Here is a 57,671-nt window from a genome sequence, read left to right on the forward strand (position 1 = left end):
AGATCACAAACAGGAAATGATCGAAATTGCCCTTACTAAAGGGATCAAAGTATTCCAAACAGTCAAGGTGCCCTTTAAATTTCTTATAGACCGTATTCAAATCGCCTGAGAATTCGAATAAGACCTGTTAAGCGCAGGTCTTATTATTCGGTCTATTTATTAGTTAGCCCTTTCATCTTTTCGCTGAGTTCCTTCAGCCCGGCTTTTTTCAGGCACTCATCTGCAAAAACTTTCAACTCTTCCACATCCTCTGGTGGAACTAGTTTCAATAGTTCCTGCGCTGCATCCCCATCTTTACCGAGGCTACCCACCACAACGCTATTCAATAACAATACAGTTTTCCGGTTCATTTTGACATCGATCTTCACAGATTCATTCATCCCTGGACTACATAACAAAGTTTCGTAGACCGTTCCCAACACATTCGTTGCCATATTCATTTGATTTAATGGTTAATATTGGCAGCAAAGTTAATTTGTAGTACTGAAACGATCCTCATCATAATATGATGAGGATAATGCACCTTTTTATGCTGAATTGTATTTCTCTGTAAATTAGTTTAATTAAGCCGGATGGTGACCCGCCGTTTCAATAACCTGCTTCTCTTTGTCCGGTAAGCATGGCGATACTGGCAGTCATCACAGCCGCAATCATCAGCCGGGTGCACGCAGTGACAGCCTTTTGCGCATCCGTCCGGAAAACGTTCATACAGCATCCGGATTTCCCATTCATTAGGTACGGGGTCCCTCCAGTTCATGTGTCTTTGTTTTAATAACCTAATATACGATTTTGCTTAAAAAATGTCAGTCGCCTGTATTTATCTTTTATTGCTGATTGATTTGTTTATCCTCGCTTTGTGGCTGGAAACCCATCCTCATCAAAATATGGGGAGGATAGGTAAATGTGGTTTAGAGGTTCTACTTTTGATCTTGAAACGTGAAAGGGGTTTGTGCAATGGAGTTTACAAATGAAGTATTTTCGCTTTCCCGGATAAGGGAAACTGACCTGGCTTATCTTTTGGATAGGTTAGGTCATGAGCCTGCTGCCCGGAAGAAAAACGATACGGATTGGTGGTATGTGTCGCCGCTTCGCAATGAGCAGACGGCAAGTTTTCATGTTGACCGTTTGACCAATGAATGGTATGACTTCGGGTTGATGGCGGGCGGGAATCCGGTCGACTTTTTACTGCGCTATCACCGGTGTTCCGTAACGGAATTGCTGGAACGGATAAACGCTTCTTTTTCCCCTCACCAGCTGCCGTTTTTTGAAACCGGTTCACATGAGGGACGCGCGGGTACCGGCAGTAAATTATTGGTGAAAGAGGTACGCCCGCTCTATGCTTACCCGCTCAAAAATTATCTGCACGAACGGTCGATACCAGTGGCCATCGCCGACAGCTATTGCAGGGAAGTTGCCTACGAAATTAACGGGCGCTCTTACTATGGGATCGGCTTTCAGAACGACGCGTGCGGCTGGGAGATCCGCAATAAAAATTTCAAGCAAAGCAGCGCGCCGAAAGACATTACCTGCCTGGGCCGGGGCACTGGTTCTGTACACGTTTTTGAGGGCTTTATGGACTTCCTTTCTTATGTGGCTTTACATCCCTATGAGGACCCGCGTTCGGTGGATTTCATAGTGCTGAACGGCGCGGGTTTGTTTGACCGGGCGCTGTCTTTTTTAGAAAGTCATTCGAGTGTTCATCTTTGGCTGGACCGGGATGTGACGGGCAGGGCCTATACGCAGTATGCCTTGTCACTGGGTTCGCGGTACCGGGATGAAAGCGGGTTTTATAGCCGGCATAAGGATTTGAATGACTGGCTGGTACACAAGGGCGAAGTGCCGAAACCGCAACTGAAGCCGGTACCGGGCTTGCGGCCGGCGGGCTGATATATGGATGTTTTGGGTTATGCTTTTTACCCTCACCAGCCTGGGGGTTAGATTGCCTTGTGTGCAATCGGCCAGATGTACAGTTGTTTAACAACAACTGAAATCTGGCCGCCCCCCTCCGAAGTCGGGAGCGGTTGGGACAGTGCCGGCTTATGATAGCTTGTATTTTTTTGAGTTGGGATATTTGAGTGGAAAGGATAAGTGATGGAAGACAAGAAAACGGGCCGGGTCAGACTTATAGGCCTGCGGCTGACAAGCGATGAATATCGCTTATTAGAGGGCCGCTGGAAAAAAAGCACGGTGCTGAAGCTAAGCGAATATGTACGGCGGGTTTTATTTGGAAAAACGATTACCGTTTATAATCGCAACCAATCCCTGGATGAATTTATGACAGAAATGATTTTATTGCGCAAGGAATTGAACGCCATCGGTGTAAATTTTAACCAGGCTGTTCACCGGCTGCATACACTGGATCATTTGCCGCAAATGCAGGGATGGTTGCAGGGGTTTGAGCGGGATAAAGATGTGTTTTTTAACAAGGCTGACGAGATCAGGTTAAAGATCAATTCCATCAGTGCGCAATGGTTGCAGTAATGCATTCGTCAAGCAGTTTGCGCAACTGTTTAAACTACAATGAGCAGAAGGTAAAGACCGGCCATGCGAAGTGTCTGGAGGCGGGTTACTATCCGATGGATGCGGCGGATATGAACTTTTACCAGAAGCTGGCGCGGCTGGAAAAGCTGACGGCATTGAACCAGCGGACCAAAGTGAACAGCGTGCATTTTTCTTTGAATTTTCACCCGTCGGAAAATCTGTCGGAGGAAACATTGAAAGCGATTGCAGCGGTGTTTTTAGAGAAGATCGGTTTTGGCGGGCAGCCTTATTTATTATACCAGCATTTTGATGCGGGGCACCCGCATATTCATTTGGTAACGACGAATATTAAACCTGATGGAAAGGCAATCAACCTGAATAACATGGGCCGGAACCAGGCGCAGGTTGCCCGTAAAGAAATAGAAATCGCCTACGGTTTGATACAGGCGGATACTCAGCAGGAACGGGAAATTAATCACCTCAAACCTGTCAATGTCCAGCGGGCTTTATACGGCAAAATGGAAACCAAAAGAGCAATTTCAGGGGTGCTTAATGCAGTAATTAAAAATTACAAATTCAGCTCCCTGCCGCAATTAAATGCGGTGCTGGGTTTATACCATATTACGGCGGATAAGGGCAACGAGGGTTCACGAATCAGGGCGCATGATGGCCTGGTTTACCGGGTGCTGGATGAGGAAGGCAACAAGGTTGGAGTGCCGATCAAAGCAAGTGATTTTTTTGACAAACCGACACTGAAAAAATTGCAGGAAAAGTTTGTGCATAAAGAAGCGGAGAAGTCGCAAGAACACCGGTCAAGGATAAAGACCGCAGTCGATTTGGCATTGCTGCGTGGAGCAACGGACTTATCAGGTTTAGCAGAAACTTTAAAACCATCAGGCATAGATCTCGTCATCCGGCAAAATGCAGACGGATTGATCTATGGCATTACCTACGTAGACCATGTGAAGAAGACGGTTTTTAATGGCAGCGAATTGGGTAAGGACTACAGTGCTAAAGCGGTGCTGGAGCGGTGCGCAAACGTTGGGGCCAGTGAGGGGAAAAAACAAAACGGGGAAGCGGAAAAACTGGGGCAAGGCAGGACGGCCAAACAGGGGTGGCAAAGCGTAAATCCGAACCAAAATTTCGCTGGTGAGGGAAAAAATAATACGGGATCGGGTATGGGAGGAACACTGCTCGAGCCGGGTGAGCAGCCGGAGGTGATGGACTGGCAGCTGAAGCGGAAAAAACGAAAGAAAAAGCGGCAGCATTTGCCGCCGGTATAAATGCGCGAGGCATAAAATAAGTATGAATTGTGTGATTGACTTAGCGAGGAGGATAAGATGCAGACAGGAGAAAATGATCAGGCGATGCGCAAGATCCTGGATATGACCAGGCTGATCAGTATGGTGGTTTTAGGACTTCATTTTTATGAGGTCTGTTACGGAGTTTTTGCCAGCTGGCATTTGGTGTCGTCGTTGTCGGACAGGCTGCTGGGGAACATTGTGCGAACGGGCTTATTCAGTAATTTTTATAAGGCAAAACTGATCGCTTTAGGCTTTCTCGCCATTGCGCTGATCGGCGTGAAGGGGAAGAAAGATGAGAAGCAAAATTTTAAGACGGCAGGACTTTATTTAATTATTGGCTTGCTGCTTTTTCTCACCAGCTATTTTGCATTACTGGTTAGAGGGAAAATTCAGGTTGTGGCTTCCTTATATATGGGTGTTACCAGCTTAGGCTACCTGTTATTTTTGAGTGGCGGCACGATGGTTTCCCGGATCATCCGGGACAGGTTAAGCGGTGATATTTTTAACCGTGACCAGGAGACGTTCCCGCAGGAAGAGCGGCTAATTGAAAATGAATACTCGGTGAACCTGCCGGCACGCTATGTGCTAAAAGGAAAAGTTCGTAATTCTTACATCAATTATATCAATATGTTCCGGGCGCTCCTTGTATTGGGATCGCCCGGTTCGTAAGGTCGGGCAAAAGCTATTTTATTATCCGGCATGTGATCACGCAGCATATCCGGAAGGGCTTTGCCATGTTCGTGTATGACTTTAAAATGCCGGATCTGGCGGTCATCGCTTACAATACCTGGCTGAAATATAAAGGCAATTACAAGGTCGCCCCCAAATTCTTTTCCATCAATTTTGATGACCTGTCGCGGAGCAGCCGCTGTAACCCTTTAGATCCGTCGGCCATGCTGGATCTGACCGATGCGGTGGAATCAGCACGCACTATTTTATTGGGCTTGAATCGCGAGTGGATCAAGCGGCAAGGTGATTTCTTTGTGGAAAGCCCGATCAACTTTCTTACGGCTATTATATGGTATTTGCGCAAGTATAAGGATGGGGAATATTGCACGCTTCCGCATGTGATCGAGCTGATGCAGGTGGAATATGATAAGCTATTTACCATCCTGCGCACAGAGCAGGAAATTGATGTACTGATTAATCCATTTGTAAGCGCCTTTATGCGGGATGCAGTGGAGCAATTGGAGGGGCAGATCGCCTCGGCCAAGATCACCATGGCACGGATCGCCTCTCCGCAGCTGTATTACGTGCTGTCGGGTAACGAGTTTACGCTGGACATTAATAATCCGAAGGAGCCGAAGATCGTTTGCATGGGCAACAACCCGCAGAAGATCCAGATCTACGGTGCGGTGCTGTCGCTGTTCACCAACCGGCTGCTGAAGATCATCAATCAGAAGAACAAGTTGAAATGCAGCCTGGTGTTTGACGAGTTTCCAACGCTCACCACGGACATCATACCCACCATTTCTACCGGCAGATCCAATTTAATCTCTACCTGTTTAGGGATACAGGATGCCAGCCAGCTGCGCAAGGATTATGGTAAGGAACAAGCGGATGTGATCATGAATATTACCGGTAACATGGCGGTCGGCCAGGTGTCAGGCGATACGGCGAAATACGTTTCGGAAAAGATCGGCCGCATCATGCAGGACCGCGAAAGTTTATCTATTAACCGCACGGATACTTCTATCAGTCGCTCGAAGCAGCTGGAAGCAGCGGTGCCGCCATCACGCATCTCGGCGTTAAGTTCCGGCGAGTTTGTGGGTATGGTTGCCGATAACCCGGATGAAAAGATAGAACTTAAGGCTTTTCATTGCGAGGTTATTAATGACCATGAGGCGCTGAAAAAAGAGATCGATGGGTATCAAGAGCTGCCGGTGGTGCGGCAGATCAATAGCGGGATCGTGCAGCGGAATTATTTGCAGATCAAGCAGGATGTGCAGGAGATCATTCAGCTGGAGATGGAGCGGCTGCTGAGCGACCCGGCGCTTTCGCATCTTATTATTAAAAAAACTGGCTAATATGCTAATATTACATATATTAGATTATTATAAACTGTCGAAATCAGCTAATCTCATGCCTAACCGAAAATTCACGCCCGGAACACAATGATATGTAACATTCATTCTTACCACGATTTGCGGATAACATCAACAACTCCTCTATTAATTAAAATGGGATGTCTGAGTCATTTTAGTCGTTGTCGCTTATTATCTTATTAATACCTTTGCCTTTATATAAACATTGAGTTTACGTTAGATATATTTAATCAAAAACATATTTTCAGGAAGTAATGAAACAAAAAGACAAAATTATTGCAAAAAAATCTCGAAAAAAAGATGTAGCGGTAGTTGACGTTTTTTGCGGAATTGGCGGCCTAACCCGCGGGATGCAAGAGGTTGGATTGAATGTGGTTGCCGGCATTGATTATGACAAAACCTGCGATTTCGCTTTTGAACAAAATAATAAATCAAAATTTTTACACCGGGACGTAACAACTATCAATGCAAAGGAAGTAATTAAGCTTTATCCTAAAAATAGCTTGAAAATCTTAGTTGGCTGCGCCCCGTGTCAGCCGTTCTCCCAGGTGCCTGGCGAACGTGAAGACAAGGAAGGCAAATGGAGATTGTTATACTCGTTTGCTGACCTTATCGAAAAGGTTAATCCGAGCATCGTTTCTATGGAAAATGTACCGCAACTTATGAGTCACAAAAACGGGGTTGTTATTAAGGACTTTATCAAAAAACTTGAAACATTGGGGTATGCTGTCTCTACCTACAAAGTTAACGCGGCAAATTACGGGGTGCCTCAAAGACGTTACAGGCTTATTTTATTTGCTTCAAAATTCGGCAAGATTGACCTAATTCCAAAGATATTCGAAGATGCAAATGTGCCTACAGTGGCGGATGCAATTAGTCATTTGCCGCCGGTAGAAGATGGGGAAATCCATCCGAAAGACCGTTTACATAGAGCCCGTAAATTAAGTCCTGCTAACAAGCAGCGGATAATGGCAACTTCAGAAGGCGGCAATTGGACAGAATGGCCATCCCATTTGCTTGAGGGGTTAACGTGCCGTGAAAGTAATATGGGCAAAACGTTTACTAGCGCGTATGGCAGAATGTCCTGGAATAAACCCGCGCCGACATTGACTACGCATTGTACTGGACTGAGCAATGGAAGTTACGGTCATCCTATACAAAATAGAGCCATTTCACTACGCGAGGCCGCATTATTGCAGTCATTCCCGGAAAACTATAAGTTCAACAATGAGGAACAGGAACTAAGCGTTTCGATCCTGGCAAGACATATCGGCAATGCCGTTCCGCCAAAACTTGGCGAGTCCATTGGAAAAAGCATATTAAATCATTTAACTCAACATAATTTCGATGGGCGGCAAGCTTAAGTGGAGATTTGACGCAAGCACTTTTAAGCTTTTGGGACGGGGTTTAATCACGGACCGGATAACGGCTATATATGAACTCGTTAAGAATTGTTATGATGCCAATTCTACAAAAGTTGAACTGGATTTTATAAACGTAGAGAACCGAGGCTCTAAAAGCGTCATTATTATCCGGGATAATGGGTCAGGCATGAGTTTGAGGGATATAACGGATAAATGGCTGGTTGTAGGAACTTCAAGCAAGCGCGGCAAAACTTTTTCAGATCCGCCGTTTAACCGGCGTTATATAGGCGAGAAAGGCGTAGGACGATTTGCCACGGATAAATTAGGCGGGCATTTGCAGATATACACCAAAAGAAAAACCGATTCGGAAATATTAAAAGTTACAATAAACTGGTCGGAATACGAAAATCAGGTAACGCAAAACGGGGCTGGCAATCAGCAAATGTTATTTACCGAACTCGAAAACGATTACGAATATGTCGGCGACAATGGTTTATTTGACGACGGGCACGGGACGCAGCTCGAGATAACAATGTTGCATGAAGCCTGGGACAATGAAATGCTTTTGCGGCTCGAAAACCAGTTGGGTAGAATACTGCCTACTCTATTTGATTTGAACCCGCCTTTCGATATTTTTCTAGAGGCGGAATCGCTTGAAATGCCGAATAGAAAGGTTGTGCCAGAACCAATCGAAAATCTGGCTACTGTGCACGTCAAGGCAACCTATGATTATAAAAGCGGGCAACAGGGCATTGTATATTTCGACGAAGAAAAGCAAGAGTTTGTTCCGCACTATGTCGAGCCGGAAATATTCGGCCCTATATCGATGGATTTTTATTATTTCAATGCTGACGCCCAAACACAATTTAAAGCCAAGTATAAAAACACCTCAAATTATATTGAAGGCGTTAAAATCTACCGCGACGGCGTAATATCTACACCATTCGCTGAATACGAAAGCGTTCTGGATAAGCGCCGGGACATCCTCGGGATTGACAAACGTCGTTTTCAGGAGGCCTTTGATAAATTAAGCACCCGCCAGTTTATCGGTATCATCCACATAACGCGGGATGGTAACCCGGCGATACTTGATGCGACCAACAGGCAAGATTTTGACGATACGCCAGAATACCGACGGCTAAAGGAATTCGTAATTGAACAAATTGACGAATTAGCAAAGTACCGCGCCGTTAAGCGTAAAGAAAATAAAGTGCGGGTTCAAAACAACCTTAGGCGGGCATCCGCGGATGTTAAGGATGTATCTAAAACATTAAATAGGATTATTAAGGAACGTCCTGAATTAAAAAGCGTATTAGCTCCGGCGATTGCAAAGGCTAAAGATGCTTCGGATAAGGTAACGGAAGGCGTTAAAGAAACTGAAACCTCCGAGCAGGAATTTTTAAGGAAAGAAGAACTTTACCTTAGCTTAATGTCGTTGCAGGATTTTGCAAACGAATTGGCTCATGGTATCCGTTTTGCGCTCGCTCCGGCAAAACAAGGGGCGGAATATATTGTGGAGTTTTTCCCGGACCCGCGGCTGAATGATAAATTTCATGAATACGCCCGGTTGATTTATAGCCAAACTGAAGTAATAAGCACCCTTGTCGACTTTATGCTAAGCTATGCTCAGGTTGATATTGAGGACAGCGATTTTTCCGTTAAAGATGTGATTAACAGCGTCCTTAAAGGAGCTCATTCGATTATCTTTGAGAAAGAAGGCATTGTTGTCAATATAGATGTTAAGGAGAACATTCAGCTCACCGGAAAACGCAAGTTTCTTGAGGATGTCTTATCGAATCTAATTTCTAACTCAAAGAAAGCACTGGCAAAAGAAAAAGAAAAGAAGATATTATGCGAAACTTTCGTCGACAGCGATAAGCTGACCATTGTATTTTCAGACAATGGCTCCGGCGTTGATCCGAAGATCCGGGACAAGATGTTCGAAATGTTCAAAACTACTACCGCTGAAGAAGGCGGCGCAGGGCTTGGATTGTTTATCGCCCGTTCGAGAATGAAGGCCCTTAATGGCACCATCGAGCTTGTGAACAGCGCTTTTGCTCCCAAAGGAGCAAGTTTTAAATTGACCTTACCTTTAAAGAAATAGTTTATGGCAACTAATAAGCCGCTAATTGTCGTAGTCGACGATGACTTTACAAAAGATCAGCCCCTGTACGGATTTTTGGAAACCGCTTATCCTGCAGAAAACATTCATTTATTTCAAAACTCCGGCGACGGCGTAAATTTTATTGAACAAAATCTATCGAAGAAAATCATTGTTTTATTAGACATTATGTTTAATGGCCAGGAAGTAGGCGTAGATGTTTTTAACGAAATTTCCAAGAAAAGCGCGCTTGTGTGTTTTATCGTGATGACCGGTAACATTGAACAAATATCCCGGGAAGGCCTAAAGAACCTAATCAACGGGCATGCATGGTATATCGTTCAACGAGATAAGCCAGCCAAAGATATTCTCGCGATTATCAAAGACGCCGAAAATCATATCAACCTCCGTGTAGACGGGGCTTTGGAGGAATGGGTTTTCCGGCATACGCCGGAAGAACAAGCCAGGCCATTTTTAAAAACAAGAAGCGGTAAGTCATATTCCCTGCTTGATATCCTGCAATCGCTTCGCACCGGCGACAATGACGATATTGGTCAAAAGATAGCAGGCGATATTATGGCGCTGGCAGTCGACTTGTTATTACAGGATAAAACAAAAATAGGCGGAGGCGAATAACATGCTTAACGTAATTTTCGTCTCGGACGATCTGGATGCGCAGATCGGCCCTAACTGCGCCCTTTCGCATAGTCATTTTACCGGAGAAGTCAATTTGCAAGGAAATAACGTAGTCCTTTTAAACGGGGACCTATGCACGGCAACAGAAGTTGAAAAAAATATTACATCTTTTGGCGGCGGCAAATTTATTTTAGTCGCTTATTCGCACGGATGCGAAGACGCATTAGTTTCAAGTGCAGATGCTAATGGCTATATCCATGCGGGGAATTCGTATTTCTTTGGATCAAGTCTTGTTTATACCAACTGCTGCCATTCTGCAATAAAATTAAAAGACAGTTTAATAGGCGCGGGTTGTCTGGGTTATGTAGGATACGATGACGACGTCCGGTTACCCGAAAACGAGGCGGACGATATTCTTTTTATTGCATGCGAAAACAGCGGGCTGATTCACTTTCTTAACACGGGGGACACCCTATCTGATTCCGTAGAGGTAATGAAAAGCAAATATAGGGATCAGTACAAATCTTTCCTTGGTCAAAAAATGAACGTTGCGGCAGCCTTTTTGCTTCGAAACTTGAATAGTCTTACTTTTCACGACGACGGATCGCTTACACGCGAGATTTTGGAAAATTGACCTTGTTAGCAACAAAAAGAGATATCTGCTGTAACTTGTTAATTAGCAAAATATTTTCCAAATGGATATTTGGTCTCCAGAGAAACGCAGTAAAGTCATGGGTTTGGTACGATCCCAAAATACCAAGCCTGAAATTAAACTGCGAAAGGCTCTTTTTTCAATAGGATACCGTTACAGGATACACGAAAAAAAGCTTCCTGGAAAGCCTGACATTGTACTACCTAAATATCGAACGGTAATTTTTGTGCACGGTTGTTTCTGGCACAGTCACGTGGATTGCAGGGCTGCAAACCCTCCAAAATCAAACTTACAGTACTGGACGCCGAAATTAGCCCGCAATGCGGAGCGCGATGCTGCTCATCAGGAAAGCCTGAAAGCTTCAGGATGGCAGGTAATCGTTATCTGGGAGTGCGAGTTAAGGAAAGATGCGCCGGCGGTCTTGTCGCTCATCAATGAAAAACTAAAAGGCGGCAACAGCTAAAAAGGACGGGTTAATTGAATCTTTATTTTTCTTGAAAATAGGCCTTTGGTAAAGCATCAAGGATGTCAGCAGGTTACGCGACTTTCTTCTACCTGCCGGATCATGATTTCAAGCCCCTCGTCTCTGGTCATGATATTACCCAGCTCTTTTAATGACTGTTCATCATGATAGATACCGTTAGGATCATTCCAGACCAGCCATTCAATAATATCATTTCTGTCCATCGCGTTCACCAGTACAAGGAATTTATCCTTCGGCAATTCAGTAAGAGACTGATAATTATAACCGCTGTTTTTCCAGAAATTCATACTTAAAGATAGCAAAAATTCCTTATATTTAAGGAGAAATCATTAAAAAAGGCATTATGATTGCTAAGATATTAACCGTATCGGATGTGGCAAAGTTCATGACACAACTGGTACAGGAAGGCACCAACGCCCATCCTGATGAAGATTTTAATAACTATGTAAACATGGAGACCGGAATTCCGGCGTATGCGCCTGAGCAAGTGGCAGAAAGAAACCGGCTGATGGCCAATGTTTCGATGTTTGTGAAGCTGCCGGCCTGGATGTGTACAGCGTGATGCAGGAAATTTTCCTGACCGAGACCGGTCTGGACAAATATATACCACTGCCTTCGCAGTTATAACCTTCGCACAACATTATCGCCGTAAGTTTGTATATTGTCGTATGGCAGATGTGCATTCCGTAGAAACCCGCAGTTACAATATGTCCCGGATCCGCAGCAGGGATACCAAACCTGAAATGCAGGTTCGGAAATTCCTTTTTTTGCGCGGATTCCGGTACCGTCTGCACGATAAAAGATTGCCCGGCAGGCCTGACATAGTGTTGCCCAAATACAAAACCATTCTGTTTATTAATGGCTGTTTCTGGCATGGTCATGAAGGCTGCCGGTATTTTGTGGTGCCCAAAACCCGCACTGAGTGGTGGATAAATAAAATTGATACCAACAGGGGCAAAGATGCCGCAGCAGTGATAAAACTGCAGGATGCGGGCTGGAATATTATTACCATATGGGAATGTGATCTGAAAAAGAATAACTTCGAACAAACGCTCAATACGCTGATCACAAGGCTGAAAGGCTAAAAACGCTTTCTGGGGCACCGGTTATTATTGCTGTAAGCATTTAATATTTCTATCTTAGATGTTTACTTGAAATATTCTGATGCCATTCCCAATTATTGATTTGTTTGCAGGCCCTGGCGGACTAGCTGAAGGATTCAGTTCACTGACTGATGATGCGGGTGATCGTGTCTTTAAAATAAAATTGTCAATCGAGAAAGATGCTGATGCGCATCAGACACTGACGTTGCGTTCATTTGTCCGGCAATTCCCTGTTGGCCAGTTGCCGGATGAATATTACCGCTTTATCGAAAATAATCTATCCCTTTCAGAGCTTTATAATACCTATCCGGTTCAATACGGGGAAGCCAGTGACGAAGCTTGGCAAGCCACCCTTGGTCTTACGCCGGAAGCAGAAATTGATGAGCGTATTACCCGGGCACTGGCGGGCGATGAACCGCACTGGGTGCTGATCGGTGGACCTCCCTGTCAGGCATACTCGAATGTTGGACGCTCACGTGTTGGCGGCATTGATGAAGATGATCATCGTGTATATCTCTATAAAGAATATCTCCGTATCATCGCCCGCCATCATCCGTCCGTTTTTGTAATGGAAAACGTGGAAGGCTTGCTTTCGGCCACAGTTAACGGCGAGAGGGTGTTCGGCTGGATACTCAGGGACCTCCAGGCACCGGCAACGGTTTTTGATGAACTAAATGCTCCGGGATACCAGATTTACTCCCTGGTAACCGAAAATGTACGCAAGGATTCCGATTATCTGATTAAAGCAGAGGATTATGGTATTCCGCAAAAACGGCACCGGGTAATTTTGATTGGCGTAAGAAATGGCATTGCCGAACGGCCTGGCACGCTGGATAATGCGGCTGACGTTACCCTGCAATCTGTAATAGGAATGTTTCCAAAAATCAGAAGCGGAATGAGCAGAACCTTTGAACGCAGTGAAAATGTCATCAAAGAGGACGGCTCTGTCAAAAAGAGAAGATTTTACAATAAGGTGGAGGATTCTCCGGAAAACTGGGCTGAATTGACAGGAAACTTCAGAAATGACATTGTCGAACGCCTCGGTGTTGAATTACACGAAAATACTGAAGGTGCCCCGCCGGGCACCGGGGGCCAGTTCACACCATATCAGTTACCACTCATCGCTGCGGATCACCCGCTTGCTGACTGGTTCAGTGATGACAACCTCACCGGGATCACCCATCATGAATCCCGCAGTCACCTTACCCAGGATCTTAAAAGATATCTTTTTGCTGCTTTATATACCCGTAAAAACAAACGGTTTCCAAAGCTTAACGATTATAAATTATTTGACGAAGATCTGCTTCCTGATCACGACAACGTGTCTTCAGGGAAATTTACAGACAGATTTCGGGTGCAGCTTCCGGACATCCCCGCCACCACTGTAACCAGCCACATCAGCAAGGATGGTCATTACTTTATTCATTATGACCATGTTCAATGCCGCAGTCTGACGGTGAGAGAAGCAGCGAGAATACAGACTTTTCCGGATAATTATTACTTCTGCGGCAGCCGTACGGAACAATTCCATCAGGTTGGAAATGCAGTGCCACCTTATCTGGCTTATCAGATAGCTGAAATTGTCAATGATATGCTGATGAGGAACCTTGCGCCTGTTATTCAGGAGGATGAACTGGCTGATCAGCAATAAATATTATAATACTTTAATTTAACAATGTAAAAACCGGCTATATTTATTTGCTTATCACAACCTTAACCTTTATAATCAATGATAAACAACGCTTCAGGTGCTACTGCCAGCCAGCTGATCAGAAATTTCCTAACGGAACAGTCTCCGGCCAGTATGCTTTCTCTGACAGCATATGCCGGAGAAAACGACCTTGACGACGAAGCGGTCATAGAACTTGCACGCGGATTGGCTGAATCTGGTACGGTAATTAACGACATCAATGTTCCTTTATGTGATATCCCTTCTACCGGAGGCCCTGGTTCATTGTCGACATTACTTTGTCCGGTTGTTTTAAAACTGCTTGGAAACCACATTCTGAAATTAGGTGTGCCCGGGCGGCCAGCCGGCGGAATTGACGTACTCGGGCAGATCAGCGGTTATAAGACGAATCCTGACGCTGAACAATTAAGATCGTGGCTGAGAGAAAACCGGTATGTTCATTTCCTGGCCGATCAGAACTTTGCACCGCTGGATGCTTTGCTTTTTAATTTCAGAAAGGCAAATAACAGCCTTAATATTCCTGCACTGGTTATTGCGTCGCTGCTGTCAAAAAAAATAGCCGTGAACCTTAAATATATCGGACTGGATGTGCGCGTTTCGCCTTTCGGCAACTTCGGGGCAGATAACGCTGCCGCCGGGAAGAATGCGGCGCGGTTTAACAGAATTGCAGAAAAGCTGGGCATACGATCAGTGTGTTTCCTGACAAATGGCATTGTGGCGCAGCAACCCTACATCGGTCGGGGCGAATCCATACTTGCCCTGAAACACGTTTTTTCGGGAGAAAACGCGAATCTGAACAGACATTTCGGGCTTTTGGTGCAAATGGCCGTATCTGTAAGTACCCGTAAAAATCTCTCCTTTACTTTAAAGGATGTTGAACAGGCCTTTTTCGAAAACGTGACTACGCAGGGCGGTAACATAACATCTTTTTATGAAATTGCAGAACGTACGGAAAAATCACATATACATGTGATTAGGGCACCGGGAAGCGGGTTTATAAAAGTGGATCTTCATCTGTTGCGCGACGTCATAGTAAAAATTCAGAATAAAATCAAAGATACCCGTTTTGCTGATCCCTGCGGAGTTATACTGGCGAAAATGCCCTATGAGTTTATAAGCGCAGGCGAGGTGATATGTACCTACCGCTGCGATCCATCCTACATGAAAGAATTCAGCGAAAAGCTTGAGGCTTGTATTGATATTACCGGCAGTTCGTCTGCTGTTACCGACTTAGAAGTTATTTATTAATGGAAAAATATTGCTGTTTCAACTGCCCCGGAAAAGACTATTCTCTGAAAGAATTGACTGATCTTTGCCCAATCTGCGCTAATCCGTACGGCTTTCCGCTGGACTGTCATCCCGACTCCATTGACGGAATCAAAATAATAAAGTCGCTGGACCGGGGCTTTTACGGTGCGACCTATGTGGGGGAATTTGCGCCTTTTGGCAAACTGAAAGTTAAAAGGGTTATTAAAATAATTCCGGTGGCACTGTATTCCCTGATGAACAAAAGCTTTAATCAGGAATGTGAAAATCATCTTGAACTTTCGCAGAATTCCATTCATGTAGTAAACATTGACAACAACATTTATAAGGAAAGCATACCTGTTACTTTTACAAACGGCGTGACAATAGATTGTCACATGATCGGTCTTGAATATCTGGATGGCATTACCCTGAAAAATTTTCTGAACCAGGATAAAATTCCGGCAAATACAATTGCACAGATATCAATTGACCTGATTACCCTGTTACAGGAACTCCGGATCAACGAAAAATATCACAATGACCTGCATCCCGGAAATATTATGATCGAGAATCTTCCGCCATCAAGAAAACGGCTGGGCGAAATCGATGAAAATATAAAGGTAGTAGCAATAGATCTCGGATCAGTGGACCAGAAAACCAAAAGCCATGATGAATCAGACCGTACCGGCGATCTGCACTGGGTGGCCCAGTGTTTAAATAAGCTGAGCAGGAGGATCACAGATGATCCGGACCAGTATGATGAAAAAGACTGGCGCCTTGCTTTCCTGCTTGAGGAAAAAGCAGATTTTCTGAAGCCCGAAATTATCCATCAGAAACAAATTACCTACAAGGACCTGATTAATCAGATAAAGGATACTTTTTATCAGCATACGAACCCGTGGCAGGCGGAACTGAAGCTTAAAAGCTTTGATGATTCGGTTAATGCCCAGTCACTCAGTCCGTGGTATATCTCGTCACTGTTTGTAGACAAAGATGACACCTGGACAAATAGTATCAGCATTAAGGGACCGCAGGTGATTGCCGGTATGCGTGGTTGCGGAAAAACTATGCTGCTGCGCGCGCTTGAGTTTCATGCGCGCCTCATGCCCCAGAATACCGACGAACAAAACAACAGTGATCAGCTGATAGCCCGCTTAAAATCCGAAGACTATATCGGTCTTTATGTTTCCTGCGTTAAACTGCTCGATTTCAATGCGCTTGACGGTAATGCCTACAAGGAGATATATGAACCATATTCGAAATTACTGATCGGTTACGCCATACAATCCATTGATGTAATCCGCCATCTGAAGGACCTGAAAACCGAGGCAGTCAGAAAAGATTATTTCGTGCACATTGCTGCCGCGCTCGCACTGCTGATCAGTGATTCAGAAGAACTGAATAATGTAACCAGCGATTATGACCTGGGAACAAAACTTAAAAAGTACCTTAATTCGCTGAATGACGGCCAGTCTCAGCATAAGGTAACCATTCATCCAAAAATCGCTTTTCCACAGCTGGCCGAAGCAATAAGAAAGGCGTCCGAAGTCTTTTCGAATTCAAATATATTTTTCCTGCTCGATGACGTGTCTACCCGTTACCTCAACGATACAAACATTATTAAACTGGTGTCTGAATTGTTATTTCAGGATGAAACCTGTGCATTTAAATTCACAACGGAAGCACAAACCCTGGAGATGGTTATCATGGCGCCCGGGAGTCAGTCACAGGCAAAAATAGGCAGAGATTACTCCATTTTTGATCTTGGTGCCGAAGTGAATAAAATTATCCATGAGGATCACCATGAGGGACAGGCCTTCATTGAAAATATACTTTTGAAAAGGGCAAAGTATTTCCCTCTCCACCCTAAAAACATGACACCATCGGAGATTCTGGGAGATGCTTCGCTGATTTCAGTAGCGGAGGATATCGTCAGGGAAGCAAAGGCATCCGATAAAAAAGGTATTTATCATGGCATATCGGCGCTTACCGCTGTCTGCGTAGGTGATTTGGGCGACGTAATCGCTTTATACGAGTTGATACTCCGCAAAGGGATTGAAGCGAAAAAGTTTCCTATTGACGCGAAAATCCAAAACGCCTGTTATCTGGAACTGTGCAATTCCAGACTGTATGATCTGAACAGGCGGGATACGCGTTACCTTGATTTTGTGGAAGGGTTTGCCAATGCATCCCACCACCTGCTTGTGCAGTCTGCCATTCGTAAAGCGAAGGGCGAGGTGGAACGGTTCAGGCAGTATACATCTATATTTATTAATATCACTCACGGCGACACCGATAGTCAGTACCGTCAGGTACGGCAGTTAATCGATGCCGGTATTTTCAATCTCCAGGGAGGGCCTGAAGCCTCAAGAACCAACAGACAGGGACTAAAACCACAGCAGCAATTCAAGCTGATCTTCAGGAAACTTTATGGTGTCAGTAAACATATGGGGCTGTCCAGCGCCGACCGTTTTGAAATTTCGGGACCGGCACTGGAAGAATGGCTTAATAATCCTAAAAAAGGCAAGGAAATATTAATTAAAAACCTTAATCCCATCGCCGAAGATGAGATAGCGGAACAGATCAAAGAAGTAGTGCTTCCGGAAGAATCAGCCAAAGCTGACGCTGCGGAAAATCAGCAGTTATATCTTTTCGGCAATCAGGTTGAGGACGAGACAGAACATAAAGTGCTTCCGGATTATGAATTTACCTTAAACAAGCTGCCGGAAATTTCGGAGGTCGAAAGCGCGGCGTATGATGATTTAAAAATCGACGTGGCTGTAATTGGTCTCGGATTTGAAGAAGCAACATTGTACGCGGCAAAGAAGATCAAATCATTCCAACCGGAACGGGTAATTTTCATCCGGTTTTCTGAAGAGGGTTATACCAGTGAAATTCTGGAAGAATTCTCCTATCTCGGTGAAGACAATAAAGTAATTACAGACAGTACGTCGTTCAATGATCATCTCGGTTGGCTGGAAGGCAAAATGGTCCTCGTTGACATAACAGGCCTTCCCAAAGCAGTAATTTTTGACGCTATAAAAAACTCCTATGTTAAAAATGGCAGGTTTTGTTTCTCTCTGATGAATCCGGCACAGGAATATCCGCTGGATGAGGAAGTACAACCAATTATCGATTTAAACAATGAGAATGATTCTTCAATTCTGCTTAATGAGATGTCAGGTATCGTAAAGGGTGAAACAGGACCCTATGCGCTGATTAATCTGCTGCCGCACTACACAAATATCTCTGATCCGCGGGTGCTGTTTTCATTTGCATCAGCAAAGCATGAGCGGTTATACACGCTGATAGCCGAACGTGAATATGAAAAGATTAACGTAGTGGTATCTAACGGAGGCACGGCGAGGGAAAAACTGTCGAGGATCTCTGCCGAGTTTTCACTGAGACAATTTAACTCGGCTGTCATTCATTATATTGATCAGAACAATCTGGACGGGACGCTCACGCAACTGGCTAAGGATTATTACGCCTATTTCATACTTAATAATCTACATTTTGAAATCGCCTTAACGGGCAGCAAGATACAGTCGGCCGCAGTAGCCATCTTTTCGTCTGTCTTTAAAATATCACAATGCTGGTATGTAAGACCAGCCAGCTGGGATACCAAAAGATTTTCAATAGGCTATTCCGATTTTAAAATATTTCAGGTAAGCATAAAACAGGATTTATCATGATTGATGCTGACAATACAACAGAGTTAAATATGCTGGATGCTTACGCCTCTGAAGAGGCAAAGCCCAAACCCAAAGCAACCATCAACTCCTACAGGTCATTTGGCTATAACCTGCAAACAGCAGTCGCTGATATCATAGACAACAGCATTTCCGCCGGCGCGGTCAATATATGGGTTGATTATGAATGGAATGGCAGGGATTCTTTTCTGCTGATTGCCGACGATGGTGCAGGCATGAATAAAGATGAACTTGTTGACGCACTCACCCCCGGAAGCAAAGATCCCGAGACCGACCGCGGGGAGAATGATCTCGGAAGATTCGGTATGGGATTAAAAACAGCTTCTTTTTCCCAATGCCGCAGGCTCACTGTGGCTTCCGCGACAAAAGGAGATAACATTGTTTACCGGTGCTGGGATCTGGATTATGTAAACAGTGTTCAGAACTGGATACTGCTTAATTATCTGTCCGGCGAAAAATTCTTAAACCGGCTGCAAAAATCACATCAGGGAACGGTTGTGATCTGGGAAAAGATGGATAAACTGGTCGGGAAAGCCAATCCTGAAAATGATGCGGTCCGGCGTATATTTCAACAGGAAATGGAGCATCTTGAAGTTCATCTGGGTATGATCTTTCACCGGTTTATCGAAAATAAAAAGCTGAAAATATGGCTGAACGGCATCAGAGCCGAAGCATGGAATCCCTTTCTGTTAAAGTCAGGATCAACAATGCTCGGCCCGGAATTTTTAGGCCGAGCCAATACAGAGGTCAGGGCATTTATACTTCCCCATATGTCGCGCCTTGATGAACAGCAGCGTAAAACTGGCCAGGGCCCGAAAGGCTGGTATGAGCAGCAGGGATTTTACATTTACCGGAATCAGCGCATGCTCGTTGCAGGCGACTGGCTTGGAATGTTTACAAGAAATGAACATTCAAAACTGGCAAGGCTAAGCATTGACTTCAATAATGACCAGGATCATGAATGGGCGCTTGATATTAAAAAGTCAACGGCGAAACCGCCCGTTGAATTGCGTAAAGACCTGTACCGTCTGGGAAGCCTTGCGGTAAAGGAATCTGCAAAGGTCTATAATTACCGCGGCACAGCCTTAAAACGCAATCCGGATCTCCCTGAATTTGCTTTTCAGCCGATATGGAATGCCATAAAAACCAGGGAAGACGGGATAAATTATACCATCAACCGCACACATCCGCTGCTCCGGCAATTACTTGCAGGTGAAGAAAATGACTATGGCAAAATGAATCAGCTATTAAAACTGATTGAGAGGAACATTCCTATTGAAACTATAATCTACTACCAGAGTGAAGATCCCGGCATCCATGAATTAAGGACAACAAGCCCGGATATCGATGAAGTAACAATTGCCTTTGCAAAGCAACTTTTTGATACGCTCACAAAACAGGGGACGGGCAGCGAAATTGCGGTAAAACAGATCCTGAATATTGAACCTTTTAACCAGTACCCACAATTAATTGAATATCTGAAATGATTGATCCATTACAGGCTGCAAGGCAGATTACCCATATTTTCCTCGATTCCTATGATAAAGTCACCAGGGAAAATATCGAAACCGAAGCCGACAAGGCTCTGGCGTATCCCCACTACGGTCAGGTAGACCGGGCGAAGCTTATTGAACAGCTGATTGCAGATTTCGGCGTATATTCCGGCGAAGCAACCTCCTTGGTGGATGAGAACATCGTTCCGTGGGTGGCAGAGCGTAAGGTAACGCAATCCGACTGGCCGCTGTGGGCGAGATATGCAACCCACATGAAATCAAAAGACCCCGGCTTTCCGGTCAGAAGCCTAGATATTCTGACAGATACCGTTCTGGATAAATGCGTTGACCCTGCCAGGCAGGGAACCTGGGATCGGAGGGGAATGGTTGTGGGCCACGTTCAATCCGGCAAAACTTCCAACTTCATCGGTCTGATCAATAAGAGTGTTGATGCCGGTTATAAGTTAATCATTGTAATTGCCGGCATACATAACAGCTTGCGGAGCCAGACCCAGCTCCGGGTTGACGAAGGCTTTATAGGCAGAAAAAGCGCGGATTTTATTGAATTGCACCGGAAAATCAAAACCGGTGTCGGCGAATATCATGTTGACACCGAGATTTTCAGTTACACCTCTTCAGCTGACGACGGAGACTTTAAAAAAATAATTGCAGAGCGGCTTAACGTGCCTGTGGGCGGGCATAGTCCAACTGTACTCGTAATAAAAAAGAATAAAAGCATTCTTGAAAATCTTATTGACTGGCTTTCGAGATATTCCGTAGATACAGACGAGGGATTCCCGGTTATACAGAATATACCCCTGCTGGTTATTGACGATGAGGCCGACAATGCGTCGGTAAACTCTGGTAAGGATATCAACGATATCAGAACGATAAACAGACTCATACGCACATTGCTTACGCTCTTTCAGAAAAAGACCTTTATCGGCTATACCGCCACGCCATATGCAAATATCTTTATTCCAGAAGAATGGAATAACGATCAGGAATCGGTTATAGGCGGAAAAAAATTCCGGGTCGGGGAAGACCTGTTCCCAAGGGACTTTATTGTAAACATCCCTGCGCCCTCGAATTATATCGGCGCGGCCAGGATTTTCGGTTACGAGAATCCGGAGACCGGTGAAGGTTGCGAAGGCCTGGATATTGTCCGTCCCGCTGACGATCAGGAACCCTATTTCCCGAAAACCATCAATAAGACCAACAAGGGCAATCTGCCGGACGACGTTCCTGCCTCGCTTTATGAAGCAGTACAGTCTTTTATCCTAACCTGTGCAGTCAGAAGATTAAGAGGCCAGGAAAACGTGCATAATTCCATGCTGGTCCATGTTGCGCTTTATGTAAGCTGGATAGACCGGGTAGCAAAGCTCGTGGATGAAATTCTGGAGGATTACAGGGGACAGATAAAAGCCGGCAAAGGCAGCGTAATGACGGAACTGCAGGCGTTGTACCAGAAAGATTTTATTGAAACGACCCGGAAAACATTAACAAGCCTTGGGGACTACAGTGATGCCGCAATTACGGTTCATAACTGGGAAGATGTCAGGAAGGAACTCAGGAACGCCGTTATAAAAATTGAAGTCCGTGCAGTTCACGGCACCCGGAACACGAGTCAGCTTGAATATCACAATGTCGCAGAGATTAACTATGAGCTGAATAAGAAAACCGGGCTATCGGTAATTGCGGTAGGCGGAAACAGGCTGGCGCGTGGAATTACGCTCGAAGGCTTATCGGTCAGTTATTATCTCAGGACATCCCGGATGTACGATTCGCTGATGCAGATGGGGCGATGGTTTGGATACAGGCCCGGATACGCAGACCTTTGCAGGCTGTATACAACCGACCAGTTAATCAGCTGGTACAGGCATGTCACGGTTGCCACACAAGAAATGCGGGCCGACTTTGACGAAATGGCGGGCAGAAATAAAAAACCAAGTGATTACCGGTTAAAGGTGCGAACCCACTCCGGCCAGATGACCATCACCGCTGCATCAAAAATGCGGAAGCACGAAATTATCCGGGTCGGATTTTCCGGATCGTTTAAGCAAACCTATGAGTTTTCCAAAGAGCAGATAACGATAAAGAAAAACCTGGATGTCTTACAATCGCTGATCTCAGACCTGCCGGCTCCTTTTACAGATCAGGGAAACAAATTTTACTGGAAAGGCAGCATAGCAGACAAAGTTGCTGCTTTTATAGAAAATTACCAGTCTGAAGTCCCTGGTATAAAACCAGACGTAATTGCTGCATATATCCGCAAGCAAAACAAAAAGGACGTACTGCTTAACTGGTCGGTGGCATTGAAATCAAATACAAACGCCAAACATACCTGGAACTTTAACTTCTCCGACGGGCCACGTCCTGTAGGTTTGACCGAGCGTACCAATATCAGCAAGGGCAGGACTTATATTTTATCCAAAGGCAACATCCAAGACCCGCCGGATCTTTATTTCGACCTCGGCCTGAAACCGGAAAAAGGCAAAGTCGGCGTACCAAGTGAGCGGGTCCATGAAGCCAGGGCAGCCAGCGGCAACGGATTGCTGGTCATATACCCGCTCGATCCGGCGCAGATTACAGCAGAAAATAACCCGCCGGTGATTGGATTTTATCTGGCATTTCCAAAAATCGCAAACGAGGAGCTCGTTGAGTTTGCCGCGCAGGTGAAACCCGGGTTTGAAGACGGCCAGGATGATGACGATGATGACGAACAGCCATGAATTATGAAACCGAATTAATCTGGAACAGTCATGTCGGAGATTTCCAGGGTTATATTAAAACAAAGATTCCGGAAATAGCTGTAGTTGACTGCTATATTGCCACCAATGGTTTTACAGGAAATCGGGCGCTGCTGATTGATTTTAATATTGACCTGTCCACGGCTGACTTCAAATTTCAGCGTTTCAGGGGAGTTGAAATTCAGATTTTGCACCTTCCTGATAAACAGGAACTGGCCGTCATTTTAATGGAAAACAGTCTGTCCGGCGTCTTTACACTGCTTGTTGAAGATATGCTGTCGGAAATGTCAGACTGTAGTAATGAATCCATGGCATTGGCGGCAGCTTTCAGAATTATCGGGCTATGGAAGCGGATGTTTGAAAATTTAAGTCCGGACGGCCTCACTGCGGAACAGCAGCGGGGATTGTTTGGCGAATTATATTTTATGCGGCAGGCAGTAAATGAAGGGATAAGCCCGGCGCTGATGCTCGAATCATGGCAGGGTCCGGATGCCGCTAATCAGGATTATATTATAAATAATATAGGTGTCGAAATCAAGGCAACCGCGGCCAATCATGCATCTATTCAAATTTCCAATGAATGGCAGTTGTCTTCCGCGCATCTGGATAAGTTGTTTCTTTACCTGCTGGAACTAACGGAACGAAAAGGCGAAGCGCTCACCCTGAACAGCATTATCAGTGAATTGAGAAACACATTTGGCACGAATCCCGCCCTCATGGATAATTTTAGTCAGAAACTGATCAGGGCCGGTTATCTCGATGAACATACCGCTCTTTACCAGCGCAAAGATTATGTGGTCCGCAGAATAAGTGCCTTTCAGGTGACAACCGGATTTCCGAAAATCTCAGGTGAAGATGTTCCGGACGGAATTCACAGCATAACCTATAAAATTGAACCGGCCGCCTGCGATGATTACAGAATAGAGCCGGATAATTTATTCGCAAATCTGATTTAAAAACTGCTATGGAAGAAAATTTATCAGTTGTCCGGAAAGTAAACTTTGAACTGGATCAGTATATCCACAATGTTTTTCACGAAGTTCAGTCGCGGGTTTATGCAGATGGTGAAGGCGTACTAAAGGAAGACAAGTTTACCGAGTATATGCTTGATCAGCTGTCGGAAGCCAGTGAAACAGAGGGTATGGTAGTCTGCAACTATGTGAAACCCAATGAGCGCGGCAATATCGAATTCAAGATCAACGGATACGCTATAAGAGACGGATTTGAAACTATTGACCTTTTCATTACCCTTTACCGGGATACCAATGAATTGTACAATGTTAAAAAAACCGAATTTGAAGACATGATTAAATATGTCACAAGGTTCGGTAATGCAGCGATCAAGGGGTACCTGGATGAAATTGACCCCTCTCATACCGCCTGGTCTTTAGCCAAAATCATCCGGGGCAATTACAAAACCTTTGACCGTGTAAATATTTTCCTGCTTTCCAACGGCAACATCCCACATGACCCGCCCTCAAATTTCCGGCTGAAGGGGTTTGATGAACTCCGTTTCATTTTCCATATATGGGATATTGAACGCTTTCATCGTCTGTCTCAGTCAAAAGACAATCGGGAGCCGATTGAAATTACCTTCTGTGAAATTTATGAGGAAGCTGTCCCCTGCCTGAAAATGCCTGTTGACAATGAAGTCTATGAATGTTACCTGGCGATCGTACCCGGTAAAATACTTTCTATTCTTTACGATAACTATTCCACCCGCCTTCTTGAAAGCAACGTGCGGGCATTTTTGCAGCAAACAGGAAACATTAATAAAGGGATCCGGGATACCATCCGCGGGGAAAGGCCATATATGTTTTTACCTTACAACAACGGGCTGGCCGTTACTGCTTCTGAAGTGGAAACCGAGATCAAAGATGGCCAGCTGCTTTTGCGGTCTGTGAGGGATTTTCAGATTGTCAATGGCGGCCAGACAACAGCATCCCTTTTTCATACCGAAAAAAAACATAAGGCCAGTCTGGCCCAGGTATATGTACAGATGAAACTGACGGTCATAAAAGACCAGGAACTGAAAAACAGGGAAGTTCCCAATATTTCAAAATTCGCCAACAGCCAGAATAAGGTTTCGGATCTGGATTTATCTTCCAACCATCCTTTCCTGCAGCGCCTTGAACAGTTATCCAGAACTACGTACGCTATTGATCCGGAAAATCACAACAAGCAAACCATCTGGTTTTTTGAACGGGTTAAAGGCCAGTATAAGGAATTGTATAATAAGGAACCCACCAAAAACAAACAGGATGCCTTTAAAATAAGGTATCCGACAGATCAGAAATTCGTTAAGTCGGAAATCGGAAAACTGATGAATACCTGGAAGTGCCTGCCGTATAACGTTTCATTAGGCGCAGAAAAGAATTATCCGAAGTTTATGGAGTCGGTTGAAAAAGAGTTTGCAAAAAAACAACCAGGCAAAGTCTATTATGAGGATCTTATTGCCAACGCTATCTTATTCCGGAAAGCTGAACAGCTGTACGGCCGCAAGGGTAAAGATCCCGTAGGCGACACCAACATCCGTTCCTTTGTGGTGACCTATTCATTGTCATTGCTGTATTACCTTACAGATCACCTGATGGATCTTGGCAAGATCTGGAATGAGCAAAGGGTTTCAGAAGGCACACAAGTTGAGATCTACCGGCTTCTGCAACATGTCTATCAGTACCTTACATCTTCACAGGAATCTTTGATCAGTGAATTTGCACGGAAAAAGTATTGCTGGGAAGAGCTGATCAAGCTCAAATATGAGATTAACAGGGAAAATTTAACCGGGTGCCTGCTTACGCCAGAAGAACATGCCGCCCGTTACTCGGAAGAAACCGGTAAAATAAAGGAGGCGGAACAATATGCGCAAACCGAAAAACTAAGCCAGCTTGGACTGGCTTTCTGGGATGGTTTTTCAAAATGGCTGCTCTCACGCGATGATTTCAGTACCATCCAAAAAAACTTTGCAGCAAATATTAAAAGTAAAATGTTCAGACTCGGAACGTTTAGCGATACGGAAATACGACAGGGTCTGCAATTGCTTCAGCAATTTGAAAAACTGGAAATTACCAGTGAGTACATCTGTTCACTATCCTCTTATAAAGACGTTAAAGCCATCAATACGGCTGAAATTTATCACCGGATAAGCCAGCTGACAGACAAGGACTGGCAAAAAATAATGGACGTGGGGGATCAGACCAAATCGCTGAATTTTAACGACATCAGTGTTATTAGGACCGTAGTAAAAAAACTGAAGCAGGGTGAACAAATAGACTTTAAAAGGCTTTCCGTGATTAATGACTGCTTGGACAAGGTGAAAAAATATGGAATAAAATTTTAACTAATTGTCCAAAACTGGCCCCAGTTGTGACTTATAGTCTGCTGTTTTTTTTATATGATAACAGTAAATTTGAACATGCAGACGCCTACTTTACCCGGTCAAATTTGTGAGATTTTAACGCCGATGGATGATGAAAATCCATCGGATGTTTATATTGTTGCGGAAGACCCTTCCCCCTTTGACTTGGACGATGAAATCTATATCGTAAATTTGCGTGAGTTACAGAAAAATCTAAATAACCCTTCAGAGGCTTCACAAATAGCCGTTCAGAAATCAGATTTAAATGTCGTTGCTGAAACTCTGGAAGAATATATAGGTAGCTGGAATATCACCAAGCAAGAGGGTCCGTTTTAGCGTTTGTAATCTTGCCTATTAATGTTCATCGGCCTTTGATTTTTTCTTTTAATGAGCCTGTAACAATGGTAACATCAAAGATATAAATATGAGGTGTCATTGTATTATTTACTATCCTACCTCATTTAAATTATTTTTCGTTGGTACTACTCCTATAGACTTCTTTTCCTGATACTAAATATAACTAGATACTCCAAGAATATTTGGGTTAAAGCAATATTATTGTCAACGTCGTGATTATTGTACTGGTTAAAACTGGCTAGTTCAAATATATATGCCGTAGGGGTGGTAAAGGACATTAGTGAGTTCTGGGGACTCGCTGAAACGGATCCTCTGATCCGACTAAAATTGACCGGGGCAATCTTGGTTAACCGGACCGCCCTGATTATAAAGTTGTGCTTTAGCGGCGACCATTGTTCCTGGGAAGACCATCCAGTTGAGCTAATGGCTAATACGACTTTAAGCATGAGTAAAATCAGACAAGTACTAAGAATGTATGACCAGGGACGAAGTAAGCAATTTATCGCCCTGCACCTAAATGTAGCACGTAACACCGTAAAAAAGTACCTGGCCGCCTATGAAGCCGGTGGCTTCAGTTTCAAGGAGATCAATGCCCTGAATGACAAAGAGCTGGAAGACTTTTTTGGTAAAGCCAGAGAACGGGAACGGGACCCCAGCCAGCGTATGCAGTCGCTGCTGCGCTGCTTCCCGCACGTAGATAAAGAACTCAAACGCACCGGAATGACCCGTAAGATCCTTTGGGAGGCCTATAAAAAGGAGTTTCCCGATGGTTATGCTTATACCCAGTTCTGCGACTATTACGTAAGCTGGAAAGGGAGGGTAAACCCCACGATGCACCTCGATCATAAAGTCGGTGATAAGCTTTTTGTAGACTTTGCCGGCGAGAAGCTAAGCTATGTCGATAAGGAGACCGGCGAAGAAATCGCTGTCGAAGTGTTTGTGGCTATCCTGGCCGCCAGCCAGTTGACCTATGTAGAAGCGGTTCACAGCCAGCAGAAGGAAGACTTTATTACAGGCTGTGAGAATACGATGCACTACATCGGCGGGGTTCCCCAGGCCCTGGTACCCGATAACCTGAAGGCTGCGGTGACCAAAAGCAACCGCTATGAACCTACGCTGAACGAGACTTTCCTGGACTTTGCCAACCACTACGGAACCACCGTATTGCCGGCAAGGGCCTATCGTCCGCGGGACAAGGCTTTGGTAGAAGGCGCGGTAAAGATCATGTACAGGCGCTTGTATGTGCCTATACGCCAGCAAACTTTTTTCTCACTTAAGACTCTGAATGCAGCTATCCGGGAGATACTAGATGAGCACAACAACCAGCCCATGAAAGGCCGTAATTACAGCCGCAGGATGCAATTTGAAGAGGTTGAGCGGGAAACGCTTGATCCGCTACCGGTACAGCGGTATGAGTTCAAAAAGATTTTCCACGCTACCGTGATGAAGAACAGTCATATCTGTTTGGGACCCGATAAACATTACTACAGTGTGCCGATCCGCCTGATCGGTAAAAAGATAAAAATCCTGTATTCCGGCTCTACGGTAGAGATCTTTTCCAACTACGACCGCGTTGCTGTCCACAAGCGCAACAAAACACCTTACCAGCATTCCACTCAGCAGGAACACCTGGCCCATACACACCGCTATTCCAATGAAAGGACACCTGAGAAATTCCTCGAGGAGGCGGCGGCCTACGGTGAAGATGTGCGCTTATACATCGTTAAGATTCTGGAACGCAAGCAGCACCCTGAACAGATCCGCAAGTCCTGTGAGGGTATTTTAAGCTTGGGTAAAAAGGCAGGCGCAGAGCGCCTGGCCAATGCCTGCAGAAAGGCTATGGACTACGGGGTCTATACCTATAAAAACATCCAATCCATCCTCGAGAACAACATGGACAGCTACAAGGAGAGCAGCATCTTTGCTGATGAACTGCCAATGCCTGCCCACGATAACATTCGCGGAGAAGAATATTATAAATAACCTTTACAACCATAAAACATGAATACAACTACATTGGAGAAGCTTCGGAAACTGAAATTCACCGGCATGTACAATGCCTTTAAAACAAACCTGGAGAATGGTAAGGCGGAGGAATATACTACTGACCAGCTATTGGCCTTGCTGGTAGATGCCGAATATGATTACCGAATGAACAAACGGATCGAGAGCCTGATCTTTAACGCCAGATTCCGTTATAAGGCTTCTATTGAGGAGATGAACTACCATCCCGAAAGAAACATTGACCGGAATTTTGTGCAGCGCCTGGCAGACTGTACTTTTATTAGCCGGGCGGAGAACATCCTGATCACCGGTTCTACTGGCTGCGGCAAGAGCTACCTGGCGACAGCATTAGGTATCAATGCCTGTGAAAAAGGCTACAGGACCTTGTATATGAGCATTACCAAGCTATTTCCTAAACTGAAGATGGCTAAGGCTGACGGAACCTATATTAAGGAAATTGCCAAGATTGAAAGGATGCACCTCGTGATCTTTGATGACTTCGGGATTCATCCCCTGGATGCACAAAGCCGCGCTATCCTGATGGAAGTTATTGAAGATATTCATGGAAAGACATCGATGATCTTTACTTCACAGCTACCGGTTAATAAATGGTTTGAAGTGATTGGCGAACGGACAATTGCAGATGCGGTACTGGACAGAGTTACGCCGGAAGCTCACCGGATCGAGATAGAAGGTGAATCCATGCGTAAACGAAGAAGCCGGAAATCCGAATACGAATACGACTAAGAAGAGGTGGTATATCTGTATAACTAAATACTTCAGAAGATTAGGTTAAGCTATAAGATTCAAATATTAAGACTTTCGTTTAAGTAAAATGGATGATATTTAAGGGGTGAGAAAATTGAGTGAAAATTTAAAATTTGGGTGTATGGAGATTCCGCTCAAACTGACCACCTGATTCCGATTTAAAGTGACCAGGGTATTCCGGACCAAAGTGACCACCTGATTCCGGATCAAATTGACCACCCCATTTTTGGTAGTTTATGCATCAGACGCTGGCCGTCCTTTTAAATGCCAAATACAGTCGCCGGGTGAACGAGTTGATCGGTAGCCTCATTAGGTATGCGAAATAGCGCTGAAAGCCTCTAATAAAGCAATGAACGGCCATAACCAGAATGGAGATCCTGCAATCACCTTGCATATTAAAGCTTCGAAAAGAAAAAAGAGGTTATAGATAGAGCAGCACCAGGCTAAATGGAAATTGGTAAATAATTATCTTTGTTTATGCTGCTAAAGCATGAGCTGCATTTCTTTGCCAGCAAACAGGTGGTCAGTTTTGCCACGGAATAGGGTGTAACATATCTCCGAAACGCCCAACACCTAAATTATTGATTTATAGCCAGTTAAATTAACCTCAGGTAAATAAAATATCGTTATTAGAAACCAATACATGCGCTATTTATCCCTGTTTATATCATCTATAAAATCGGTCCAGTAACAGACGCTTGTTCAAAACAGCTTCCCGAGACGTCAAAATCAAGTTCAAGCGTGCGCCGAGGGGTAAGAAATCCATTAAAACAATTTACAATTTTTTATACATTCACTTTTTTTAAATTTTAAAAATCATTTATCATGTCAACATTTCAGAAATTAAAAGATTTAGTAGCCGCCACAGAGGCGGATGCTATTGCATTCCACGAGAAAAATAACAAAGCAGCCGGCACCCGTTTGCGCAAGGCCTATCAGGAAATTAAAGTACTGGCACAGGCGGGCCGCACCGAAGTAACGGATATTAAAAACCAAGAGAGTAAATAACAGCATTAACTGTTTTGAGGAGCGGGCGGCCAACACACTGGGTCGCCCGTTTTATTTCAATAAGGATTGCCTCCCGAAAATGAAAATTGTTCACAATGAGGCTATTTATCAACACCCCCATTTCTTCTTTTTTTTTCGACTAATTTTACTCTTACCTGAACTGACAATCATATCCATTAACTAACCAACCAGCGCTATGGTTGATATCAGTCTCTGTATCCAACTTAGTCTTTAAGCTTTTAGAGCGACTAGGAAAGAAGTCAGAAATCATTCTGTTGCGACCGGCGTATTTTGAACTTAATTGTTGTTATGAAAATTTCACTTCCTGCTGTAAGTTATGTCGAAACCACTCCTCAAGGCACTATTATGTCTGTGTTAAATCTGACAGAAATAATTGAGTCCAATTTAACCGCATTACCAGGTGCACGTACTGCCTATACATTTAGAAAAAAAGGATTTGAGGTGCTGGTTTTACAGCACCGAGATGAAAAGTTTTCGAAATCTTATGATTATGTACTTTCTGGAAATGCATCAGAGTTGGATATAAAATCAGAGGAAATTGATCTTCGTACTTGTGAATGGGTTAAACATCCGTTGTTCGGAGAGAAATACCTGGCCCAACACACACCTGAACATGTACGCGAATCTTGGATCAACGCATTTCACTATAAGGAAGACACGGCTGAATCTTCGGGTCTGAGATCGCCACAATTAGGTGCGCTACACGCGATACAAGCACATTGGACTATAACTGACGAGACAGCAATTATCGTGTTGCCAACGGGTACGGGCAAAACGGAGACCATGTTATCGGTAACAATTTCTCAACGTCCAAAATGTTTGCTGGTCATCGTTCCAACAGATGCGTTGCGTAATCAATTGGCGAAAAAATTCGCCACTTTAGGGATATTGCCCGAATTTGATATTATCGAAAATTGTGAATTGCCAATTACCGGGATCGTCAAACATGGGTTTAAAAGTAAAGATGAAATAGATAATTATTTTTCAAAGGTAAACGTCGCGGTGACGACAATGGGAGCCCTGACATCATCTTCTGCTGAAATGCAACAATATATGGCCGAAAAACTCAGTCATCTTTTTGTTGATGAAGCCCATCACTCCCCTGCAGAAACCTGGAATAAATTCAAGAAAAAAATGTCAGGGAAACCAGTGGTATTATTTACGGCTACACCGTTTCGGAATGATGGTAAAAGGCTTGAGGGAAAGATCGTTTTCAATTTCCCTCTAAGAAAAGCACAAGAACAAGATTATTTCAAGCCGATCCGTTTTCGACCTGTAAACGAATATGACCGAAATATAGCCGACCAGGTAATTGCGGAAGAAGCTATAAAGGCACTAAAAGAAGATTTAGCAAAAGGTTATGACCATATATTGATGGTTAGGGTCAATAAAATTATTCGAGCGGAATACATTCTTCAATTTTATGAAAAGCATCCGGAATTTAATCCGATCATCGTCCACTCACAAATAAAGCCATCTTCTAAGTTAAAAGAATTAGTACAGGAGGTCATCGACAAAAAACATAGAATAATAATTTGTGTCGACATGCTTGGAGAAGGGTTCGATTTACCGGAATTAAAAATTGCAGCCTTTCATGATACAAAAAAAAGCTTAGCTATAACGTTACAACTTGCCGGACGGTTTACCAGGGTAAAAGCTAATTTAGGACCTGCTACATTCATTGCCAATATAGCAGAGCCGGAAGTGACTGAGGATCTCGAAAATCTATACTATAAAGATTCTGACTGGAATATTCTTCTCCCTGATCTATCTTACAAAATGAGCCTGGAGCAAGAGGATTTTAGAACATTTCTTGAAGGGTTCAAGGGCTTTCCAGATAAATTTCCTGTACAGGCTATAAAACACCCGCTAAGCACAATTATGTTCAAGACTGAAACCAAAGCTTGGAAACCTTTATCTTATAAATCCGGGCTTCATGCAGTCGATAAATATGATTATGTGTACAGCGATTATAATGACCAAGAAGAAGTGTTACTTATAATCACCGGCCAAAAATCGTATGTCAAATGGGCGAAAATCGAAGACTTCACAAGCATGAACTTTGATATCATTATAAGTTACTTCGATAAAAAAAACAAGTTGCTTTTTATACATTCCTCAAACACGGGCTCTTATTTTGAAAAATTCGCCAAAGCCATTGCACCAAATTGCACGCTAATAAAAGGTCAAAATATGTTTAGGTGTTTTGCCGGAATTAATAGAATCAGGCTTCATAATGTAGGTGTCCGCGAACCAATGGGTAGAGCAATGAATTATATCATGCGCGTGGGGAGTGATATAAAGTCTGCATTGAGGGCGACGGAGATTAAAAAAGCTATCAAGTCCAACATTTTTGGCGTAGGTTTCGAAGCGGGATCTCGTAATAGTATAGGCTGCAGTCACAATGGCCGTGTATGGTCAATGCGTAGCAACAATATACCTACTTGGATAAAATGGTGCAAAGCCGTTGCTAAAAAGATTACAGATGAAAGCATAGATAGCAGCTTAGTTTTAAAAGGAACACTTTTACCAACTGAGGCAACAAGAATACATGATAGCGTTGCTTTCAACATCGAATGGCCGGATTTTATATACAGAGAACAAATTGGTACGCTGGAAATCAAATATGCCAATGGTGAAGAATACCCGATCTGGAATTGCGACCTAAGTATCATCGAACAAGATCAAATCAGCATTAAATTTTTACTTGAAACACCTGCAGGCAAACACCGTTTTAATTTGGAACTTGTCAATGAGCCTGATAGAAAAGATTTCAAAATCGAAGGAGACCCACAGCTATCTATTATAGACGGACTAAAAAGCCAATCTTTAAACGAGTTTTTTTATTACAATCCTCCACTTATTTATTTCGCAGATGGATCCTTCTTAGAAGGCAATTTATTTACCGAAGTGCCCTCAATCATCCCTGCATTTGACAAAGATAAAATTATTGGTATCGATTGGACAACTGCCGATATCCGAAAAGAATCACAAACACACCTTAAAGACAAAGCAAGTATTCAATTTTTAATGCTGGAAAAGTTAAAAAAAGAAAAAAATTACGAAGTCATCATGGATGATGATGACAAGGGCGAAATTGCGGACATTGTAGGATTATCCGTAAATAACAAAGAAAAAACATTAAATATTGATGTATATCATTGTAAATATTCAGTCGACGGAAAAGCCGGTACCCGAATAGACAATTTCTATGCTGTTTGCAGTCAGGCTCAAAAAAGCATTAAATGGATGGAAAACACAGACATGATATTTAAGCAACTGCAAAAGCGCAGCAATCAACGTCTCAAAATAAAAGGCATCGATAGGTTCGAAAAAGGCGATAGCGATCTGCTGGATCTTCTTAAAAGACGTGCAAAAAAAGATCTTAAAGTTAAGATGAATGTATATATAGTTCAACCTGGCTTATCAATAACCAAATACAGAGAAGATGGCGATATCTCGAAATTGTTGGCGGCAGTAGAAAGTTATTTGAAAGAAACATGGAATGCGCCATTAACAGTTTATGCTAACTCTATTTAGCCACGAATATTGTTAATCCGTTAGGCGCATTTGATTTAGGCGCGGCTGAATCACACCAACAATAAAAACAAAACAATCAATAGTTAACCTAAGCTTATTACGATAATAAATATTAATATTTATGCAAAAGATAGCTGACTATAGCACCTATGAGCGCTGCTGATGCAAAACTCATTAGCGTTCCTACTAATATGTATTCAGTCTTTTTTTGCGCCCGGTCTTCTGCATCGCCAAAGCGCAGAATAGACTTAGCTGCCATCAGAAACCCTAATGCCGTATATTGATTGGTAATAATGAAACTAAGTATCAGTACTCTTTCGCATCGGCCAATCCATATACCGGCTTTATCTAATCCTGCTGTATCCATCCCAGCCTCCTTTTGCCATTTGCTTGTTGCTATTCCGATAGCTATACCTAATGGCCCTGTTACCAGGTAGTAAGCGATTATTAACACCCAAAAATGTGCCGAGTTTAGGTACTTAGATATCCAGGTAAATACAGTGTTGGCATCAAAGTAGAATATAGTCCAAACAGCCACAATTACAAATACATGGAGTAATTGGTCGGTAAGAAAGTAAGCAAATGCATGAGGACGATAGCTCTTCCAGATATCTATTAATAAGTGGCTTACCATAACAATCAATGGCAGGTACCAGTGACTCCAGTCCCATAAAAACAAGTACGTCAGCGCTGTTACTACCAGTATGTGATAGTACATTTCCGGAGCTTTCTCCTTTTTGGTATTCTTAGCTTTAACCCACTTTGTTGGTTGCAACAAGAAATCACTTAGCAGATGTGCTAATAGCAAACGTAATAATAGGGTTAGTTCCATTACAAGAGATATTGCTTTTCCAATTCTTTGCTAATATAGTTAATTCCCTTTTCTACTTCTTTCCATCTTGCCGCTCTCAAACTGAGCGCGACTGCGGGTTGGGTCATTTTCAGCTTTTTGGCTACCTGCTCCTGGGTGTTATCATCCTTTTCCAAAAACTGAAAAATAGTTTCCGCCTGCGTTCGTGTCCAACTCCTGATAATCGAATTCATGAACATCAGTAACATTTCAAAGACCTCGTTACTTTTTTCATCAGCAGTGGTTAGCCTTATAATGTCATCTTTATTTAGCTGGTCAAACTTTCTGCCCGAAAGATGAAATGCCTCTCCGTCTGAGTCCAGTACATTCTTTCCCTCATAGGCGATCTCACCTATGCCGATAGAAAGCCGGGTGCCTAATTGAACTCGAATATCTGATTTTGAAGTTTTACCTGCCAGGCTAAATGAATCTGAGTTAAGTTTAAACCAGCATATCAGTTGGATACATCTTTTTAAAACCTGGGTAATGTCATTTACTATCAATTGATAGCTATCGCCGCGAAAGACCTGCGCGTCCTTGGTATTCTTAACCATGGTCTTCATTAGTTGTTCTGTCTCTACAATTAATTTACTGCGTCTATCACTTGGTAGCTTAGTGAAGTTCTTTATATCTCCTGTTACTACAGCGTATATTTTCATACCTAATATCTCTCCTCCTGCTAAGTTATAAGTAATTTTACTTATATCACAAGATTATAAGTGATTTTACTTATAATATGTATATATAAGCCTATATGCTTATATCTCTTATTCTACCTACATGCTCTACAGTACCTATAATGTAAAGCACATAATGATCTTACTTATTATCTTAGGCATATAACTACTACATCACTATCGTAGATGTGGGCCAGCATCTATGATAGTGACTGACAAAATATGGTATTTAAATATGGGAAGTTTTATCAATTATATTTTTAGCGTTTATAACTGCCTCTACATCAGCAATGAAGGTCGACCGATTGCGTGTCCCTTCTACTTAAGGAAACACCACCCTGTGGCCGTTTCCTTTTTTTATGCTAATAAAAATCTATAAGCCAGACAATTACAATCCGAGCTTTACTAATTCGATTTTAGTAAAGAAATTCGTAAACCGGTTGTAGCTAACAGTCAAAAAAATAGGATGGCACTACGATCAACAATCTTTTTGCAGTTCGATTTCTCCTTAAGGTTCATCTCGCCCAGAGACTACTAAATCACGATCAAAAATATCAGCAAAAAGGTACTCTTTTAAAATACGCCCATCCGCGATTATCTTCCTGCGGAATTGGTGCGATTTCTATTCTAACAACGTCTTTTATTCCGGCTGCCTCACGCTCGTCTATTAATGCTTTAAAAGTGTTTAATGCTAATATACATGGTGAAAAACCGACATAAGCATAGAGATGTGTTAATGCTTCCTTGATCTCGTTAACGGTTAAGCCATTTTCTAACGCCGCTGTTAACGCTTGCTTTAATTTGGGAATATTGCCGACCGAAGTGAATGCAGATATTTTGTCCAGATCCTGTTGCCGGGTATTTAATATTTGAGCACTATTTTCATGATAAATGTGTGTTAAACCGATCCTGCATCAAGAGGCAGGACCGGTTGTTAAAATTTAAATTAGCGGTTGATGCTTTTTTGCATAGCAGCCGGATACCGGTCGCCTACAATTTTTATCTGAGCAGCGGTATCTTCAATATCTTTCAGATCAGCAGGTGTTAACTCAACTTCAACACCTCCCAAATTCTCATCCAGGCGGTGGATTTTAGTAGTTCCCGGAATCGGAACGATCCACGGTTTTTGTGCCAGTACCCATGCAATAGCAATCTGTGCCGGTGTGGCATCTTTATCTTTGGCGATTTTACCGATCAGGTCGATCAATGCCTGGTTTGCTTCGATTGCCTCTTTCTGAAAACGCGGAAAATTGGCGCGCACATCTTTGTCCCCAAACTGAGTATCTTCTGTAATCTTACCGGTCAAAAACCCTTTACCAAGCGGGCTAAACGGAACAAAGCCGACACCCAGTTCTTCCAGGGTAGGTATGATGATTTCTTCGGGTTCTCTCCACCATAACGAAAATTCGCTTTGTAATGCGGTTAATGGTTGAACAGCATGCGCTTTGCGGATGGAATCGACACCAGCCTCACTCATACCGAAGAATTTAACCTTACCTTCCTGTATCAGGTCTTTAACGGTTCCGGCTACATCTTCCATCGGCACATTAACATCTACACGGTGTTGATAGTAAAGATCAATAGCATCTCTTTTCAGTCGTTTTAGCGACCCCTCAATACTTTTACGGATCGTATCGGGGCGGCTATCCATCAGCTGTTTGCCATCTTCTATTTTGACGCCAAATTTACTGGCAATTTTTACTTCGTGGCCAAATGGTGCCAATGCTTCTCCCACAAGTTCTTCATTGGCAAACGGGCCATAAACTTCAGCGGTATCGAAAAAGCTAACGCCTTTTTCTACTGCACGACGAATCAATTTGATCATATCATTTTTGTCTGCAGCAGGGCCATAACCAAAGCTCATACCCATACAGCCTAAGCCAATAGCTGAAACTTCTAAACCCTGGCTTCCTAATTTTCTTGTTTTCATAATATATCTATTTATATGTTTTTAAATCAAGCGTATTTTTTTCGGGGCGTTAAGGCCTTGTTAATATCCAGCAGAAATTGTGCGGCCATACAGTGGCAACATCTTTCCGCCGTCAAGATTATTGTTATCCTAAATACCTTTACCATAGTATAATTATTGATAATTAAGATTTTGTTGAAATGTATTTACAACAGTCTTAGGCTATGGTAAAACCACCGTCAGGCGCAACGGCCTGTCCGACCATAAAGCCTGCAAGCGGACTGCAAAGCCAAAGAATGGTTGAAGCGATTTCGTCTTCCTTACCCACTCTTGCCATTGGAATGGATCTGATGATCGCGTCCATGTGCTCAGGCGCATCCTTAATGGCTTTGGAAACCATCGGCGTTTCGATGACACCAGGGCAAATGGCATTGATGCGAATACCTCTTGCAGCATACTCTAAGGCCGATGATTTGGTTAAACCCAGCACGCCATGTTTGGCAGCGGTGTAAGCGCCTAAGTTGGCGGTGCCGATCAGGCCACCTTGTGAGGAACAGTTGACAATAGCACCACTCCCTTGTTCGCGCATATGGCGCAGTTCATATTTCAGGCAGTTAAAAACGCCCCGAAGGTTTACTGCTATAGCGCGGTCAAAGTCTTCCCCCAATGCATCAGCAGTTTCCGCTACCGGCACTTGTATACCTGCATTGTTATAGGCTGCATCCAGGCCCCCCAGTGTAGTAATAGTATATTCCACCATTGCTGCAACTTCTGCTTCGTTACTTACGTCACAGCCGATGCCTATGGCCTTATATCCGGCCTGCGTCAGTTCGCTTGCCACCGCCTTAACGGCTGGTTCATCCACATCGGCCAGGGCAACTGCTGCGCCTGCCTGCGCAAAGGCTTTAGCTGTTGCCAGGCCAAGGCCCGATGCTGCACCTGTAACCAGAACCACTTTGTTACTGAATGAGATTTCCATATTTTCTATGTTTAACATTGATAGTGCAAAATTAGCCCGCGTATAGAAATGTTAACTTATACGTTTTACGGGGATGCTTACCATTTTTACATATTGTGACCGGCAGAAGCCGTTGCTGGAATGAAAACCTGTAATTTTGAGTGTATTAATTCATCCGGTTATGGAACACAGCATCAACTTCGACAGTGTGAGCTCCTATAATAAGTTTGGTAATCACCCGACCTATCATCCGCTGATCAGCGTTTTGGATTTGTCCAGGGCGAAGCCCAATCAAATTAAGCACATGCACATGGGTATTTATGCCATTAGTTTGAAAGGCGTAAAAGTTGGCGACCTCCGTTACGGAAAAGGTCATTATGACTTTCAGGAAGGAACGCTGGTGTTCTTCTCACCGGGGCAGGTTCTTCATATTGAAAGCAATGAAGAATGGCGCCAACCCCAGGGACTGATACTTGTTTTTCATCCTGACCTGATACGCGGCACTAACCTTGCCCGTCATTTTCATGAGTATAATTTCTTTAGCTATAAGGTTAATGAAGGGCTGCATCTTTCAGAAGATGAGCAGGAGATTATCAAAGACTGCTTTGCGAAAATCGAAACGGAAACGAAACGCCCTATTGACAAACACAGCAAACAAGTCATCGTAGCTAATCTGGAATTGCTGCTGACTTATTGTGTACGTTTCTATGACCGTCAATTTATTACCCGGGAAACAGTGAATAAGGGTATCCTCGAACGCTTTGAAAGTTTATTGAATGGTTATTTAACTTCTGACAAACCGCAAACAATTGGCTTACCGGCTGTAAAATACTTTGCAGACGAACTCAACCTATCGGCTAACTACTTCGGCGACCTGATCAAAAAAGAAACCGGCAAAACACCGCTTGAATTTATCCAGCTCAAACTGATCGACGCGGCAAAAGAGAAAATCTTTGACGACCGGAAAACCATCAGTCAGATAGCCTATGAATTGGGCTTCAAATACCCATCACACTTTACCCGCCTGTTTAAACAACAGGTAGGTGTCACGCCAAATGAATACAGGAGATTGAATTGAAACCAAGCATCTACCTTGAGAGTTCCCGAACATTGTTATGATGCAGAAAAAAGTTCGAGAAATACGATGCGCCGCTCTCGAACTTTTTTCTAAAACACCATTTTACGCAAATCCTCCAAGAAAAAGTTCGACATATGTATATGGCTACATTTCAAGCAAAAAGCCTTGAAGTTCGAACTTTCATATTTGATCTTTTATGATTTCTATGGCATCAGATAGTTCCTTCTCATTTCGGGCTACTGCCAACACGCTATCTTTGTCATTACTCATAAACTGCTATGAACCTGACGTTCTAACTAACGTGTCGTCCAATTATTCTTTATGGCTTCCGCTATGTAAAAATCTCTTTTATCTGAATTATCGATGCGCAATATTCTCTTGTAATGTGTCCGGCCCAATTGAGAACGCAGTGCGTTCGCAATTGGAAACATGCTATAAAACTGCCTAAATAATTCTATCTGCCGTTTCGAAAACCCACTGCCATATTCCGGTTTTGAAGAAGAGCAGCAAGAAAAAGATCTGGCTTAATAATGGAGTTAATGCAATGGATTTACCTGCTTGGGCGAAAAACCGAAATGCCGTGAAAAACTTGCTGAAAAGCTTGCCGGACTGCTGAAACCAACCTGGTAAGCTACTTCTGCAATGGTGGCAGTGCGGCGCGCCAGGAGATCGTGTGCGTGCTGTAGCCGTATTTCGCGCACCAGTTCGCCAGGGGCCCGGCCAGTTATTGCCTTTAATTTTCGATGCAGCTGAATCCTGCTCACACCAATATCCCCGGCCAACTGATCGGTTCCATAGCTGTTATCATCCAGGTTATTTTCAACCGCGGCTTTTATCTTATTTAAAAAAGCCTGCTCTATCGTCGGCATATTGGGCAACTCTATCAGCCATCTCTTGTGCATTGCAACATGTTGTTTCAAAATATTGCGCGTCTCGATCAGGTTCCCGATCAGCGCCAGCAGTTCGCGCTTCTCAAAAGGTTTGGCAAGATAAGCATCGGCTCCTGTTTGAATGCCTTTTACGCGGCTATCTACGTCGGCCTTTGCCGTCAGCATGATGACCGGGACATGGCTTGTCCGTTCGTCTTTTTTCAATATCCCGCACAACTCATAACCATCTGTATCGGGCATCATCACATCGGTAATAATGAGTGCCGGAATTTGTTCTATACCCATGGTGATTCCTGCCTTGCCGTCCGAAGCGGTAATTACCCGGTACTGCTCCGCAAGCTGACGTTCAATAAAGTCACGGAGCTCCCGGTGATCCTCTACCAGCAAAATCAAGTCCATATCGGTCTCGGTTTTATCAGGTTTTGCTTCTTCACTTTCAGGGGTTGCTTTCATGGTCTTAAATTCCACTACACCCTCATGAGCGCTCGCCGCTTCGTCCAAAGGCAACTGGATCACCACTTCGGTAAACGCCCCTTCCCAGCTATTTGCCGCAATACTGCCGCCCATTAGCTCAATCAGTTCCTTACAAAGTGCCAACCCGATACCGCTTCCTTCGGCAGCCTGGCTGCCCGGCGAATTGACCTGGTAAAACCGACTGAAAATATAGGGAAGCTTTGATCTGGGTATCCCTTTACCCGTATCGCGAACGCGAACAACATATTGATTCCCGGACATCCCATCATCGTGATAGAGAAAAACCTCTACCCTGCCGATCGCAGTGAATTTTACCGCATTCCCGATAACGTTCAACATGACCTTATCCAATTTATCCCGGTCTGCCATTACCCAAAGTTCGCGGTAGTTTGACCGGAAATGCAGTGTGATGCCCTTTTGCAATGCAAGCGGCTCAAAACTTTGGACATGGCCTAATAATAACGCATTTAAATCGAGCGGTTCGTACAACAATTCCATTAATCCCTGCTCCAGTTTACTCAGATCAAGCAACTGGTTGATAAGCCTCAGCAAGCGCTCGGCATTATTCAGGATCATCCGGTAATCCCTCAGCAATGATGGATCGGCGGTCTTGCCGGCAAGTTCCTTAACCGGATTGAGGATGAGCGTTAACGGCATCCGGAATTCGTGCGCAATATTGCCGAAGAACCTTGATTTAACAGCGTCCAGTTCACGCAGTTTATCCGCCTTTTCTTTTAGTTCTGCCGTGCGTTGCTGTACAATAGCTTCTAATTTCCGGGCTTCAGCCGCAACCTGTTCGGTTCTTTCAGCTTCTTTTGCCAGTGCAAAAGCCGACAATGCTTCAACCTCGGCCAACTGTGCGGCCAATTGCTGGTTTGTGCCGGCATAATCGAGCGCGAGATAAAGGGAGAGGCACACCGGTAAAACAAGTTCGCCCGCGCTCATCACAAATACCCGCATTGAATTATAACCGTAAGGCCATACGCCGAACGTATCATCCCAGCAAAAAATATAAACCAGGAAAACGGCCATTACACCCGTTGTAACCAACCACGCCTTGCGCCTGCCTTTACGTATGAGGTGATATACACAGATAAAGCCATCCACATTACAAACCAGGAAAACTGATGAAAAAAAATCAGGAAAATCAGTTTCCTTTAATATATAAAATTTATAAAAGTAAAAAAGTAAATAGGCCGAGCATACACACGCCAGGATAATCTGGCGCCAGCGATGTACCTGGCCATAATCTAACTTATACAACAAAATGAGGCCCCACCACAACAGCAACACCTTCAGGTTATAGGTCATGTAATGAGCAATATATTGCAGCTGCGGATGGCCGGTTAAATAAAAAAGGTATATACCCCCGCTGGTGATGCCTGTTAGCATAACAAACAATGCGTAATAAAAATTCAGCTTCTGCTTCGGATAAAACAGAAAAAGCAAAAAGTGCAGCAAGCCAAGAATGAAGGCGGCGGCGGCACACATTGGCACAAAATTATATAGTGTCCGGGCGCGCATTATCCGCTTGCTATACAAATCGTAATTGGTAAGTAACACTTCAAAGCCTACAAAATTACGGTATACACCAAAAGGGTTGGCGTAGTGAATAGTTATCAGATGCGGCGTATTGCCCTTTAACCAAAAGGGTATCATCTCCAATGGTGCCCGGTTGGCTTCCGTTGCTTCAACCGGGTGGCCGATTTTGCCATAGCCGCCTGTTGGCTCACCATCAATAAATATTTCCGACGCGCCGTCATGATTAATGCGCAGGCCAAATTTTTGGCCGGCCACATCCTTACCTGCTTTTACCCAAATATTAAACCAGCCAACACCTTTCCACCCGGCGGGTAGCTTGTCTGCGCCAAACGCCGTATAACGTACAGCTTCCCAGCCGTCGGAACGGACATCAGGCGGTGTATTTGCGCTATTTATTTCAGGATGAAAGAACCAGTGTTTATCACGCAGTGATATTTCATTGTAAACACCAAAATCTTTGTGATGCAGGGTTACCGTGTCTTGTGCATTGGCCGTACCGAAAAAAGCCAAAAGCAAAAGCAACAAGACGAAGGTACATTTAGCTGGATGCATGCTGAGATTAAGTTTGCGTAAACTGCCGGGATTTTATAATCAAAAATAATATTCTATTTATTATAATATACAGATACTACGGGGCTTTATTCATAACAGAGCAGCCTTAATATTAGTTAATGCCTTTTTCCAGCCTGGCGTTTTGCCCCGCAAATATCTTCCATTCACCGTCCCGTTTTACCACGACGATCATCCGGCGAAACTCAAACGTTTGACCCGGATATCGTTCGTCGCCGGCAAGACCCGTTCGTACGTGTACAACCGCAAGGTCCTGGTTAAGATAGGTAATATCTTCAACAGCCCGGGTATAGTACTGGGTGTTTTTAAAATAAGTATTATGAACCTGCTTATAATGCCTAAAAATATCATCCCGCCCTTTATAGTAGGCGCCAAACCAGTTTACCCAGGTAGCATCAGAGGTGTAGTTGGCAGCCAGTTTTTCCGGGTTATGGCTATTCCATGCATCTTCATAATTTTTGATCATCTGCCGTATCGCAGCGTTGTTCGATGCAGTGTCAGGCTGCTGGGCCAGTACGCTGATACTGCATAGCCATATCAGAAGTATCAGGCTTGTTATCTTTTTCATAGGTATTATATACAGGACGACAAACATCCATAGCGGATACTACAAATAAAGGTGATACTTCATGATGTTACTTATGTTTATGTTACAAATCCTTTACCTTTTGTTACATACAGCTAAACCCGCCCTATTCATCCTTGCGGATGCATGTAGAAATGGCCGGCGGTTGGGATGAAGGAAAAACAAAAAAATCTTTGCCGACTTCTGGCAAGTTTTTACGGCATGAATATTGAAATTAATAGTGTTATGAAATACACACACGCTATTTTAGGAGGAACCGGCCATATCGGTGCCGCGCTTTCGACCGCTTTGCTGCAAAAACAACAAAAGGTGATGATCATTGGCCATGATCCGGCTAAAGCTGCCGAATGGACTGTTAAGGGGGCAGCCTATGAGGTTGCAGACATCCGGGATACAGCCCGTTTAAAAGAACTGTTCGGACAGGCGGAGCGCCTGTTTGTGCTGAACCCAAATGCGGCTCCCGATAAAGATATCGATGCGGTGGAAAGGGAACAGATCGGCAGTATCCTAAATGCGCTTGAAGGATCGGAACTGAAAAAGATCGTCGCCGCTTCTACCTATGGCGCACAGCCCGGAGATCATATTTTTGACCTCGGTGCACTGTATGAATTAGAGCAGGGCTTAGCCAAATTGGACATCCCGCTGGCAGTGATCCGCAGCGCTTATTACATGAGCAATTTTGACCAGGCAATACCTGCCGTCCGTGAAAAGGGAGAATTGACCACTTTATTTCCGGCGGACTTTAAGCTGCCGATGGTCGCGCCGGCAGATATCGGTGCATTTGCAGCCCAATTAATGCTGGACGACCGGACCGGGCTGTTCTTCCTGGAAGGGCCTGAAACCTATTCTAATCAGGATGTGGCTGAAGCATTCGGTAAGCTATTGCACAAAACGGTAAAAGTGGTGACCATCCCCGAAACTGGTTGGTTGGACTTTCTGATAAAAGGAGGCTTTTCCGAAAAAGCGGCGGCATCTTTCGCTAATATGACGAAACTTACCATTAGCCAGCAATCGGAAATACCAACCGCCCAACACGGGCCTACTACCTTGTTTCACTACCTGGAAAAGCAATTGCAGGTTAATGATGCTTAAAATACTGTATCTCTTTTTCGTGTTTCATCGCGGCTTCTTTTGAATCGAAAGTGCCGAGATTTTTACGCTTGTGGGTTTCAGGATCGACTTTTTTGGAGTAGATCCTGTATTGCCCTGATTTTAATTTCCTGATCATTATTTATTAACATACCGCGAGCGGCAATGTTTACGCAAACAAACAACAGGATGTTAAATCGTTGTTAAGCTGATGAGATGGCTTTGTATGGCCTAAAGTGCGGATTGCACTAAAAGGATTACCGGAACGACTTGCCGGAACAACCTGGATCAATTATTCAAAGCGTGATCGCCGAAAATACGCGATCAGGTTGTGGCTGCCTGTACACAATGGACTTTTTCGATGCCCATGGGTGTGCCGGCAAAAAACATTTGAAAACAAACAGCTTAACCCAATTACTATAAGTTTTTATCACATTATTTAGTACTGGCTAAAAAAAACGATAAAAAATTGCTGGCTATTGCGGTAGGCTGTTCTTCCATTAAAAAATGACTGGCACTCAATTGATGTCCGGTTACATCTCCGCACCATTGCCGCCAGATATGGAGTGGGTCACCAAAACTTGTTACAAACCCGTCATCTGACCAAAGCACAAGCAAAGAACACTGTATTCGCTGGCCGCTTTTCCTGCTCTCGCGTTCTGCCTGCAGATCAAGAGCGTTACCTGCCCGGTATTCCGCGCACACCGCATCTATAACAACACGTTTGCGAAAGCAACGAAAATACTCATCGCGTGCCGCCGGCAATATAAACGATTTCCCCCCGGACCATTGATTAAGAATGTACTCCAGGTAGAAATCATGGCTTACTGTCAGTATGGTTTCTGGTAAAGGATGGGGTTGGCCCATAAACCACCAGTTAGCGAGTGATCCAGCCAGGGAAAAGTCGATCCTGTCCGCGATATCGGCGGCAGGTATAATATCAAGCATGGCAGCTTTCCATATCCGATTCGGAAAATCCAGGCACATGCGCAAAGCAACTCTTCCGCCCCTGTCATGGCCTGCGATAAAGAACGCGGGGTATCCAAGCTGCTCCATAAACGCAGCCAGCAGCCGTGCCATATTTTGCTTGGAATAGCGTTCATCACCACCATCAGCAGTGATAGTCGAATCGCCGTAACCTAGCAGGTCTGGCATTACCAATGTAAACGCCGGGGCTAACAAGGGTGCAGCCTGTAACCAGGCTGCGTGCGTTTCAGGGAACCCATGCAGCAGCAATAAGGGTGGTCCGTTGCCAACGATGCTATAGGCGATCTGTGCACCAGGTAAATCCGCATAACGAGTGGCTAACAACTCCATATTCCTTTCATATTGCAAGGTTGAATTGCGAGACTGGTCGCATCACAACCTAACTGATAAAGCGTGATGAAACACGTTCGCAGGATCCCATTTTTGTTTTACCTGTTGCAATCGCGGGTAATTATCCTGGTAATACAGGGTTGACCATGGAATGCCGGAATTGTTCCATTGCGGTTCGACTGTGTCCGTGTCTGGATGATTGACCATGCAACCGCCATTCTGTTCATTGGGTACCGGGACACCTCCGGTAGCAGCAAACAGGTCCTTATAAAAATTGCGGACCCAGTTAAGGCTGGCGGCTTCGCCATCCGGATCGGCCCAGCCTGTATTGCAGGCAACATCAAGGATACAATCCCGTTGCGCGGATGCTGTAGCACCCGGCTTTACGGTATTCACCTGGCCGCCATAGGTGGCCATTCCTAATCCTCCGCCTACCGGATCACTACTCGTCAGGTATTTGTATATGGTTGCGATTTGATCCTCTGAAAAAGGCCGGCGAAGAAGAGCATCTTTAATCTTGGCTTTTGCTTTGTCATATCCTGGCTGAAAAAGTTCGGGAAACGGATTGAGCGCAAATTGCAGCCATGCCGTCTCTTCTATTTGCCGGGTAAAATTTAAGCCTAAAGGCTCTGCAATAGCACCCAGGTGCTCATCAATGAGTTGTACAGCCTTTGGACCTGCCGTGCAAACCCCTTTCATCTCCAGTTTGCCCATATTACGGTGATTCAGAAAAAGCAAACTGAACAGCTGTTTATAGGGAGATTCCGGACCGCTGTTCATTTGCGCCCATACCCCGAAATTTTGGACTAACTGCGAAAGTAATGGTTCATCAAAACTACTCCAGTCCCACGACACCCTAAAAGTCGTAATGGTTTTGGGTGCTTTGGGAAGAGCAAGAGTTGGATCGCAACCAACGACTCCCGGAGATCGTAACCAATAACGGGTAACGATACCGAAATTGCCGCCGCCAGCGCCGGTGTGAGCCCACCAGAGATCATGGTGAGGGTCATTTTCTTCGCGCGTGGCGATGACGCTATGCGCCTTACCAGATGGATCTACAGCAACCAATTCTATAGCATAAAGATAATCAGCCGCCAATCCATGCTCCCTACAAAGAAAACCAAAGGCGCCACCAAGCACATGGCCGCCGACCCCTATGTCAGGATGCTCGCCAGCGGGCAAAACTACTCCCCAACCTAAGAAAAGCCTGCGGTACATCTCACCGACAGTGGCCCCGGCTTCTACAACAAAAGCTGACCTTTCGTTGTCATAGTAAATATTTGTCATGAGCGACATATCGATGAGTGCCTGAACAGCAGGATCTGAAACGAAATTTTCCAGGCAATGACCGCCGCTGCGTACAACCAGCCGTAGTTTATTGTTTACCGCTTCCTGCACAGCGTTCACCGCGTCGTCGGTAGATTGCGGCAAGCAGATATATTCAGGTTTTCCTGTAAAGCGCTTATTAAACCGTTTTTCTGCCAGGTCAGGATAACGGATATCTCCTTCGATGATTTTGTCCATATTTTTAAGGCTTATTTTTAAATAAAAAAACTCTTGCCCCGAACCCGACAAAAGCCTTTATTCATAATTGGTCCAGCTTCTTTACCAAACAGTCGCTATGCGTAATTGTTCGGACTGCTCCGCTGTTAATTGATAATTATTGAGCGGAAGGAACTCATTAAGAAGCTTAACAAAAGTGCGCGGCTTTTACCGCTTGGCTTTGCAATACCACTTCACCAAAGTATTCCCCGTGATGCCCCGGCAATATTGACAAATGGCCGCGAGGTAAAAGTCGTGACATGGCAACAGAATACCGCAGCCTTTTTATTCTAATCGACCTAATATATTCAGTGCTGATTAAAAAATTCGGCCATTTGCTCCAAACCAGTTTTTGAAAACATTCTCTCCGAATTTTCCAGCGTGTCTTTTGTGGCTTTAGCTCCTCTTTCAACCATTTCTTTTTCAAAATGGGCAATCGCTTCTTTGATATCAGTAAATTGATTCCCGGTTAAACATTCGGCCAGTTCAAACGAATCCTGCAATGCCACATTAGCACCTTCGCCTGCATATGGTGGCATCCGGTGCGCGGCATCCCCAATCATTGTAAGGCTCTCATCCGTTTCCCAGCTTTGATTTAATGGAAAATAATATTGTGGGCGGGGAATGAAACAAACTGCATCATTTGTAAAAAACTCATGCCATTCATCGCTCCAGCTGGCAAAATCTTTCTTAAACCATTCAAAAACTTCCTCTCTGTTATTGAAATTAATGCCGCTTTGTTCCAGCCAGTTTTCGGGCGTTTTAAAATTCACCACAAACATAATTGAGCCATCGGCTTTTGTGCCGTAACCTACAAATCGCCCGTCATCAAACGCCATTACTTTTCCTCCTTTTGCAAAGGAAAAAAGTTTTGGGGTGTATTTTTCAGCGTTGTAAATATTGCCTTCAATCAGCGTGATACCTGAATAAACCGGTTCAACATCACTTAAATAAGGCCGCACTTTTGAATTGGCCCCGTCAGCCGCAATTACCAGATCGGCATAAGCGTTCGATCCGTTTTTTAAAAACAAACGCCAGCCTTTTCTTTCTCTTTCCATTGAAATGAAATGGCTGTCCCATACCACGGTATCGGACTGCAGGGAGTTCAATAAAATATCCCGCAAAGGCGCGCGGTCTATTTCGGGGCGGGTTTCCGCGGTAATGGTCGCAAAATTGTGGTCATCAAAAGTAATATTGAGCATTCTATCCACAAGCAGCATCTTACTTGCTACAGGACGGTGGTATTTATAAAATTCATCCAGCAAACCGCTCCGTTTCAGCGCTTCCAGTCCTGTGCCTTCGTGCAGGTCGAGCGTGGCGCCCTGCACGCGTACATTTCTGTCCATATCCCGTTCATATACTTTTACATCTGCACCTTTAAGTTGTAAAAGCCTTGCTAAGGCCAGCCCCGCCGGTCCGCCACCTACTATGGCAACCTGTTTATTATCTAATAACATAATTTTTCATCGTTTAATTACGATGCAAAATTATTTCTGCCTGATGGCCGATAATAGTATAAATCGGTCGTTTTTGTTTTTCGATAATTCTTTGGGCACAACGCCCGAAAACTTCTTCACTTCTTTGATAAAGTGGTTCTGGTCAAAAAAGTTCTCCTCCGGAAACAGCCGGCCGTCTGCAATATGCTCCAACGAGGCGCGGAAACGAAGAATATTGCAATAGGCTTTAAGTGAGATCCCGAATTGCTGATTAAAGTAGCGATTTATCTGCCGGCTGCTCCAAAACACTTTTTCGGAAAGCTCTTTAACCGTGATCCTCCCTTTCGTTACATAAATCAGTTCAAACAATTTTCGTTTACGTTCATCTATTTCTTCCGGAATAAGTGATCTGATCTTTTGCGTTGCTTTTTCTACAAAGCAGTCAAAATCCAACAGATCGTTTTCTGTAAATCCCCAATAACCATCTGGTAAGAATCTGCCACCGTTTACTATATCGGCAATGGCCTCTCCAAAAATATACTCAACGGCAAGCAATTTGAAGCTAACGCAGAATATTACGCTATTGGCCGAAACTTTGGCCTGTTCAAACTGGGTTAGCCCCCCAAGCTGTGCAATATTAAAAGGCTGTGTGGCAGACTTAAAAAGCAATATATCAATAAGTCCGTCCGGTAACCCCGTTGTATCTTTGTCGGCATCCGACAGGTTGCGTAAAAACCAAAAGCTATCAACAAAATCCGAAAGTGGTTTACCGGGCTTAACAATTCTGTATTCCAGGTTATTGCTCATAGCTTTTGTTAATTTACTGTATTACACTTCAAATTAGCTGGTTATCATTGATTTACAGGTGGTTTAATTATTAAGCAGCAGGTAAACTTAAATAAAAGGTGGTTCCTGTGCCCATAGTTGTTTCAAACCAAATTTTGCCGTTGGCATTTTCAATAGAGTTTTTGATGAATGCGAGGCCTAAACCCGTTCCGGAGCTTTTGGTGGTAAAGTTTGGCTCAAAGATCTTTTCACGCATCTCTTCCGGAATCCCGTTACCATTATCTTTGATGGTGAGCAGGATATTTTTGCTGGTTACCAGGTAATTAATATCTATGATGCACTTCCTGTCCTGGGGGGTGGCTTCAATAGCATTTTTCAACAGGTTATTAAAACAGCGCAACAGCTGGTCGCGGTCGGCATTGATAATGAACGAATTCTCTGGTTGCAGATAGGTGATCTGCACGTTATCCATCTGTTTAAAAATGGTAACCGCCTGGTTTAACATATCAAAAATATTTATCTGCTCAATGCGGGTATCCGGCATCTTGGCAAATGCCGAAAACTCCGACGCTATCGACGACAGGCTTTCGATCTGCTCCACAAATGATTTGCTGAAACGTTCAAACTTCTGATCAAACTTAGGATCTTTATCCTTCCATGATTTATCAAGCAGTTGTAAGCCCAGTTTTAGCGGCGTTAGCGGGTTTTTGATTTCATGCGCAACCTGCTTGGCCATTTCGCGCCAGGCGCTTTCACGTTCGGATTGTGCCAGCCGCTGGGCACTGTTTTCCAGGGCCGATATCATTTTGTTATACTCCTTAACCAATGCGCCGATTTCGTCATCGCGCGACCATTTGATATGTTCGTTCTTTTTACCGTAGATGGTTTTGCTGAGGCTTTGTTGTATAAAGTTTAACGGCGCGGTTATCTGCCTTGCTATGATGATGGCAAACAGGCCAATTGCTATAAAAACAATGGCGTAAACGTTTATCATTACATTAAGCAATGAGCTTATGCGCTCACGGTAATCGGCTTCATTACTAAAATAAGGCAGCTGGATATAGGCAACCGTTTTGTTTGATGCAGTAAGGGTTACCGGGGCATAGGCCGCTTTATAGTTCAGTTCACCAATTTTTTCGTCGTTTACAAACTCGGTTTTTTGCAGTTTGCTCAAAAAGATAAATGCGCGGGCGTTCATCCGTTTTGCCACGAGGCCGTTTTCATAAATTTTAGGCTGAGTGGTTAGCAGGGGAACCCCATTAGTATCAAACAAAGTAAGATCGGTTGCGTAAGTATTGGCCAGCTCATTAAAATGAACCTGGCTCTCCTCATTGATATGCTCAACGTACTGGGTAAAAAGACCGTTTTCAAATGCCGATGCTATACGGGTTATTTTATCCCTGATCATTTTTTCCTGCTGGGTATAGTACTGGTTACTGATGGATAAAAAAGTAATAAAACCAACAAGCACCAGGGTAACCACTACGGCCAGTATCATCGAGATCTGGATGCGGGTTTTATACAATACCTTATCAAAATTTATCCTGAAGTTTATCTTCAGCCCGTCTTCGGCTATGTTAAAGATCTTGATGCGGGCCCATGACCATTTTAAAGTGATGATAACCGCGCTGAATATTAGTATAACCACCAAAAAGAAGGTGAGTGAAGTAACCGCATAGTAAAGCGAGTTTTCCTCCCTGCTAACAACAATCAGGTTTCTTTCGCTGGGCCTGTATATCAGGTGATTGTATGTTGTAAAGCTTTCGTACCAGGCAGTACTGTGATTTTGAGTGGTTTTTTCGGTGTATTTTTTCAGCTCGCCTTTAAACTCCCTGTTATCAAGCGGGTAAACATAGGTGCCGCGCTGGCTCAGCAATTTGTTATCGCTATAAAAGGCGTATGAATAATCTTTAAAGTCATTTTCAGGGCTTATGTTGCCGTCAATCAATAACTCAGGGAAAGCGCCTGATAATTGCAGCGGTTTTGATTTAAGCTCTATTACAATAGTGCCCAATTGTTTATTACTGGTATTTACAGGCAGTATGGCAAAGTAATTCTGGTATCCGAATGATTCATTTTCGCGGTAAAAATAGTCGGATACCTTAAATGAGCTATATAGTACGAGGTCTTTAAACACACTCAGCGAGTAGTTTTTATCTGCCGATGTAGGCTCATCATTGGCATCAAATTCATGAACTTTAAACTCGTACTTTGACAGATAACCATCAAAATAAAGTTTTTGGAACCGGGTTTTAAGATAATCGCCGTTGTGCAGGCCGTTAGTAAAATAGCGAACTATGGCGGTATCCGTTATAATTTGATTTTCTATCCTTTTAAAAATATAATCGGCTGTGGCATCATCCGGGATCTCCAGTTTTTGTACCAGGGCTTTCCGGGTTTCGTGCTCTTTCAGGTCTTCAAAGTGATTAAGCTTAATGGCTGCTATCAGGGCACAAATAAACACGATACCTAAAAACGATGTGGCAAAAAGCTGCCCTTTGTAGTAAATAAAACAATAGCCCCTTATCAATACCAGCAGTGCCCACAATATGTAAAACAACGTAAATTCATGAAAATAGGTAAACACGGCGGTAGCCATGATAATTCCCGCCAAAAACAGGAATAACTGGTGCGTTCGGGGTACGTTAAGCTTCAGACATATGGTTAAAATGATTTCATTGAGCAGGTAAAATATCAAAAAGCTAAAGCACAGCATTAATACCCCCAATATGCTGAACCCCGTTAAGCTGAGTACATTGTTTACATCAAAATTGATTTTTGAATTGATAACCAGGCCATGAAACAAACGCAATAATGATGTTGACACCCCTATGAGGGTTAAAATAGCAATAACCACGATAACATAGCCGGCAGTTTTGTTTTGCACATTGATTAAAATCCTGCGGCGCTGCCTGTACACGTAGGCTACAAACCAAAAAATGACGAGGATATTGATACAAAAATCGCCCAGCGAAGGATAAACCGGGCTTGAGCCATAAAATGCCGGATTGAAAATGCTAAGCTTATAAGTAAAATCGGGCAGGTTATAATGCAGGTTAACAAACCTGAACAGCACAATATATAAAGCAAGGAATATGACAGATAATACCACATACCCTTTTGCTGCCACGTAATTGCAAATATTATGCATCAGTACACAAAGTGTAATGGCGGTGAGGATCCAAAATGAAAGTTCATAGTAAACAAAATCATTATTGGCGTCATTATTTTTAAGCTTTACCGAAAACAGGTAATCATTAACGCTGCTATGAACTTCATAAACGTTGAGATCTGTAAAATCGGCTATGTCAATGTTATCATCATCGAGCAGATCCCTGGCAAATTTGTTTTGAAGGTATTTGTTTTGGAACGCGTAATTGATTTTAACCGGAATAAAGAAGATAACGGAAAAGTTTCCCTCCGTTTTCCGGAACGTTTCATAATACCCATTGGGCTGCTTAATAAAGGAATAACCATCTTTAATGGTATTGGTACTATCGGGCAATACTTTTATGCCGCTCCAAAAGCTTAATTTATTATTGGTTAAGGTTATAAACCAAATGTTGTTTTTGGTAGTAAAATTTTCAATAGCATTAATAGCATCCTGCTCATTATTGCGCAGGTTCATCATCTTTTTAAAACGTTCGGTGCCGTTAAGCTGCTTATTTATTAACGCTTCTTTGTTACGGAGGTTTTCTTCCAGTATCCGGGCAGACTGCACAAGACTATTTACGGGCGTATATGTTTTTTGAACAATAACGGCCGTAAGCAGCAAACTAAGCCCTAAAAGGGCAAGCAATAGGCGTATTTTTCCGGAAGTAGTCAAGATGTTGCTATACTATGGATTTTTTGTTTAATACAAGCCTATAACAAAAATAAAAGCCACATGTTGTATGTGGCTTTTAAAAATTATTGCGGTAACGCGGCGCTTGCAGTTTCAACGGTTTTATCAACCTTTTTAACAAGGCCCTGCAGTACGTTGCCCGGCCCCACTTCGGTAAATGAGGTAGCGCCATCTTCAAGCATGTGCATTACTGTTTGTGTCCACCTAACGGCACCGGTAAGCTGGGCTATCAGGTTGTGTTTAATCAGTTCAGGATCGGTATATGGCTTGGCATCTATGTTTTGATAGATCGGGCAAACCGGGGCTTTGATCTCGGTAGCCACAATCGCGGCCTCCAGTTCAACCCTCGCGGCTTCCATTAACGGTGAATGGAAAGCTCCGCCTACTTTGAGCTTTAGCGCACGTTTTGCACCGGCTTCGGTCATTTTAATACAAGCCTCGTCAATACCGGCAATGGAGCCCGATATCACCAGCTGGCCAGGGCAGTTGTAATTTGCAGGCACAACAACCTCGCTTATGCGCTGGCAAATATCTTCTACCGTAAAATCATCCAGGCCTAAAATAGCGGCCATGGTTGATGGTTGTATTTCACAAGCTTTTTGCATAGCGTTGGCACGTGCTGCTACCAAACGCAAGCCATCTTCAAATGACAAAGCCCCTGCGGCTACCAGGGCCGAAAATTCACCCAGGGAGTGGCCCGCAACCATTTCGGGCTTAAAATCATCACCCAAAACTGTGGCCAAAATGGTTGAATGTAAGTAAATAGCAGGCTGGGTAACGCTGGTTTGCACCAGGTCATCGGCTGTGCCTTCAAACATTACATCAGTAATGCGGAAACCCAGGATTTCGTTGGCTTTTTCAAACAACTCACGTGCTTTTTCTGATTGATCGTACAGGTCTTTGCCCATACCCGGAAACTGGGCGCCCTGGCCCGGGAAAATATATGCTTTCATTTTAGAGATTAGAGGTTAGTTAATTAGAGATTGGTTGTTATTTGATTAAAGGCGGGAGTCGATCAAGCTTTTTAAAAACTAATCTCTGATCTCCAACCTCTAATCTCTCCCCAAAGGGCTTAACTCAACTTCGAACTTATCAAATTCAAAAACTCAGTCCTGGTTTTTTCTTTCAGGAACTCGCCGGTAAAGGCAGAGGTTGTGGTTACCGAGTTTTGCTTTTGCACGCCGCGCATGCTCATGCACAGGTGGCGGCATTCAATTACCACACCAACGCCTACAGGGTTCAGTGTTTGCTGAATACAATCGCGGATCTCGTTTGTTAAACGCTCCTGCACCTGCAAACGGCGGGCGAAAACATCAACCACACGTGGAATTTTGCTTAAACCAACCACATGCCCGTTAGGGATATAAGCCACGTGCGCCTTGCCAAAAAATGGCAGCATATGGTGCTCGCACATCGAATAAACCTCAATGTCCTTTACTACCACCATCTGGCTGTAATCTTCCCTGAATTTGGCCGAGTTCAGGATCTCTTCGGCATTAAGCTCGTAACCGTGGGTTAAATAAAGCATGGCTTTGGCAACGCGCTCGGGAGTTTTTAACAAACCCTCGCGTGCGGCATCTTCGCCTATTTGCTTTAATACGTTATGGTAGTTATCTTTCAAACTATCAATCCGGTCCTGGTTATAACGATCTATTTTAATGTATCCGCCGAAATCGTCGTCGTCGGTATCCTGGCTAAATTGTGAGTCGCTCATTTTATAAAATTAACCGCCAAAATACTCGGCAGAATTATTCTCAGTTTCATAAAGCTTAACCGAATGTAAAAACACCCCCTCATAAGCTTCAACAGGTCCTTTTAACTGGTTAAAGATCTCAATACAGAGCAACTCGGTCGATGCCATTTTACCCGCCATAAAATCAACATCCTTGTTGATGTTTTTATGGTCAAGTTTTTCAATAACATACTCGTTGATTATAATTTTAAGCTCTTTTAAATCGATAAGATAACCGGTGGCGTGCGTGACTTCGCCCTTTACAGTTACAAACAGGTTGTAATTGTGACCATGCCAGTTGGGGTTGGCGCATTTGCCAAACACCTCAAAGTTTTTTTCAGCGCTCCATTCCTCACGGTACATCCGGTGAGCGGCATTAAAATGTTCCTTGCGCGTTATATGTATCATCATAACAAAAGTGGGTGCAAATATACAAAACAAAAACAGGGTAGTTGTTTTATATTAGCCGTCAAAATAATGCAATATGCTTATACTCATTGTTGCAGCTACCAAATTTGAGATTGAACCCCTGGTAAACCAACTGGGAAATAAGGTTGATGTACTGATAACCGGTGCAGGCATGGTACCAACAGCCTTTGGCATGGCCCGGCAATTAAGCAACCATACCTATGATCTTGTGCTCAATTTGGGCATAGCAGGCAGTTTCGACCGCAATTTCAATTTAGGCGATGTAGTAGAGGTTACCGAAGATACCTTTGCCGAACTTGGAGCTCAGGATGATGAGGCTTTTATCTCTATAGACGCCCTCGGCTTTGGCGAAAGCATTTTTTTGCCTACAACATCGCTTGAGCAGGTTTATCCCAACTTTTTTCTGAAAAAAGCAAAGGCTATCACTGTTAATATGGTACATGGGCACGAACCATCCATTCAAAAAGTACAGCAACGGTTAAACCCGCAACTGGAAAGCATGGAAGGCGCGGCTTTTTTTTACGCCTGCCGGCAGATGAACATGCCATGCATGCAAATCAGGGCAGTGTCAAATTATGTGGAAAAACGTAACCGTGAGGCCTGGAACATTGGGCTGGCCATTAAAAATCTGAATACATTTGCCATCGACCTGGTGAGCCAGATCATTAACAGTTAATCTGCTACCCGTATGAAACTAACTCTCGGATTTTCGCCCTGCCCTAACGATACTTTTATTTTTGATGCCCTCATTCACCATAAAATTGACACCGAAGGCCTGGAGTTTGAAGTATTTTATGATGATGTGGAAACGCTTAACCAAAAAGCCTTTCGCGGCGAATTGGATATAACCAAGTTAAGCTACCACGCCTTTGCCTATGTAACCGACAAATATGTACTGCTTGACTCGGGCAGCGCGCTGGGCTTTGGGGTGGGACCATTGTTGATTTTTAGCCCGCCAATTACTCGTTTCTTTAAAGATGATGACGATAAAGAAGTTTTCAGAGGCGAATCGGGCACAAGCGAAAAAGTTGACTTAATACCTATCGTTTCGCGGTCAAAAATTGGCATTCCAGGTAAATATACTACAGCTAACTTCTTGTTGAGCCTTGCTTTTCCTGATGCAACCAACAAAACAGAGATTGTTTTTTCTGAAATAGAAAACTCGGTATTAAACGGAACAATTGATTTTGGATTGATCATCCATGAAAACAGGTTTACTTATAAGGAAAAAGGGCTTGCGAAATTAGTCGATCTTGGTAGCTACTGGGAAAAACGTACAGGCTGTGCAATTCCATTGGGTGGCATTGTAGCTAACCGCAATTTACCATTAGATGTTCAGCATAAAATTAACAGGGTGCTGCGTAAATCGGTGGAGTTTGCTTTTGCCAATCCAAAATCAGGCCTGGAGTTCATTAAACAACACGCCCAGGAAATGAGCGAAGAAGTGATGTATAAACACATTGAACTGTATGTAAACCAATACTCCGTTGAGTTGGGGGAAGAAGGGCGTAAAGCTATCAACCTGATGTTTGATACCGCTTTGGAGAAAGGGATTATACCGGAGGTGAAGGATGGGATATTTTTGACAAATTAAAAAACTGAAATTATTAAAACAACGTCATTGCGAGGTACGAAGCAATCGCGAACTATACAGAGCTGCCCAGCTTATCGGGGATTGCTTCGTACCTCGCAATGACGGCTCTTATATTATAACTCCTTTTTTAACAGCAAGTTGCCAATCAATACAACAAAGCATCATACGGATACCTTTCAGTATGTATAGCCTTCACTTCTTTATAAAGTAAGGCCCTAAACTCCTCCACATTTTCCTTTTTAGTTGCG

General features: G+C 43.8%; 50 protein-coding genes (2 of these 50 only partly in view). 29 read left to right on the top strand and 21 right to left on the bottom strand.

Annotated elements, in window-relative coordinates:
- On the top strand, positions 1-109 hold the 3' end of the coding sequence (locus tag ACP26M_RS20070; protein WP_426582672.1) for a DUF2971 domain-containing protein. The gene continues 707 nt to the left of window position 1, outside the view; only the last 109 of its 816 coding nucleotides appear in the window; the start codon falls outside the window, past its left edge; its stop codon occupies positions 107-109.
- Between the two features lie 43 nt (positions 110-152).
- On the opposite strand, the gene ACP26M_RS20075 is transcribed toward ACP26M_RS20070, so the two are convergent.
- Positions 153-434: a hypothetical protein gene (locus tag ACP26M_RS20075; RefSeq protein WP_426582674.1), complete on the bottom strand. Its 282-nt coding sequence runs from the start codon at positions 432-434 to the stop codon at positions 153-155.
- A gap of 125 nt (positions 435-559) precedes the next feature.
- The gene (locus ACP26M_RS20080; protein WP_426582676.1) at positions 560-757 is read right to left on the bottom strand and encodes a hypothetical protein; all 198 of its coding nucleotides are present in this window, start codon (positions 755-757) and stop codon (positions 560-562) included.
- Between the two features lie 179 nt (positions 758-936).
- Between ACP26M_RS20080 and ACP26M_RS20085 the strand changes: the two genes are divergently transcribed.
- From ACP26M_RS20085 to ACP26M_RS20130, 10 genes are all read left to right on the top strand, one after another.
- On the top strand, positions 937-1,887 hold the full coding sequence (locus ACP26M_RS20085) for a toprim domain-containing protein (RefSeq protein WP_426582678.1): 951 nt from the start codon (positions 937-939) through the stop codon (positions 1,885-1,887).
- Between the two features lie 204 nt (positions 1,888-2,091).
- A complete protein-coding gene (locus tag ACP26M_RS20090; protein ID WP_426582680.1) occupies positions 2,092-2,481 on the top strand; it encodes a plasmid mobilization protein in 390 nt (129 codons plus the stop codon).
- On the top strand, positions 2,469-3,764 hold the full coding sequence (locus ACP26M_RS20095; RefSeq protein WP_426582682.1) for a relaxase/mobilization nuclease domain-containing protein: 1,296 nt from the start codon (positions 2,469-2,471) through the stop codon (positions 3,762-3,764). The genes ACP26M_RS20090 and ACP26M_RS20095 overlap by 13 nt, the downstream gene beginning before the upstream one ends.
- A 57-nt stretch (positions 3,765-3,821) precedes the next feature.
- Positions 3,822-4,454 carry a YWFCY domain-containing protein gene (locus tag ACP26M_RS20100; RefSeq protein ID WP_426582684.1) on the top strand — a complete coding sequence of 211 codons (633 nt, stop codon included), beginning with the start codon at positions 3,822-3,824 and terminating at the stop codon, positions 4,452-4,454.
- Between the two features lie 32 nt (positions 4,455-4,486).
- Positions 4,487-5,812, top strand: coding sequence for a type IV secretory system conjugative DNA transfer family protein (locus ACP26M_RS20105; RefSeq protein ID WP_426582686.1), 1,326 nt, complete (start codon positions 4,487-4,489; stop codon positions 5,810-5,812).
- Between the two features lie 272 nt (positions 5,813-6,084).
- On the top strand, positions 6,085-7,194 hold the full coding sequence (locus ACP26M_RS20110) for a DNA cytosine methyltransferase (RefSeq protein ID WP_426582688.1): 1,110 nt from the start codon (positions 6,085-6,087) through the stop codon (positions 7,192-7,194).
- Positions 7,178-9,298 carry a sensor histidine kinase gene (locus tag ACP26M_RS20115; protein ID WP_426582690.1) on the top strand — a complete coding sequence of 707 codons (2,121 nt, stop codon included), beginning with the start codon at positions 7,178-7,180 and terminating at the stop codon, positions 9,296-9,298. Before ACP26M_RS20110 ends, ACP26M_RS20115 begins: the two co-directional genes overlap by 17 nt.
- Positions 9,299-9,301: 3 nt before the next feature.
- On the top strand, positions 9,302-9,931 hold the full coding sequence (locus ACP26M_RS20120) for a hypothetical protein (protein ID WP_426582692.1): 630 nt from the start codon (positions 9,302-9,304) through the stop codon (positions 9,929-9,931).
- A gap of 1 nt (position 9,932) precedes the next feature.
- The gene (locus ACP26M_RS20125) at positions 9,933-10,565 is read left to right on the top strand and encodes a hypothetical protein (RefSeq protein WP_426582694.1); all 633 of its coding nucleotides are present in this window, start codon (positions 9,933-9,935) and stop codon (positions 10,563-10,565) included.
- A gap of 61 nt (positions 10,566-10,626) precedes the next feature.
- Positions 10,627-11,046 carry a very short patch repair endonuclease gene (locus ACP26M_RS20130; protein ID WP_426582696.1) on the top strand — a complete coding sequence of 140 codons (420 nt, stop codon included), beginning with the start codon at positions 10,627-10,629 and terminating at the stop codon, positions 11,044-11,046.
- A gap of 65 nt (positions 11,047-11,111) precedes the next feature.
- Here the strand turns inward: ACP26M_RS20130 and ACP26M_RS20135 are convergent, their stop codons facing one another.
- Positions 11,112-11,354, bottom strand: coding sequence for a hypothetical protein (locus tag ACP26M_RS20135; protein ID WP_426582697.1), 243 nt, complete (start codon positions 11,352-11,354; stop codon positions 11,112-11,114).
- 56 nt (positions 11,355-11,410) lie between these two features.
- On the opposite strand from ACP26M_RS20135, the gene ACP26M_RS20140 reads away from it, so the two are divergent.
- The 14 genes from ACP26M_RS20140 (at position 11,411) to ACP26M_RS20205 (ending at position 34,120) form a co-directional block, all read left to right on the top strand.
- Positions 11,411-11,629: a hypothetical protein gene (locus ACP26M_RS20140; protein ID WP_426582699.1), complete on the top strand. Its 219-nt coding sequence runs from the start codon at positions 11,411-11,413 to the stop codon at positions 11,627-11,629.
- A 106-nt stretch (positions 11,630-11,735) separates the two neighbouring features.
- Entirely contained in the window at positions 11,736-12,152 is a 417-nt protein-coding gene (locus ACP26M_RS20145; protein ID WP_426582701.1) for a very short patch repair endonuclease, read from the top strand.
- A gap of 79 nt (positions 12,153-12,231) precedes the next feature.
- Positions 12,232-13,821: a DNA cytosine methyltransferase gene (locus ACP26M_RS20150; RefSeq protein ID WP_426582703.1), complete on the top strand. Its 1,590-nt coding sequence runs from the start codon at positions 12,232-12,234 to the stop codon at positions 13,819-13,821.
- Between the two features lie 78 nt (positions 13,822-13,899).
- Positions 13,900-15,108, top strand: coding sequence for a hypothetical protein (locus ACP26M_RS20155; protein WP_426582705.1), 1,209 nt, complete (start codon positions 13,900-13,902; stop codon positions 15,106-15,108).
- On the top strand, positions 15,108-18,803 hold the full coding sequence (locus tag ACP26M_RS20160) for a hypothetical protein (protein ID WP_426582707.1): 3,696 nt from the start codon (positions 15,108-15,110) through the stop codon (positions 18,801-18,803). The genes ACP26M_RS20155 and ACP26M_RS20160 overlap by 1 nt, the downstream gene beginning before the upstream one ends.
- A complete protein-coding gene (locus ACP26M_RS20165; protein ID WP_426582709.1) occupies positions 18,800-20,308 on the top strand; it encodes an ATP-binding protein in 1,509 nt (502 codons plus the stop codon). Before ACP26M_RS20160 ends, ACP26M_RS20165 begins: the two co-directional genes overlap by 4 nt.
- The gene (locus tag ACP26M_RS20170) at positions 20,305-23,046 is read left to right on the top strand and encodes a Z1 domain-containing protein (protein ID WP_426582711.1); all 2,742 of its coding nucleotides are present in this window, start codon (positions 20,305-20,307) and stop codon (positions 23,044-23,046) included. The genes ACP26M_RS20165 and ACP26M_RS20170 overlap by 4 nt, the downstream gene beginning before the upstream one ends.
- Entirely contained in the window at positions 23,043-24,020 is a 978-nt protein-coding gene (locus ACP26M_RS20175) for a PD-(D/E)XK motif protein (RefSeq protein ID WP_426582713.1), read from the top strand. Before ACP26M_RS20170 ends, ACP26M_RS20175 begins: the two co-directional genes overlap by 4 nt.
- Positions 24,021-24,028: 8 nt before the next feature.
- Positions 24,029-26,404, top strand: coding sequence for an AIPR family protein (locus ACP26M_RS20180; RefSeq protein WP_426582715.1), 2,376 nt, complete (start codon positions 24,029-24,031; stop codon positions 26,402-26,404).
- Between the two features lie 75 nt (positions 26,405-26,479).
- The gene (locus ACP26M_RS20185) at positions 26,480-26,758 is read left to right on the top strand and encodes a hypothetical protein (protein ID WP_426582717.1); all 279 of its coding nucleotides are present in this window, start codon (positions 26,480-26,482) and stop codon (positions 26,756-26,758) included.
- A gap of 465 nt (positions 26,759-27,223) precedes the next feature.
- Positions 27,224-28,762, top strand: coding sequence for an IS21 family transposase (istA, locus tag ACP26M_RS20190; protein ID WP_426582719.1), 1,539 nt, complete (start codon positions 27,224-27,226; stop codon positions 28,760-28,762).
- 18 nt (positions 28,763-28,780) lie between these two features.
- Positions 28,781-29,530: an IS21-like element helper ATPase IstB gene (gene istB, locus ACP26M_RS20195; RefSeq protein WP_426582721.1), complete on the top strand. Its 750-nt coding sequence runs from the start codon at positions 28,781-28,783 to the stop codon at positions 29,528-29,530.
- Positions 29,531-30,376: 846 nt separating this feature from the next.
- Positions 30,377-30,559 carry a histone H1 gene (locus tag ACP26M_RS20200; RefSeq protein ID WP_426582723.1) on the top strand — a complete coding sequence of 61 codons (183 nt, stop codon included), beginning with the start codon at positions 30,377-30,379 and terminating at the stop codon, positions 30,557-30,559.
- Positions 30,560-30,868: 309 nt separating this feature from the next.
- Positions 30,869-34,120: a DEAD/DEAH box helicase gene (locus tag ACP26M_RS20205; RefSeq protein WP_426582725.1), complete on the top strand. Its 3,252-nt coding sequence runs from the start codon at positions 30,869-30,871 to the stop codon at positions 34,118-34,120.
- A gap of 112 nt (positions 34,121-34,232) precedes the next feature.
- Here ACP26M_RS20205 and ACP26M_RS20210 read toward each other — a convergent pair whose 3' ends face one another.
- From ACP26M_RS20210 to ACP26M_RS20230, 5 genes are all read right to left on the bottom strand, one after another.
- Positions 34,233-34,952, bottom strand: a complete 720-nt coding sequence (locus ACP26M_RS20210) for a DUF3307 domain-containing protein (protein WP_426582727.1) — start codon at positions 34,950-34,952, stop codon at positions 34,233-34,235.
- Positions 34,952-35,533 (bottom strand): hypothetical protein, encoded by a 582-nt coding sequence (locus ACP26M_RS20215; RefSeq protein WP_426582729.1) that lies wholly within the window; start codon positions 35,531-35,533, stop codon positions 34,952-34,954. Before ACP26M_RS20215 ends, ACP26M_RS20210 begins: the two co-directional genes overlap by 1 nt.
- Before the next feature lie 668 nt (positions 35,534-36,201).
- Entirely contained in the window at positions 36,202-36,555 is a 354-nt protein-coding gene (locus tag ACP26M_RS20220) for a carboxymuconolactone decarboxylase family protein (protein ID WP_426589746.1), read from the bottom strand.
- A 38-nt stretch (positions 36,556-36,593) separates the two neighbouring features.
- Positions 36,594-37,577, bottom strand: coding sequence for an aldo/keto reductase (locus ACP26M_RS20225; protein WP_176626731.1), 984 nt, complete (start codon positions 37,575-37,577; stop codon positions 36,594-36,596).
- A gap of 196 nt (positions 37,578-37,773) precedes the next feature.
- Positions 37,774-38,535 (bottom strand): SDR family NAD(P)-dependent oxidoreductase, encoded by a 762-nt coding sequence (locus ACP26M_RS20230; protein ID WP_426582732.1) that lies wholly within the window; start codon positions 38,533-38,535, stop codon positions 37,774-37,776.
- Positions 38,536-38,695: 160 nt separating this feature from the next.
- Between ACP26M_RS20230 and ACP26M_RS20235 the strand changes: the two genes are divergently transcribed.
- Positions 38,696-39,592: a helix-turn-helix domain-containing protein gene (locus ACP26M_RS20235; RefSeq protein WP_426582734.1), complete on the top strand. Its 897-nt coding sequence runs from the start codon at positions 38,696-38,698 to the stop codon at positions 39,590-39,592.
- A 296-nt stretch (positions 39,593-39,888) separates the two neighbouring features.
- Here the strand turns inward: ACP26M_RS20235 and ACP26M_RS20240 are convergent, their stop codons facing one another.
- The 3 genes from ACP26M_RS20240 to ACP26M_RS20250 form a co-directional block, all read right to left on the bottom strand.
- The gene (locus ACP26M_RS20240) at positions 39,889-40,050 is read right to left on the bottom strand and encodes a DUF1016 N-terminal domain-containing protein (protein WP_410505664.1); all 162 of its coding nucleotides are present in this window, start codon (positions 40,048-40,050) and stop codon (positions 39,889-39,891) included.
- Positions 40,051-40,128: 78 nt separating this feature from the next.
- Positions 40,129-43,050 (bottom strand): response regulator, encoded by a 2,922-nt coding sequence (locus ACP26M_RS20245; RefSeq protein WP_426582736.1) that lies wholly within the window; start codon positions 43,048-43,050, stop codon positions 40,129-40,131.
- Between the two features lie 112 nt (positions 43,051-43,162).
- Positions 43,163-43,636 carry an SgcJ/EcaC family oxidoreductase gene (locus ACP26M_RS20250; protein ID WP_426582738.1) on the bottom strand — a complete coding sequence of 158 codons (474 nt, stop codon included), beginning with the start codon at positions 43,634-43,636 and terminating at the stop codon, positions 43,163-43,165.
- Positions 43,637-43,879: 243 nt separating this feature from the next.
- Here ACP26M_RS20250 and ACP26M_RS20255 point away from each other — a divergent pair, with 243 nt between their 5' ends.
- Positions 43,880-44,746 (top strand): NmrA family NAD(P)-binding protein, encoded by an 867-nt coding sequence (locus ACP26M_RS20255; RefSeq protein ID WP_426582740.1) that lies wholly within the window; start codon positions 43,880-43,882, stop codon positions 44,744-44,746.
- Here the strand turns inward: ACP26M_RS20255 and ACP26M_RS20260 are convergent.
- The 9 genes from ACP26M_RS20260 to ACP26M_RS20300 all read right to left on the bottom strand — a co-directional run bounded on the left by ACP26M_RS20260 (position 44,733) and on the right by ACP26M_RS20300 (position 55,808).
- On the bottom strand, positions 44,733-44,882 hold the full coding sequence (locus ACP26M_RS20260) for a hypothetical protein (RefSeq protein WP_090534531.1): 150 nt from the start codon (positions 44,880-44,882) through the stop codon (positions 44,733-44,735). The two genes, ACP26M_RS20255 and ACP26M_RS20260, sit on opposite strands and share 14 nt — an antisense overlap.
- Before the next feature lie 296 nt (positions 44,883-45,178).
- Positions 45,179-46,054, bottom strand: a complete 876-nt coding sequence (locus ACP26M_RS20265) for an alpha/beta hydrolase (protein ID WP_426582743.1) — start codon at positions 46,052-46,054, stop codon at positions 45,179-45,181.
- Between the two features lie 48 nt (positions 46,055-46,102).
- Positions 46,103-47,635 (bottom strand): FAD-binding oxidoreductase, encoded by a 1,533-nt coding sequence (locus tag ACP26M_RS20270; protein ID WP_426582745.1) that lies wholly within the window; start codon positions 47,633-47,635, stop codon positions 46,103-46,105.
- Between the two features lie 275 nt (positions 47,636-47,910).
- Positions 47,911-49,059, bottom strand: a complete 1,149-nt coding sequence (locus tag ACP26M_RS20275; protein WP_426582747.1) for an FAD-dependent oxidoreductase — start codon at positions 49,057-49,059, stop codon at positions 47,911-47,913.
- A 30-nt stretch (positions 49,060-49,089) separates the two neighbouring features.
- Positions 49,090-49,845: a DUF6597 domain-containing transcriptional factor gene (locus ACP26M_RS20280; RefSeq protein WP_426582749.1), complete on the bottom strand. Its 756-nt coding sequence runs from the start codon at positions 49,843-49,845 to the stop codon at positions 49,090-49,092.
- 70 nt (positions 49,846-49,915) lie between these two features.
- Positions 49,916-53,650: an ATP-binding protein gene (locus ACP26M_RS20285; RefSeq protein ID WP_426582751.1), complete on the bottom strand. Its 3,735-nt coding sequence runs from the start codon at positions 53,648-53,650 to the stop codon at positions 49,916-49,918.
- 83 nt (positions 53,651-53,733) lie between these two features.
- Entirely contained in the window at positions 53,734-54,621 is an 888-nt protein-coding gene (gene fabD / locus ACP26M_RS20290) for an ACP S-malonyltransferase (protein ID WP_426582753.1), read from the bottom strand.
- Between the two features lie 119 nt (positions 54,622-54,740).
- Positions 54,741-55,382, bottom strand: coding sequence for a GTP cyclohydrolase I FolE (folE, locus tag ACP26M_RS20295; RefSeq protein WP_090534521.1), 642 nt, complete (start codon positions 55,380-55,382; stop codon positions 54,741-54,743).
- 9 nt (positions 55,383-55,391) lie between these two features.
- Positions 55,392-55,808, bottom strand: coding sequence for a 6-pyruvoyl trahydropterin synthase family protein (locus tag ACP26M_RS20300; protein ID WP_426589749.1), 417 nt, complete (start codon positions 55,806-55,808; stop codon positions 55,392-55,394).
- Positions 55,809-55,884: 76 nt separating this feature from the next.
- On the opposite strand from ACP26M_RS20300, the gene mqnB reads away from it, so the two are divergent.
- Together mqnB and ACP26M_RS20310 are read left to right on the top strand one after the other, a co-directional pair.
- The gene (mqnB, locus tag ACP26M_RS20305) at positions 55,885-56,505 is read left to right on the top strand and encodes a futalosine hydrolase (protein WP_426582755.1); all 621 of its coding nucleotides are present in this window, start codon (positions 55,885-55,887) and stop codon (positions 56,503-56,505) included.
- A 12-nt stretch (positions 56,506-56,517) separates the two neighbouring features.
- Positions 56,518-57,423 carry a menaquinone biosynthesis family protein gene (locus ACP26M_RS20310; RefSeq protein WP_426582760.1) on the top strand — a complete coding sequence of 302 codons (906 nt, stop codon included), beginning with the start codon at positions 56,518-56,520 and terminating at the stop codon, positions 57,421-57,423.
- A 145-nt stretch (positions 57,424-57,568) separates the two neighbouring features.
- On the opposite strand, the gene hflX is transcribed toward ACP26M_RS20310, so the two are convergent.
- Positions 57,569-57,671 carry the end of a GTPase HflX gene (hflX, locus tag ACP26M_RS20315; RefSeq protein ID WP_426582762.1) on the bottom strand. The gene runs 1,082 nt beyond the window's last position, so 103 of the gene's 1,185 nt are visible here — the last part of the coding sequence; its start codon lies off the right edge, out of view; its stop codon occupies positions 57,569-57,571.

The sequence above is a fragment of the Mucilaginibacter sp. R-33 genome (genome assembly GCF_049949235.1).
Lineage (GTDB): Bacteria > Bacteroidota > Bacteroidia > Sphingobacteriales > Sphingobacteriaceae > Mucilaginibacter.

What these genes read in the sequence shown, in the direction of transcription:
- ACP26M_RS20075 (WP_426582674.1), bottom strand. Translation starts at nt 434, where the DNA reads ATGGCAACGAATGTGTTGGGAACGGTCTACGAAACTTTGTTATGTAGT.
- ACP26M_RS20080 (WP_426582676.1), bottom strand. Translation starts at nt 757, where the DNA reads ATGAACTGGAGGGACCCCGTACCTAATGAATGGGAAATCCGGATGCTG.
- ACP26M_RS20090 (WP_426582680.1), top strand. Translation starts at nt 2,092, where the DNA reads ATGGAAGACAAGAAAACGGGCCGGGTCAGACTTATAGGCCTGCGGCTG.
- ACP26M_RS20095 (WP_426582682.1), top strand. Translation starts at nt 2,469, where the DNA reads ATGGTTGCAGTAATGCATTCGTCAAGCAGTTTGCGCAACTGTTTAAAC.
- ACP26M_RS20100 (WP_426582684.1), top strand. Translation starts at nt 3,822, where the DNA reads ATGCAGACAGGAGAAAATGATCAGGCGATGCGCAAGATCCTGGATATG.
- ACP26M_RS20110 (WP_426582688.1), top strand. Translation starts at nt 6,085, where the DNA reads ATGAAACAAAAAGACAAAATTATTGCAAAAAAATCTCGAAAAAAAGAT.
- ACP26M_RS20115 (WP_426582690.1), top strand. Translation starts at nt 7,178, where the DNA reads ATGGGCGGCAAGCTTAAGTGGAGATTTGACGCAAGCACTTTTAAGCTT.
- ACP26M_RS20120 (WP_426582692.1), top strand. Translation starts at nt 9,302, where the DNA reads ATGGCAACTAATAAGCCGCTAATTGTCGTAGTCGACGATGACTTTACA.
- ACP26M_RS20125 (WP_426582694.1), top strand. Translation starts at nt 9,933, where the DNA reads ATGCTTAACGTAATTTTCGTCTCGGACGATCTGGATGCGCAGATCGGC.
- ACP26M_RS20130 (WP_426582696.1), top strand. Translation starts at nt 10,627, where the DNA reads ATGGATATTTGGTCTCCAGAGAAACGCAGTAAAGTCATGGGTTTGGTA.
- ACP26M_RS20135 (WP_426582697.1), bottom strand. Translation starts at nt 11,354, where the DNA reads ATGAATTTCTGGAAAAACAGCGGTTATAATTATCAGTCTCTTACTGAA.
- ACP26M_RS20140 (WP_426582699.1), top strand. Translation starts at nt 11,411, where the DNA reads ATGATTGCTAAGATATTAACCGTATCGGATGTGGCAAAGTTCATGACA.
- ACP26M_RS20145 (WP_426582701.1), top strand. Translation starts at nt 11,736, where the DNA reads ATGGCAGATGTGCATTCCGTAGAAACCCGCAGTTACAATATGTCCCGG.
- ACP26M_RS20150 (WP_426582703.1), top strand. Translation starts at nt 12,232, where the DNA reads ATGCCATTCCCAATTATTGATTTGTTTGCAGGCCCTGGCGGACTAGCT.
- ACP26M_RS20155 (WP_426582705.1), top strand. Translation starts at nt 13,900, where the DNA reads ATGATAAACAACGCTTCAGGTGCTACTGCCAGCCAGCTGATCAGAAAT.
- ACP26M_RS20160 (WP_426582707.1), top strand. Translation starts at nt 15,108, where the DNA reads ATGGAAAAATATTGCTGTTTCAACTGCCCCGGAAAAGACTATTCTCTG.
- ACP26M_RS20165 (WP_426582709.1), top strand. Translation starts at nt 18,800, where the DNA reads ATGATTGATGCTGACAATACAACAGAGTTAAATATGCTGGATGCTTAC.
- ACP26M_RS20170 (WP_426582711.1), top strand. Translation starts at nt 20,305, where the DNA reads ATGATTGATCCATTACAGGCTGCAAGGCAGATTACCCATATTTTCCTC.
- ACP26M_RS20175 (WP_426582713.1), top strand. Translation starts at nt 23,043, where the DNA reads ATGAATTATGAAACCGAATTAATCTGGAACAGTCATGTCGGAGATTTC.
- ACP26M_RS20180 (WP_426582715.1), top strand. Translation starts at nt 24,029, where the DNA reads ATGGAAGAAAATTTATCAGTTGTCCGGAAAGTAAACTTTGAACTGGAT.
- ACP26M_RS20185 (WP_426582717.1), top strand. Translation starts at nt 26,480, where the DNA reads ATGCAGACGCCTACTTTACCCGGTCAAATTTGTGAGATTTTAACGCCG.
- istA (WP_426582719.1), top strand. Translation starts at nt 27,224, where the DNA reads ATGAGTAAAATCAGACAAGTACTAAGAATGTATGACCAGGGACGAAGT.
- istB (WP_426582721.1), top strand. Translation starts at nt 28,781, where the DNA reads ATGAATACAACTACATTGGAGAAGCTTCGGAAACTGAAATTCACCGGC.
- ACP26M_RS20200 (WP_426582723.1), top strand. Translation starts at nt 30,377, where the DNA reads ATGTCAACATTTCAGAAATTAAAAGATTTAGTAGCCGCCACAGAGGCG.
- ACP26M_RS20205 (WP_426582725.1), top strand. Translation starts at nt 30,869, where the DNA reads ATGAAAATTTCACTTCCTGCTGTAAGTTATGTCGAAACCACTCCTCAA.
- ACP26M_RS20210 (WP_426582727.1), bottom strand. Translation starts at nt 34,952, where the DNA reads ATGGAACTAACCCTATTATTACGTTTGCTATTAGCACATCTGCTAAGT.
- ACP26M_RS20215 (WP_426582729.1), bottom strand. Translation starts at nt 35,533, where the DNA reads ATGAAGACCATGGTTAAGAATACCAAGGACGCGCAGGTCTTTCGCGGC.
- ACP26M_RS20225 (WP_176626731.1), bottom strand. Translation starts at nt 37,577, where the DNA reads ATGAAAACAAGAAAATTAGGAAGCCAGGGTTTAGAAGTTTCAGCTATT.
- ACP26M_RS20230 (WP_426582732.1), bottom strand. Translation starts at nt 38,535, where the DNA reads ATGGAAATCTCATTCAGTAACAAAGTGGTTCTGGTTACAGGTGCAGCA.
- ACP26M_RS20235 (WP_426582734.1), top strand. Translation starts at nt 38,696, where the DNA reads ATGGAACACAGCATCAACTTCGACAGTGTGAGCTCCTATAATAAGTTT.
- ACP26M_RS20245 (WP_426582736.1), bottom strand. Translation starts at nt 43,050, where the DNA reads ATGCATCCAGCTAAATGTACCTTCGTCTTGTTGCTTTTGCTTTTGGCT.
- ACP26M_RS20250 (WP_426582738.1), bottom strand. Translation starts at nt 43,636, where the DNA reads ATGAAAAAGATAACAAGCCTGATACTTCTGATATGGCTATGCAGTATC.
- ACP26M_RS20255 (WP_426582740.1), top strand. Translation starts at nt 43,880, where the DNA reads ATGAAATACACACACGCTATTTTAGGAGGAACCGGCCATATCGGTGCC.
- ACP26M_RS20260 (WP_090534531.1), bottom strand. Translation starts at nt 44,882, where the DNA reads ATGATCAGGAAATTAAAATCAGGGCAATACAGGATCTACTCCAAAAAA.
- ACP26M_RS20275 (WP_426582747.1), bottom strand. Translation starts at nt 49,059, where the DNA reads ATGTTATTAGATAATAAACAGGTTGCCATAGTAGGTGGCGGACCGGCG.
- ACP26M_RS20280 (WP_426582749.1), bottom strand. Translation starts at nt 49,845, where the DNA reads ATGAGCAATAACCTGGAATACAGAATTGTTAAGCCCGGTAAACCACTT.
- fabD (WP_426582753.1), bottom strand. Translation starts at nt 54,621, where the DNA reads ATGAAAGCATATATTTTCCCGGGCCAGGGCGCCCAGTTTCCGGGTATG.
- folE (WP_090534521.1), bottom strand. Translation starts at nt 55,382, where the DNA reads ATGAGCGACTCACAATTTAGCCAGGATACCGACGACGACGATTTCGGC.
- ACP26M_RS20300 (WP_426589749.1), bottom strand. Translation starts at nt 55,808, where the DNA reads ATGATACATATAACGCGCAAGGAACATTTTAATGCCGCTCACCGGATG.
- mqnB (WP_426582755.1), top strand. Translation starts at nt 55,885, where the DNA reads ATGCTTATACTCATTGTTGCAGCTACCAAATTTGAGATTGAACCCCTG.
- ACP26M_RS20310 (WP_426582760.1), top strand. Translation starts at nt 56,518, where the DNA reads ATGAAACTAACTCTCGGATTTTCGCCCTGCCCTAACGATACTTTTATT.